The 56,564-nt window shown below is 68.8% G+C and carries 57 protein-coding genes and 4 tRNA genes (2 of these 61 running past the window's edge); 25 read left to right on the plus strand and 36 right to left on the minus strand.

What is annotated here, in order from left to right; translation table 11 throughout:
• The 11 genes from ACZ45E_RS18140 to ACZ45E_RS18190 all read right to left on the minus strand — a co-directional run.
• Window positions 1-3,453, minus strand: the 5' portion of a protein-coding gene (locus tag ACZ45E_RS18140; protein WP_468221854.1) for a DNA-directed RNA polymerase subunit beta'. The gene continues 447 nt to the left of window position 1, outside the view; 3,453 of the gene's 3,900 nt are visible here — the first part of the coding sequence; the start codon lies at window positions 3,451-3,453; the stop codon falls past the left edge of the window.
• A 97-nt stretch (window positions 3,454-3,550) separates the two neighbouring features.
• Complete coding sequence (gene rpoB, locus ACZ45E_RS18145; protein ID WP_468221855.1) at window positions 3,551-7,036, minus strand: DNA-directed RNA polymerase subunit beta; 3,486 nt, start codon at window positions 7,034-7,036, stop codon at window positions 3,551-3,553.
• Between the two features lie 584 nt (window positions 7,037-7,620).
• Entirely contained in the window at window positions 7,621-8,004 is a 384-nt protein-coding gene (rplL, locus tag ACZ45E_RS18150; RefSeq protein WP_398206654.1) for a 50S ribosomal protein L7/L12, read from the minus strand.
• 113 nt (window positions 8,005-8,117) lie between these two features.
• The gene (rplJ, locus tag ACZ45E_RS18155; RefSeq protein WP_468221857.1) at window positions 8,118-8,648 is read right to left on the minus strand and encodes a 50S ribosomal protein L10; all 531 of its coding nucleotides are present in this window, start codon (window positions 8,646-8,648) and stop codon (window positions 8,118-8,120) included.
• A 263-nt stretch (window positions 8,649-8,911) separates the two neighbouring features.
• Window positions 8,912-9,865, minus strand: coding sequence for an SCO4651 family lipoprotein (locus ACZ45E_RS18160; protein WP_468221858.1), 954 nt, complete (start codon window positions 9,863-9,865; stop codon window positions 8,912-8,914).
• A gap of 70 nt (window positions 9,866-9,935) precedes the next feature.
• On the minus strand, window positions 9,936-10,631 hold the full coding sequence (locus ACZ45E_RS18165) for an SCO4651 family lipoprotein (RefSeq protein ID WP_468221859.1): 696 nt from the start codon (window positions 10,629-10,631) through the stop codon (window positions 9,936-9,938).
• Window positions 10,632-10,770: 139 nt separating this feature from the next.
• Window positions 10,771-11,502 (minus strand): 50S ribosomal protein L1, encoded by a 732-nt coding sequence (gene rplA, locus ACZ45E_RS18170; protein WP_468221860.1) that lies wholly within the window; start codon window positions 11,500-11,502, stop codon window positions 10,771-10,773.
• 77 nt (window positions 11,503-11,579) lie between these two features.
• A complete protein-coding gene (rplK, locus tag ACZ45E_RS18175) occupies window positions 11,580-12,014 on the minus strand; it encodes a 50S ribosomal protein L11 (RefSeq protein WP_324772778.1) in 435 nt (144 codons plus the stop codon).
• Between the two features lie 196 nt (window positions 12,015-12,210).
• Complete coding sequence (gene nusG, locus ACZ45E_RS18180) at window positions 12,211-13,155, minus strand: transcription termination/antitermination protein NusG (protein WP_468221861.1); 945 nt, start codon at window positions 13,153-13,155, stop codon at window positions 12,211-12,213.
• Between the two features lie 77 nt (window positions 13,156-13,232).
• Complete coding sequence (gene secE, locus ACZ45E_RS18185) at window positions 13,233-13,520, minus strand: preprotein translocase subunit SecE (RefSeq protein WP_324772782.1); 288 nt, start codon at window positions 13,518-13,520, stop codon at window positions 13,233-13,235.
• Window positions 13,521-13,627: 107 nt separating this feature from the next.
• Window positions 13,628-13,700: transfer RNA gene (locus ACZ45E_RS18190), tRNA-Trp, on the minus strand.
• A 202-nt stretch (window positions 13,701-13,902) separates the two neighbouring features.
• Here ACZ45E_RS18190 and ACZ45E_RS18195 point away from each other — a divergent pair.
• Both ACZ45E_RS18195 and ACZ45E_RS18200 read left to right on the plus strand, forming a co-directional pair.
• Complete coding sequence (locus ACZ45E_RS18195) at window positions 13,903-15,150, plus strand: pyridoxal phosphate-dependent aminotransferase (protein WP_468221863.1); 1,248 nt, start codon at window positions 13,903-13,905, stop codon at window positions 15,148-15,150.
• A gap of 123 nt (window positions 15,151-15,273) precedes the next feature.
• A complete protein-coding gene (locus ACZ45E_RS18200; RefSeq protein WP_468221864.1) occupies window positions 15,274-16,299 on the plus strand; it encodes an adenosine deaminase in 1,026 nt (341 codons plus the stop codon).
• A 111-nt stretch (window positions 16,300-16,410) separates the two neighbouring features.
• On the opposite strand, the gene ACZ45E_RS18205 is transcribed toward ACZ45E_RS18200, so the two are convergent.
• The 8 genes from ACZ45E_RS18205 to ACZ45E_RS18240 form a co-directional block, all read right to left on the minus strand.
• On the minus strand, window positions 16,411-17,466 hold the full coding sequence (locus ACZ45E_RS18205; RefSeq protein WP_468221865.1) for a UDP-N-acetylmuramate dehydrogenase: 1,056 nt from the start codon (window positions 17,464-17,466) through the stop codon (window positions 16,411-16,413).
• A gap of 59 nt (window positions 17,467-17,525) precedes the next feature.
• Window positions 17,526-18,962: an MFS transporter gene (locus ACZ45E_RS18210; RefSeq protein ID WP_468221866.1), complete on the minus strand. Its 1,437-nt coding sequence runs from the start codon at window positions 18,960-18,962 to the stop codon at window positions 17,526-17,528.
• Between the two features lie 192 nt (window positions 18,963-19,154).
• Entirely contained in the window at window positions 19,155-19,727 is a 573-nt protein-coding gene (locus ACZ45E_RS18215; RefSeq protein WP_468221867.1) for a TetR/AcrR family transcriptional regulator, read from the minus strand.
• A gap of 164 nt (window positions 19,728-19,891) precedes the next feature.
• On the minus strand, window positions 19,892-20,320 hold the full coding sequence (locus ACZ45E_RS18220; RefSeq protein ID WP_468221868.1) for a MaoC family dehydratase: 429 nt from the start codon (window positions 20,318-20,320) through the stop codon (window positions 19,892-19,894).
• A gap of 2 nt (window positions 20,321-20,322) precedes the next feature.
• A complete protein-coding gene (locus ACZ45E_RS18225; protein ID WP_468221870.1) occupies window positions 20,323-20,775 on the minus strand; it encodes an FAS1-like dehydratase domain-containing protein in 453 nt (150 codons plus the stop codon).
• Window positions 20,776-20,851: 76 nt separating this feature from the next.
• Complete coding sequence (gene rpmG / locus ACZ45E_RS18230; RefSeq protein ID WP_004571794.1) at window positions 20,852-21,016, minus strand: 50S ribosomal protein L33; 165 nt, start codon at window positions 21,014-21,016, stop codon at window positions 20,852-20,854.
• A 90-nt stretch (window positions 21,017-21,106) separates the two neighbouring features.
• A tRNA-Met gene (locus tag ACZ45E_RS18235) sits at window positions 21,107-21,179 on the minus strand.
• Between the two features lie 46 nt (window positions 21,180-21,225).
• Window positions 21,226-21,298: transfer RNA gene (locus tag ACZ45E_RS18240), tRNA-Thr, on the minus strand.
• A 193-nt stretch (window positions 21,299-21,491) separates the two neighbouring features.
• On the opposite strand from ACZ45E_RS18240, the gene ACZ45E_RS18245 reads away from it, so the two are divergent.
• Window positions 21,492-22,760, plus strand: coding sequence for an amidohydrolase family protein (locus ACZ45E_RS18245; RefSeq protein ID WP_468221871.1), 1,269 nt, complete (start codon window positions 21,492-21,494; stop codon window positions 22,758-22,760).
• Window positions 22,761-22,967: 207 nt separating this feature from the next.
• A complete protein-coding gene (locus tag ACZ45E_RS18250) occupies window positions 22,968-23,624 on the plus strand; it encodes an SDR family oxidoreductase (protein ID WP_468221873.1) in 657 nt (218 codons plus the stop codon).
• Between the two features lie 62 nt (window positions 23,625-23,686).
• Here ACZ45E_RS18250 and ACZ45E_RS18255 read toward each other — a convergent pair whose 3' ends face one another.
• From ACZ45E_RS18255 to ACZ45E_RS18295, 9 genes are all read right to left on the minus strand, one after another.
• Window positions 23,687-23,905, minus strand: a complete 219-nt coding sequence (locus ACZ45E_RS18255) for a hypothetical protein (RefSeq protein WP_468221874.1) — start codon at window positions 23,903-23,905, stop codon at window positions 23,687-23,689.
• A gap of 181 nt (window positions 23,906-24,086) precedes the next feature.
• Window positions 24,087-25,451 carry an MFS transporter gene (locus ACZ45E_RS18260; protein WP_468221875.1) on the minus strand — a complete coding sequence of 455 codons (1,365 nt, stop codon included), beginning with the start codon at window positions 25,449-25,451 and terminating at the stop codon, window positions 24,087-24,089.
• A gap of 2 nt (window positions 25,452-25,453) precedes the next feature.
• Window positions 25,454-26,143, minus strand: a complete 690-nt coding sequence (locus ACZ45E_RS18265) for a DUF5825 family protein (protein WP_468221876.1) — start codon at window positions 26,141-26,143, stop codon at window positions 25,454-25,456.
• Window positions 26,140-28,059: a RiPP maturation radical SAM C-methyltransferase gene (locus ACZ45E_RS18270; protein WP_468221877.1), complete on the minus strand. Its 1,920-nt coding sequence runs from the start codon at window positions 28,057-28,059 to the stop codon at window positions 26,140-26,142. The genes ACZ45E_RS18265 and ACZ45E_RS18270 overlap by 4 nt, the downstream gene beginning before the upstream one ends.
• A 33-nt stretch (window positions 28,060-28,092) precedes the next feature.
• The gene (locus ACZ45E_RS18275) at window positions 28,093-28,224 is read right to left on the minus strand and encodes a hypothetical protein (protein ID WP_468221878.1); all 132 of its coding nucleotides are present in this window, start codon (window positions 28,222-28,224) and stop codon (window positions 28,093-28,095) included.
• Window positions 28,225-28,906: 682 nt separating this feature from the next.
• A complete protein-coding gene (locus ACZ45E_RS18280) occupies window positions 28,907-29,752 on the minus strand; it encodes an HNH endonuclease signature motif containing protein (protein ID WP_468221880.1) in 846 nt (281 codons plus the stop codon).
• A 136-nt stretch (window positions 29,753-29,888) separates the two neighbouring features.
• Entirely contained in the window at window positions 29,889-30,596 is a 708-nt protein-coding gene (locus ACZ45E_RS18285; RefSeq protein WP_468221881.1) for a creatininase family protein, read from the minus strand.
• Between the two features lie 18 nt (window positions 30,597-30,614).
• Window positions 30,615-31,799 carry a helix-turn-helix domain-containing protein gene (locus tag ACZ45E_RS18290; protein ID WP_468221882.1) on the minus strand — a complete coding sequence of 395 codons (1,185 nt, stop codon included), beginning with the start codon at window positions 31,797-31,799 and terminating at the stop codon, window positions 30,615-30,617.
• Window positions 31,800-31,931: 132 nt separating this feature from the next.
• Window positions 31,932-32,312 carry a GntR family transcriptional regulator gene (locus ACZ45E_RS18295; RefSeq protein WP_468221883.1) on the minus strand — a complete coding sequence of 127 codons (381 nt, stop codon included), beginning with the start codon at window positions 32,310-32,312 and terminating at the stop codon, window positions 31,932-31,934.
• Between the two features lie 609 nt (window positions 32,313-32,921).
• Between ACZ45E_RS18295 and ACZ45E_RS18300 the strand changes: the two genes are divergently transcribed.
• The 20 genes from ACZ45E_RS18300 to ACZ45E_RS18395 all read left to right on the plus strand — a co-directional run bounded on the left by ACZ45E_RS18300 (window position 32,922) and on the right by ACZ45E_RS18395 (window position 48,271).
• A complete protein-coding gene (locus ACZ45E_RS18300) occupies window positions 32,922-33,188 on the plus strand; it encodes a DUF6284 family protein (protein WP_468221885.1) in 267 nt (88 codons plus the stop codon).
• Window positions 33,185-33,718 carry a hypothetical protein gene (locus ACZ45E_RS18305; RefSeq protein ID WP_468221886.1) on the plus strand — a complete coding sequence of 178 codons (534 nt, stop codon included), beginning with the start codon at window positions 33,185-33,187 and terminating at the stop codon, window positions 33,716-33,718. Before ACZ45E_RS18300 ends, ACZ45E_RS18305 begins: the two co-directional genes overlap by 4 nt.
• On the plus strand, window positions 33,715-34,722 hold the full coding sequence (locus ACZ45E_RS18310) for a DUF2637 domain-containing protein (RefSeq protein WP_468221887.1): 1,008 nt from the start codon (window positions 33,715-33,717) through the stop codon (window positions 34,720-34,722). The genes ACZ45E_RS18305 and ACZ45E_RS18310 overlap by 4 nt, the downstream gene beginning before the upstream one ends.
• The gene (locus ACZ45E_RS18315) at window positions 34,722-35,060 is read left to right on the plus strand and encodes an RRQRL motif-containing zinc-binding protein (RefSeq protein WP_468221888.1); all 339 of its coding nucleotides are present in this window, start codon (window positions 34,722-34,724) and stop codon (window positions 35,058-35,060) included. Before ACZ45E_RS18310 ends, ACZ45E_RS18315 begins: the two co-directional genes overlap by 1 nt.
• Window positions 35,061-35,088: 28 nt before the next feature.
• Complete coding sequence (locus tag ACZ45E_RS18320; RefSeq protein WP_468221890.1) at window positions 35,089-35,403, plus strand: hypothetical protein; 315 nt, start codon at window positions 35,089-35,091, stop codon at window positions 35,401-35,403.
• 30 nt (window positions 35,404-35,433) lie between these two features.
• Complete coding sequence (locus ACZ45E_RS18325) at window positions 35,434-35,652, plus strand: hypothetical protein (protein ID WP_468221891.1); 219 nt, start codon at window positions 35,434-35,436, stop codon at window positions 35,650-35,652.
• A 95-nt stretch (window positions 35,653-35,747) separates the two neighbouring features.
• Window positions 35,748-37,433, plus strand: a complete 1,686-nt coding sequence (locus ACZ45E_RS18330; RefSeq protein ID WP_468221892.1) for a hypothetical protein — start codon at window positions 35,748-35,750, stop codon at window positions 37,431-37,433.
• A 2-nt stretch (window positions 37,434-37,435) separates the two neighbouring features.
• On the plus strand, window positions 37,436-39,619 hold the full coding sequence (locus ACZ45E_RS18335) for a hypothetical protein (RefSeq protein WP_468221894.1): 2,184 nt from the start codon (window positions 37,436-37,438) through the stop codon (window positions 39,617-39,619).
• Between the two features lie 226 nt (window positions 39,620-39,845).
• Window positions 39,846-40,037, plus strand: a complete 192-nt coding sequence (locus tag ACZ45E_RS18340; RefSeq protein ID WP_468221895.1) for a hypothetical protein — start codon at window positions 39,846-39,848, stop codon at window positions 40,035-40,037.
• A gap of 24 nt (window positions 40,038-40,061) precedes the next feature.
• On the plus strand, window positions 40,062-40,568 hold the full coding sequence (locus tag ACZ45E_RS18345; protein ID WP_468221896.1) for a hypothetical protein: 507 nt from the start codon (window positions 40,062-40,064) through the stop codon (window positions 40,566-40,568).
• Between the two features lie 14 nt (window positions 40,569-40,582).
• On the plus strand, window positions 40,583-40,972 hold the full coding sequence (locus ACZ45E_RS18350; protein ID WP_468221897.1) for a hypothetical protein: 390 nt from the start codon (window positions 40,583-40,585) through the stop codon (window positions 40,970-40,972).
• A gap of 10 nt (window positions 40,973-40,982) precedes the next feature.
• Window positions 40,983-41,438 carry a single-stranded DNA-binding protein gene (gene ssb, locus ACZ45E_RS18355; protein ID WP_468221899.1) on the plus strand — a complete coding sequence of 152 codons (456 nt, stop codon included), beginning with the start codon at window positions 40,983-40,985 and terminating at the stop codon, window positions 41,436-41,438.
• A 90-nt stretch (window positions 41,439-41,528) separates the two neighbouring features.
• The gene (locus tag ACZ45E_RS18360; protein ID WP_468221900.1) at window positions 41,529-42,260 is read left to right on the plus strand and encodes a DNA methylase; all 732 of its coding nucleotides are present in this window, start codon (window positions 41,529-41,531) and stop codon (window positions 42,258-42,260) included.
• A complete protein-coding gene (locus tag ACZ45E_RS18365) occupies window positions 42,257-42,976 on the plus strand; it encodes an SAM-dependent methyltransferase (RefSeq protein WP_468221901.1) in 720 nt (239 codons plus the stop codon). Before ACZ45E_RS18360 ends, ACZ45E_RS18365 begins: the two co-directional genes overlap by 4 nt.
• A complete protein-coding gene (locus ACZ45E_RS18370) occupies window positions 42,973-43,881 on the plus strand; it encodes a bifunctional DNA primase/polymerase (protein WP_468221903.1) in 909 nt (302 codons plus the stop codon). Before ACZ45E_RS18365 ends, ACZ45E_RS18370 begins: the two co-directional genes overlap by 4 nt.
• Window positions 43,882-44,005: 124 nt before the next feature.
• On the plus strand, window positions 44,006-44,677 hold the full coding sequence (locus ACZ45E_RS18375; protein ID WP_468221904.1) for a hypothetical protein: 672 nt from the start codon (window positions 44,006-44,008) through the stop codon (window positions 44,675-44,677).
• Between the two features lie 189 nt (window positions 44,678-44,866).
• On the plus strand, window positions 44,867-45,193 hold the full coding sequence (locus ACZ45E_RS18380) for a hypothetical protein (protein ID WP_468221906.1): 327 nt from the start codon (window positions 44,867-44,869) through the stop codon (window positions 45,191-45,193).
• On the plus strand, window positions 45,190-46,452 hold the full coding sequence (locus ACZ45E_RS18385; protein WP_468221907.1) for a DUF3631 domain-containing protein: 1,263 nt from the start codon (window positions 45,190-45,192) through the stop codon (window positions 46,450-46,452). Before ACZ45E_RS18380 ends, ACZ45E_RS18385 begins: the two co-directional genes overlap by 4 nt.
• 157 nt (window positions 46,453-46,609) lie before the next feature.
• Complete coding sequence (locus ACZ45E_RS18390; RefSeq protein ID WP_468221908.1) at window positions 46,610-46,798, plus strand: helix-turn-helix transcriptional regulator; 189 nt, start codon at window positions 46,610-46,612, stop codon at window positions 46,796-46,798.
• A gap of 60 nt (window positions 46,799-46,858) precedes the next feature.
• Window positions 46,859-48,271: a tyrosine-type recombinase/integrase gene (locus ACZ45E_RS18395; RefSeq protein ID WP_468221910.1), complete on the plus strand. Its 1,413-nt coding sequence runs from the start codon at window positions 46,859-46,861 to the stop codon at window positions 48,269-48,271.
• 134 nt (window positions 48,272-48,405) lie between these two features.
• Here the strand turns inward: ACZ45E_RS18395 and ACZ45E_RS18400 are convergent.
• A tRNA-Tyr gene (locus ACZ45E_RS18400) sits at window positions 48,406-48,487 on the minus strand.
• A gap of 213 nt (window positions 48,488-48,700) precedes the next feature.
• Between ACZ45E_RS18400 and ACZ45E_RS18405 the strand changes: the two genes are divergently transcribed.
• A complete protein-coding gene (locus tag ACZ45E_RS18405) occupies window positions 48,701-49,189 on the plus strand; it encodes a YajQ family cyclic di-GMP-binding protein (RefSeq protein WP_468221911.1) in 489 nt (162 codons plus the stop codon).
• A 155-nt stretch (window positions 49,190-49,344) separates the two neighbouring features.
• Here ACZ45E_RS18405 and ACZ45E_RS18410 read toward each other — a convergent pair whose 3' ends face one another.
• From ACZ45E_RS18410 to ACZ45E_RS18440, 7 genes are all read right to left on the minus strand, one after another.
• On the minus strand, window positions 49,345-49,617 hold the full coding sequence (locus ACZ45E_RS18410) for a GlsB/YeaQ/YmgE family stress response membrane protein (protein WP_468221912.1): 273 nt from the start codon (window positions 49,615-49,617) through the stop codon (window positions 49,345-49,347).
• 128 nt (window positions 49,618-49,745) lie between these two features.
• Entirely contained in the window at window positions 49,746-50,138 is a 393-nt protein-coding gene (locus ACZ45E_RS18415) for a YccF domain-containing protein (protein ID WP_468221913.1), read from the minus strand.
• Complete coding sequence (htpX, locus tag ACZ45E_RS18420) at window positions 50,135-50,998, minus strand: zinc metalloprotease HtpX (RefSeq protein ID WP_468221914.1); 864 nt, start codon at window positions 50,996-50,998, stop codon at window positions 50,135-50,137. The genes ACZ45E_RS18415 and htpX overlap by 4 nt, the downstream gene beginning before the upstream one ends.
• Before the next feature lie 200 nt (window positions 50,999-51,198).
• Entirely contained in the window at window positions 51,199-51,660 is a 462-nt protein-coding gene (locus ACZ45E_RS18425) for an MscL family protein (RefSeq protein WP_468221916.1), read from the minus strand.
• A gap of 92 nt (window positions 51,661-51,752) precedes the next feature.
• Window positions 51,753-53,288 (minus strand): NADH-quinone oxidoreductase subunit N, encoded by a 1,536-nt coding sequence (locus ACZ45E_RS18430; RefSeq protein ID WP_468221917.1) that lies wholly within the window; start codon window positions 53,286-53,288, stop codon window positions 51,753-51,755.
• Entirely contained in the window at window positions 53,285-54,859 is a 1,575-nt protein-coding gene (locus tag ACZ45E_RS18435) for a complex I subunit 4 family protein (RefSeq protein WP_468221918.1), read from the minus strand. Before ACZ45E_RS18435 ends, ACZ45E_RS18430 begins: the two co-directional genes overlap by 4 nt.
• A 6-nt stretch (window positions 54,860-54,865) precedes the next feature.
• Window positions 54,866-56,564, minus strand: partial view of an NADH-quinone oxidoreductase subunit 5 family protein gene (locus ACZ45E_RS18440; RefSeq protein WP_468221920.1) — the 3' portion only. 317 nt of this gene lie beyond the right edge of the window; the window shows 1,699 of its 2,016 coding nt (coding positions 318-2,016); its start codon lies off the right edge, out of view — the gene reads right to left on this strand; its stop codon occupies window positions 54,866-54,868.

The raw sequence follows: 56,564 nt of genomic DNA on the forward strand, positions 1-56,564 counted from the left end.
GATGATCGTCACACGGCGCAGCATCTGCCGGATGATGATCTCGATGTGCTTGTCGTGGATCGACACACCCTGCGAGTTGTAGACCTTCTGGACCTCGCCGACCAGGTGGACCTGGACGGCACGCTGGCCCAGAATGCGCAGCACGTCGTGCGGGTTGGTGGCACCCACGGTGAGCTTCTGGCCCACCTCGACGCGGTCGCCCTCGCCCACCAGCAGACGAGCACGCTTCGAGATCGGGAACGGGATCTCGTCGCTGCCGTCGTCGGGGGTGACGACGAGCTTCTTGGTCTTCTCGGTCTCCTCGATGCGGACACGGCCCGCGGACTCGGAGATCGGGGCGACACCCTTCGGCGTACGAGCCTCGAAGAGCTCGACGACACGGGGCAGACCCTGGGTGATGTCGTCACCGGCCACACCACCGGTGTGGAAGGTACGCATCGTCAGCTGGGTACCGGGCTCACCGATGGACTGGGCGGCGATGATGCCGACCGCCTCACCGATGTCGACCAGCTTGCCGGTGGCCAGCGAACGGCCGTAGCAGAAGGCACAGGTACCGACGGCCGACTCACAGGTCAGGACCGAACGGGTCTTGACCTCCTCGACGCCGTGCAGGACCAGCTGGTCGATGAGCACGTCACCGAGGTCGACGTTGGCCGGCGCGATGACCTTGCCGTCCACGACGATGTCCTCGGCCAGCATGCGGGCGTAGACGCTCGTCTCGACGTCGTCCGTCTTGCGCAGGACGCCGTCGGCGCCACGCTCGGCGATCTTGAGGCGCAGACCGCGGTCGGTGCCGCAGTCCTCCTCGCGAATGATGACGTCCTGCGAGACGTCGACCAGACGACGGGTGAGGTAACCCGAGTCGGCGGTACGCAGAGCGGTGTCCGCCAGACCCTTACGAGCACCGTGGGTCGAGATGAAGTACTCGAGCACCGACAGGCCTTCACGGAAGGAGGCCTTGATGGGGCGCGGGATCGTCTCGTTCTTGGCGTTCGACACCAGACCACGCATACCGGCGATCTGACGCATCTGCATCATGTTTCCTCGGGCACCCGAGTCAACCATCATGAAGATGGGGTTGGTCTTCGGGAAGTTCGCGTTCATCGCCTCGGCAACCTCGTTGGTCGCCTTGGTCCAGATCGCGATGAGCTCCTGAGTGCGCTCTTCCTTCGTGATGAGACCGCGCTCGTACTGCTTCTGGACCTTCTCGTCCTGGGCCTCGTAACCCTTGACGATCTCGACCTTCGCGTCAGGGACGACGATGTCGGAGATGGCCACGGTGACGCCGGAACGGGTCGCCCAGTGGAAGCCGGCCGCCTTCAGGTTGTCGAGCGTCGCCGCCACGATGACCTTGGGGTAGCGCTCGGCCAGGTCGTTGACGATCTCGGAGAGCTGCTTCTTGCCCACCGAGTAGTCGACGAACGGGTAGTCCTCGGGCAGCAGCTCGTTGAAGAGCGCGCGGCCCAGGGACGTACGCAGCCGGAAGCTGTCGCCCGCCTGGTACTCGGGCTCGCCTTCCTCGGCGACCGGCGGGGTCCAGCCACGCGGCGGGATGGTGCCCACCGGGAAGCGGATGTCGACCTGCGACTGCAGCGCGAGATCACCGGCGTCGAACGCCATGATCGCCTCGGCCGTGGAACCGAACGAACGGCCCTCGCCCTTGGTGTCGCGCAGCTCGCCGTCGGTGGTGAGGAAGAACAGACCGAGGACCATGTCCTGGGTCGGCATCGTCACCGGACGGCCGTCGGCGGGCTTCAGGATGTTGTTGGAGGACAGCATCAGGATGCGGGCCTCGGCCTGCGCCTCCGCGGAGAGCGGCAGGTGCACGGCCATCTGGTCACCGTCGAAGTCCGCGTTGAACGCGGTGCAGACGAGCGGGTGGATCTGGATGGCCTTGCCCTCGACCAGCTGCGGCTCGAAGGCCTGGATGCCGAGGCGGTGCAGCGTCGGCGCACGGTTCAGCAGAACCGGGTGCTCGGCGATGACCTCTTCCAGGACGTCGTACACGACCGTGCGGCCGCGCTCGACCATGCGCTTCGCCGACTTGATGTTCTGCGCGTGGTTCAGGTCGACCAGGCGCTTCATCACGAACGGCTTGAAGAGCTCCAGCGCCATGGCCTTGGGCAGACCACACTGGTGCAGCTTCAGCTGCGGACCGACGACGATCACGGAACGCGCGGAGTAGTCCACGCGCTTACCGAGAAGGTTCTGACGGAAACGACCCTGCTTGCCCTTGAGCATGTCGCTCAGGGACTTCAGCGGGCGGTTACCGGGACCGGTCACCGGGCGACCACGACGACCGTTGTCGAAGAGGGCGTCCACGGCCTCCTGGAGCATGCGCTTCTCGTTGTTCACGATGATCTCGGGCGCGCCGAGGTCGAGAAGCCGCTTCAGGCGGTTGTTGCGGTTGATCACGCGGCGGTACAGGTCGTTCAGGTCGGAGGTCGCGAAGCGGCCACCGTCCAGCTGCACCATCGGACGCAGGTCCGGCGGGATGACCGGCACGCAGTCGAGCACCATGCCCTTGGGGCTGTTGCTGGTCTGCAGGAACGCGGAGACGACCTTGAGGCGCTTGAGCGCACGGGTCTTCTTCTGGCCCTTGCCGGTACGGATGATCTCGCGGAGGCGCTCGGCCTCCTCGTCGAGGTCGAAGGACTCCAGGCGCTTCTGCAGCGCCGCGGCACCCATCGAACCGTCGAAGTACGTGCCGAAGCGGTCACGCAGCTCGCGGTAGAGCAGCTCGTCGCCCTCGAGGTCCTGGACCTTGAGGTTCTTGAAGCGCGACCAGACCTCGTCCAGACGGTCGATCTCGCGCTGCGCACGGTCGCGCAGCTGCTTCATCTCGCGCTCGGCACCTTCGCGCACCTTGCGGCGCACATCGGCCTTGGCACCCTCGGCCTCGAGCTCGGCCAGGTCGGTCTCGAGCTTCTTGGCGCGGGCCTCCAGGTCGGAGTCGCGACGGTTCTCGACCTGCTGACGCTCGACCTGGACGTGCGCCTCGAGGGAGGGCAGGTCGCGGGTACGGCGCTCCTCGTCCACGTACGTGATCATGTACGCGGCGAAGTAGATGACCTTCTCGAGGTCCTTCGGGGCGAGGTCGAGCAGGTAGCCCAGACGCGACGGGACGCCCTTGAAGTACCAGATGTGCGTGACGGGAGCGGCGAGCTCGATGTGGCCCATCCGCTCACGGCGCACCTTGGCGCGGGTGACCTCGACGCCACAGCGCTCGCAGATGATGCCCTTGAAGCGGACACGCTTGTACTTGCCGCAGTAGCACTCCCAGTCCCGGGTGGGGCCGAAGATCTTCTCGCAGAAGAGCCCGTCCTTTTCCGGCTTGAGCGTGCGGTAGTTGATGGTCTCGGGCTTCTTGACCTCGCCGTGGCTCCACTGACGGATGTCGTCAGCGGTGGCCAGACCGATCCGGAGCTCATCGAAGAAGTTGACGTCGAGCACTATGCGTCAATCCCTCTCAGGGTTGTAAGTCTGTGGTCTGAAACGGGGGTCCCGGGGTCGGCCGGGGGCTCGTGAAAAGCCCCCGGCCGGACTCCCGTCAGACCTCTTCGACGCTGCTCGGCTCGCGCCGGGACAGGTCGATGCCGAGCTCCTCCGCTGCGCGGAAGACGTCCTCGTCGGTGTCGCGCATCTCGATGGACATGCCGTCCGAGGACAGCACCTCCACGTTGAGGCACAGAGACTGCATTTCCTTGATGAGCACCTTGAAGGACTCAGGAATGCCGGGCTCGGGGATGTTCTCGCCCTTGACGATGGCCTCGTAGACCTTCACGCGGCCGGTCACGTCGTCGGACTTGATCGTCAGCAGCTCCTGGAGGGCGTAAGCGGCGCCGTACGCCTCCAGCGCCCACACCTCCATCTCACCGAAGCGCTGGCCACCGAACTGGGCCTTACCACCCAGCGGCTGCTGGGTGATCATCGAGTACGGACCGGTCGACCGGGCGTGGAGCTTGTCGTCGACCAGGTGGTGGAGCTTGAGGATGTACATGTAGCCGACCGAGATCGGCTCCGGGAACGGCTCGCCGGAGCGGCCGTCGAACAGCGGCGCCTTACCGGTCGGGAGCACCATGCGCTCGCCGTCGCGGTTCGGGATCGTGTGGTTCAGCAGGCCGGCCAGCTCGTCCTCACGCGCACCGTCGAAGACGGGGGTGGCGACGTTCGTGCCGGGCTCGACCTTGTCGGCCTCGATGGCCTGGAGGCGCTGCGCCCAGTCGTCCGCGAGCCCTGAGACGTCCCAGCCGCGGCTGGCGAGCCAGCCGAGGTGGATCTCCAGGACCTGTCCCGGGTTCATTCGGGACGGGACACCCAGCGGGTTCAGGATGATGTCGACCGGCGTGCCGTCCTCAAGGAAGGGCATGTCCTCGATCGGAAGGATCTTGGAGATGACACCCTTGTTGCCGTGACGACCGGCGAGCTTGTCACCGTCCGTGATCTTGCGCTTCTGCGCCACGTAGACACGAACCAGCTGGTTCACGCCCGGCGGCAGCTCGTCGCCCTCTTCACGGTCGAAGACGCGGACGCCGATGACCTTGCCGATCTCACCGTGCGGCACCTTCAGCGAGGTGTCGCGCACCTCGCGCGCCTTCTCACCGAAGATCGCGCGGAGCAGGCGCTCCTCCGGCGTCAGCTCGGTCTCGCCCTTGGGCGTGACCTTGCCGACGAGGATGTCGCCGGCGACGACCTCGGCACCGATACGGATGATGCCGCGCTCGTCGAGGTCGGCGAGGACCTCCTCGGAGACGTTCGGGATGTCCCGGGTGATCTCCTCCGGGCCGAGCTTGGTGTCACGGGCGTCGACCTCGTGCTCCTCGATGTGGATCGAGGAGAGGACGTCGTCCTGCACGAGGCGCTGCGACAGGATGATCGCGTCCTCGTAGTTGTGACCCTCCCACGGCATGAACGCGACGAGCAGGTTCTTGCCGAGCGCCATCTCGCCGTTCTCGGTGGCGGGACCGTCGGCCAGGACCTGGCCCTCGATCACGCGGGCGCCCTCGTCCACGACAACCTTCTGGTTGACCGAGGTGCCCTGGTTCGAGCGGGAGAACTTGTGCAGGCGGTACGTGGTGTACGTGCCGTCGTCGTTGGCGGTGGTGATGTAGTCCGCGGAGACCTCCTGGACCACACCGTCCTTCTCCGCCTTGAGCACGTCACCGGCGTCGGTGGCGCAGCGGTACTCCATGCCGGTGCCGACGAGCGGCGCCTCGCTCTTGATGAGCGGGACGGCCTGACGCATCATGTTCGCGCCCATGAGGGCACGGTTGGCGTCGTCGTGCTCGAGGAACGGGATCATGGCGGTCGCGACCGACACCATCTGGCGCGGCGAGACGTCCATGTAGTCGACGTCGTCCCCGGGGACGTAGTCGACCTCTCCGCCACGACGGCGGACCAGGACGCGGGCCTCCTCGAAGCGGAACTCGTCGCTCAGCGGCGCGTTGGCCTGGGCGATGACGAACCGGTCCTCTTCGTCGGCGGTGAGGTAGTCCACCTCGTCGCCGACGACACCCGCGGTGACCTTGCGGTACGGCGTCTCGATGAAGCCGAACGCGTTGATCCGGCCGTACGAGGCGAGCGAACCGATCAGACCGATGTTCGGGCCTTCGGGCGTCTCGATCGGGCACATGCGGCCGTAGTGCGACGGGTGAACGTCACGGACCTCGAAGCCGGCCCGCTCACGGGAGAGACCACCCGGGCCCAGGGCGTTGAGACGACGCTTGTGCGTCAGGCCCGAGAGCGGGTTGTTCTGGTCCATGAACTGGGACAGCTGCGACGTACCGAAGAACTCCTTGATCGACGCCACGACCGGGCGAATGTTGATCAGGGTCTGCGGCGTGATCGCCTCGACGTCCTGGGTCGTCATGCGCTCACGCACGACGCGCTCCATACGGGCGAGACCCGTACGGACCTGGTTCTGGATGAGCTCGCCGACGTTACGGATACGGCGGTTGCCGAAGTGGTCGATGTCGTCGGTCTCGACGATGATCGAACGACCGGACTCGCCGACCGTCTCCACCTCACCGGCGTGCAGCTTCACCAGGTACTTGATCGTGGCGATGATGTCGTCGGTGGTGAGCACACCGGCGTCCAGCGGCTCGTCCGCGCCGAGCTTCTTGTTCACCTTGTAGCGGCCGACCTTCGCGAGGTCGTAGCGCTTCGGGTTGAAGTAGAGGTTCTCGAGCAGCGTCTGAGCGGCCTCGCGCGTGGGCGGCTCGCCCGGGCGGAGCTTGCGGTAGATGTCGAGCAGCGCGTCGTCCTGGCCCTGGGTGTGGTCCTTCTCCAGGGTGGCGCGCATGGACTCGTACTCGCCGAACTCCTCCAGGATCTGCTCGGTCGTCCAACCGAGAGCCTTGAGCAGGACGGTGACGGACTGCTTGCGCTTGCGGTCGATGCGCACACCGACCATGTCGCGCTTGTCGATCTCCATCTCCAGCCAGGCACCACGCGAGGGGATGACCTTGGCCGAGAAGATGTCCTTGTCGGACGTCTTGTCGATGGAGGAGTCGAAGTAGACACCCGGCGAACGGACCAGCTGCGACACCACGACACGCTCGGTGCCGTTGATGACGAAGGTGCCCTTGTTGGTCATGAGCGGGAAGTCGCCCATGAAGACCGTCTGGGACTTGATCTCGCCGGTCTCGTTGTTGGTGAACTCGGCGGTGACGAAGAGCGGGGCGGCGAACGTGAAGTCGCGCTCCTTGCACTCGTCGATCGAGTTCTTGGGAGGCTCGAAGCGGTGGTCGCGGAAGGTCAGAGACATCGACCCGGAGAAGTCCTCGATCGGGGAGATCTCCTCGAAGATCTCCTCCAGACCTGACTTGGTGGGGACGTTCTGTCCGCTTTCGAGAGCCGCCTCGACACGAGCCTTCCACGCGTCATTGCCGAGCAGCCAGTCGAAGCTTTCGGTCTGCAGCGCAAGAAGGTTCGGAACCTCGAGGGGCTCCTTGATCTTTGCAAAGGAGATGCGCAGCGGGGCGGTGCTGGCGCCGTTGTTCGTATTCGCGGTCGAGGCGTTGCGCGAGGCGGCCAAGAGGGGGTCCTTCCGAGGGCTCGGACTCACTACGCGCGTACCGGTCCCCGGCGAGGCAGAGGGACAGAGCCTCCCCCGGCTTGGCCGTAGGGCCAGGTCAGGGCTGATTCAGTCCACTGTGCTCAAGCGAGGGCATGCCCCTGGTGACGGGCAGGGAGCAGCTAACAGGCAGCGCAAAGGGACAGTGTAGCCAGAAGGCTCACTGATGTCCAGTGCGGGTTTCTTGACACCCTCGTTGTTCTCAACCGTTCACCGTTTGCGGCATGCCTTGTGCGCTGAGCGCACCTCTTTACTGCCCTCTTCGTCGCCGATCCATGCCTCGGATCCGGATCGATGTGACGACGCGTCCTGAGAATTGCGCGCTACGTGCGGTTCGTCAAGGCCCTCTCCTGGCCGAACAGGAGGGCCTGGGCACAACGAAGATCACCATACTCCGCGCGACCGACAGTGCAAGGCACCCTCGGGGCGCGAGCCAGTGAACGCCGAAGGGCGACCACCCAGTTGGGTGATCGCCCTTCGGCGCGTCGGCGTTACAGCCCCCGGAGAGGCTGTTTCACCGAGCGGGAGTCAGCAGACTCGCGAAGTCACTTGACCTCGACGGAGGCGCCGGCGGCCTTGAGGGACTCGGCAGCCTTCTCGGCGGCCTCCTTGGCGACCTTCTCGAGGACGGGCTTCGGGGTGCCGTCGACGAGGTCCTTGGCCTCCTTCAGGCCCAGCGAGGTCAGCTCACGCACGACCTTGATGACCTGGATCTTCTTCTCGCCGGCACCCGTGAGGATGACGTCGAACTCGTCCTGCTCCTCGGCGGCCTCGGCCGGGGCGCCCGGGCCCGCGGGGCCGGCGACGGCGACGGCCGCGGCGGCGGTGACGTCGAACTTCTCCTCGAAGGCCTTCACGAACTCGGAGAGCTCGATGAGGGTCATCTCCTCGAACTGGGCGAGCAGGTCTTCCTGGCTGAGCTTCGCCATGATGGGCGATCCTTCCACTAATTCGGCTGGTGCCGATGTACATGTGAGGCGGGCGTACGGACGGCCCGCTACGACCTTTCGCCTATGCGGCGAGGGTCATGACGCGAGCCGAGTTACTCGGCACCGCCCTGCTCGGCCTGCTTGGCACGAAGCGCCTCCGCGGTGCGGACGAACTTCGAGGGCAGCGCCTGGAAGAGCTGAGCAGTCTGCGTCTGCTTACCCTTGAAGGCACCGGCCAGCTTGCTGAGCAGAACCTCGCGGGACTCGAGGTCCGCGAGCTTCTTGATCTCGTCGGCGGACAGCGCCTTGCCGTCAAGGACACCGCCCTTGATGACGAGGTTGGGGTTGTCCTTGGCGAAGTCACGAAGACCCTTCGCCGACACCACCGGGTCACCGGTGACGAAGGCAACCGCCGTCGGACCCGTGAAAAGGTCGTCCAGCGTGTCGATCCCGGCCTCGTTGGCCGCGATCTTGGTCAGCGTGTTCTTCACCACGGCGTACTCGGAGTTCTCACCGAGGGAACGGCGCAGCTGCTTGAGCTGGGCCACGGTGAGACCCCGGTACTCGGTCAGCACGGCGGCGTTCGAGCTGCGGAACTTGTCCGTGAGCTCGGCTACCGCGGCAGCCTTGTCGGGCGTCGGCATAGAGCGTCGGCCTCCTTCCGGGTGATGAGGACCGCTCAAAAGGAGGCTGGGAAAACGAAACGCCCCGGCGCAGGCGCACGGGGCGTGAGCTCGACCGGATTCCATACGGAACCGGGAGCACTTCCACGGACACCTGCGCGGGTCGTCCGCAAATTCAGCGGATCCTTCGGCCACCGCACTCCCTGACGAGGGCACGGCAACGACCAGCGGTCTTTGGCTTCTGTGGAAGGTTACGTGAAGGGAGCGACGTCAGGCAAATCCGCTCAGACGCCGCTGTCCAGACCGGAATCGGTCGCGTCCGAGCCGGTGCCGGACCCGGCCGCCGCACCGATCTCCTTCAGCATCTCCATGAAGTCGAAGGTCTGGCCTGCGGGCGGCGTCTCGACCTTCACCGCGGACCCGTACTCCGAGTACTTCATCGACATGTCGACGGCGCCCTGGGAGCTGTCCATGGTGACGTCCATCCGGACCGGCAGGTCGTCCTCGTTGACCCACAGCTCGGTGTCGTAGTCCTTGATGCCGGCCTTCTTGACGTTCTTCAGCAGCTGGCTGCGCTCGGACGCGCTGAGGAGCCGCAGCGAGTCGTTCTTCGCCATCATCTCGTCGACCGTCAGCTTGCCCTTGTAGTGCTGGGTCCGCGCGCCGTCGACCTCGGCGGAGCCGACGTGCTTGAGGTTCGGCGAGTCGAGGAGCAGCGCGATCTGCTGCGCCGGGTCCTGGTTCATGCTGTCCAGGCTGCCGGTCATCTGGCGCGTGAGCTTCTCGTCGCCGGACTGCTTCGCCATGGCGCCCAGGTCCATCTTCATCCAGCGCTTGCCGTCCATCTCCTTGGCGGCGGCCGCGCCCATGTCCATGTACATCGCATTGTCCTGCCAGACCATGCGGACGTTCTTCGGGGCGTCCGGATCGGCGGCGGTGAGCGCGGAGCCGGTCATCGTCATATCCATGACGGTCGGGTCCCAGCCCATCGTGCCGGACATCTTCATGGTGCCGCCGCCACCGAGCGCGGCGGGCGTCTTCATGACCATCTCGACCTTGGCGGACTTGGCCTCGGCGGTCTTCTTGTACGCGGCCGTCAGCGCCTTCGTCATCTGCGAACGGGACTGGGGCGCCGGCTCCCCGGCCTTGTCCGATTCGCCTCCGCAGGCCACGGCCCCGGTACACAGCAGTGCGGTCGCGGCAGCAGCGCCGAGCACACGTCGTACGACAACAGTCATCTCAATCCCACCCCTAGGAACACCTGTACTGATCGCACGATAACCGACGGCCCCGACAACGGCCCGGGCATTACCCCTCGCTCGTCACGTCCTCGAAGTCGATGATGTCGTGCGCGGGCGGGCGCTCGGCGGTGGCGGACGCCCCGTAGTCGCGGTAGTGCACGGTGCTCGTGAAGTCGCCCGCGCGCTGGGTGCGTCGCACCAGAAGGTGGCGGGCGTCGATCCAGACGTCGATGCGCTGCCCGCCGGACGTGCCCCGGTAGTGGCCGGCGCGGGCGCCCCGCACGGTCTCCTCGCCCACCCTGCGCACGTCCTTCGCGGCGGCGAGCGCCTTCAGGCAGTCGCCCGGGGTGAGGTCGCTGCCGGGGTCGTACGGGTGGCGGATCCAGTGCCGGCCGCCCTGGCCCGCGGCGAAGACGTCGGACATCCGGGTGTAGTAGGCGTCCGGCAGAAAGCGCGTCTGGGACGGGTCGCCGCCCAGTCTGCGGGTGGACGCCGCCAGTTCACCGCCGGTGATCCGGACGGCGAGCGTGCCCTCGACGCCGTCGGACCAGCTGAGCGTGCCCGCGCTGGTCGAGGCGAGCCGGTCGCCGGTGTCCATCGTCGCCTCGACGCGCGCCGACCCCGCCGCGTCGACCCTCCGCTGGGCGGTGCGCAGCGCGTCGACGGCGCCCTGGTCCCTGGTCGGCTGTCCGCCACAGGCCGCGAGCAGCGCGCACGCCGCCGTCACGCCCAGGATCTGTCGTACGTACGCCACTGTCGCCATCCGCTCCCCCGGTCGGTCACGGCGACGCTAGCGCAGGGCCGAGCCCGTACGGAGCGGAAATGAGGAACGGGCCCCGCACCTGGGAAGGTGCGGGGCCCGTCGCCGACTTCAGGTGAGCTTGTGCAGCTCAACCGCCCGGTCAGACAGCTGCCGGGTCCTCCTCGGTGAGGAGGTTGCGGGTGCGGTTGGGGTCAACCGGAACGCCGGGGCCGATCGTGGTGCTGATCGCGGCCTTCTTGATGTAGCGACCCTTGGCGGCGGACGGCTTCAGACGGAGGATCTCCTCCAGGGCCGCGCCGTAGTTCTCCACCAGCTGGGTGTCGTCGAAGGACGCCTTGCCGATGATGAAGTGCAGGTTCGAGTGCTTGTCGACGCGGAACTCGATCTTGCCGCCCTTGATCTCGTTCACGGCCTTGACCACGTCCGGCGTCACGGTGCCGGTCTTCGGGTTCGGCATGAGACCACGGGGGCCGAGCACGCGGCCGAGGCGGCCGACCTTGCCCATGAGGTCCGGGGTGGCGACGACGGCGTCGAACTCGTTCAGGCGGTTGCCCTTGGCGATCTCCGCGATCAGTTCGTCGGAGCCGACGATGTCGGCGCCCGCGGCTTCCGCGGCCGCAGCACGGTCACCGGTCGCGAAGACCAGGACCCGGGCGGTCTTGCCGGTGCCGTGCGGGAGGTTCACGGTGCCACGGACCATCTGGTCGGCCTTGCGCGGGTCAACGCCCAGGCGGAAGGCGACCTCGACGGTGCCGTCGAACTTCGACGTGGAGGTCTCCTTGGCGAGACGAACGGCCTCGAGCGGGGCGTAGAGCTTGTCCGCGTCGATCTTGGCGTCCGCAGCGCGGAGAGTCTTGCTGCGCTTGCTCACTTACTGCTCCTGAGTTCTAGAGGAGTCGTGGTGCGGGCCGAGCAGGCCCTTCCACGGTGTTGCCTACGGGGGTGAGGTCAGCCCTCGACCGTGATGCCCATGGAGCGGGCGGTGCCAGCGATGATCTTGGACGCGGCGTCCAGGTCGTTGGCGTTGAGGTCGGGCATCTTCGTCGTGGCGATCTCACGGACCTGCGCGTCGGTGATCTTCGCGACCTTGGTCTTGTGGGGCTCGCCGGAGCCCTTCTCGACACCAGCGGCCTTGAGGATCATCTTCGCGGCCGGCGGGGTCTTGGTGATGAAGGTGAAGGAGCGGTCCTCGTAGACCGTGATCTCCACCGGGATGACCCAGCCGCGCTGCGACTCGGTCGCGGCGTTGTAGGCCTTGCAGAACTCCATGATGTTGACGCCGTGCTGGCCCAGCGCGGGGCCGACCGGCGGGGCCGGGTTGGCAGCGCCGGCCTGGATCTGGAGCTTGATGAGCCCCGTGACCTTCTTCTTCTTGGGAGGCATGTGCTCTCTCTCCGGGTCTTAGTGAGAGTGTTCAGCCACCATCCTGGTGAATGATCGTCCGGATCATCCGGATGGAGGCATACCGCACAAAGATAACGGGTATCCATGCGCAGCTAAAAACCGAGCAGGTCAGACAGGCTTTTGGGAGCCCATCTGACCTGTTCGGAAGCGTGTGTCCAGAAGGTGCTGGTCGGTACTAGTTCTTCTGGATCTGGTCGAAGCTGAGCTCGACCGGAGTCTCGCGGCCGAAGATCTCGACGAGGCCCTTGACCTTCTTCGAGTCGGCGTTGATCTCGTTGATCGTGGCCTGCAGCGTCGCGAACGGGCCGTCGGTGACGGTGACCGAGTCGCCGACCTCGAAGTCCAGGACCTGGACCTCGACCTTGCGGGACGGAGCGGGCTTGCCCTCGGCCTCGGCGGCCTCACGGGCGGCCTTCTCCTCGGCCTCCGGGGCGAGCATCTTGACGATCTCGTCCAGGGTCAGCGGGTACGGGTCGTAGGCGTTGCCCACGAAGCCGGTGACGCCGGGGGTGTTGCGGACGACGCCCCAGGACTCGTTCGTCAGATCCATGCGGACGAGAACGTAACCGGGCAGCTTGTTCTGCCGGACGTTCTTGCGCTCGCCGTTCTTGATCTGGACGATTTCCTCTTCGGGAACCTCGGCCTGGTAGATGAACTCCTCGACGTTCAGCGAGACGGCACGCTGTTCGAGGTTGGCCTTCACGCGCTTCTCGTAACCCGCGTAGGTGTGGATCACGTACCACTCGCCGGGCAGGCCGCGCAGCTCGTCACGGAGGGCGGTGACCGGGTCGACCGGCTCCTCGACGACGTCCTCGGCCTCGGCCTCGTCAGCGTCGTCGGTGGCCTGGTCGGCGTCGTCGGTGACCTCGGCGTCGTCCGCGGTGGCCTCGGTGTCAGCCTCGACGGCGTCGGCCTCTTCGGCGTCGGTCTCGTCGGCGATCTCGGCGTTCTCGTCGCCGGTCTCGACCTCGACGGCCGCTTCCTCGGCGGGCTCGCCCGCGGCGATGTCGGCAGCCTCGGCCTGGTCCGGCTCCTCGGCGTCCGCCGCCTCGACGATGTCGAGCTCGTCCTCAACGGACTCGACGGGCTCGATCGCCTCGTTCAGGTTCGGGTCAGACACTGTGGCTGCTTCTTCCTGGATACATAGGGGTGGAACATGCGAAAGGGGCGCCGCTCCCGGCGCCCTCCGCTGTCGGCTCAGCCGAAGACGTACTTGACGAGATGGTTGAAGCCATAGTCAATCACGGTCACCAGGCCGATCATGATGACGACGAACACAATCACCACTGTGGTGTACGTGGTGAGCTGGTTACGAGTCGGCCAGACGACCTTGCGGAGCTCCGCGACGATCTGGCGGTAGAAGAGAGCGAGGCGGCCGAAGGGGCCCTTCTTGCCGCGCTTGCCGCCCTTACGGGCCTTCTTCTTGGACTCCGGCGCCTCATCCTGGGCATCAGGCATGTCGATGGAGCCCACGGCGTCCGTCACGCGTCCTCACCTGATTCCGGGTCGTGGCCGTGCCGCGCCCGGTTGAGCCGCACGGCGGTGCAATGCAGTACGTACAATCCGCACACATCCTGGCGAAGGAGTGTGAGCAGGGCCGGAGGGACTTGAACCCCCAACCGCTGGTTTTGGAGACCAGTGCTCTACCAATTGAGCTACGACCCTTTGTTTTCCCCAACGTACCGCATCCGCCCGGTGGCACGGAGTGCGCTGGGAAGGTGCGGCCGGTGAAGGCCAACGAGCAGTGAGTGTACGTGCTCCTGAGCCCTCCGTCGAACAGATACGGAACGTCAGTGGATCAAGAGGAGATCCCATGGTCTTCGAAACCCGTGTGCCGGGCGGGTTTCCGGTCTGGAACGATGGGGTTATGAGCGCTGCAACTCCTTCTCCGTCCGCTGGTTCCTCCCCTACCGAGCGCCGGGTGTCGGCTCGCGTCGGTTCCATCTCCGAATCCGCGACCCTCGCCGTCGACGCCAAGGCCAAGGCCCTCAAGGCCGCCGGGCGTCCGGTGATCGGCTTCGGCGCCGGTGAACCCGACTTCCCGACGCCCGACTATGTCGTCGAGGCGGCCATCGAGGCGTGCAAGAACCCGAAGTTCCACCGCTACACGCCGGCCGGCGGCCTGCCCGAGCTGAAGGCCGCGATCGCCGCGAAGACGCTGCGCGACTCCGGCTACGAGGTCGACGCCTCGCAGATCCTGGTGACGAACGGCGGCAAGCAGGCCATCTACGAGGCGTTCGCCGCGATCCTCGACCCGGGCGACGAGGTCATCGTTCCGGCGCCGTACTGGACCACGTACCCGGAGTCGATCCGTCTCGCGGGCGGTGTGCCGGTGGAGGTCGTGGCCGACGAGACGACCGGGTACCGCGTCTCCGTCGAGCAGCTGGAGGCCGCGCGCACCGAGCGCACGAAGGTCGTGCTCTTCGTCTCGCCGTCGAACCCGACGGGCGCCGTGTACAGCGAGGCCGACGCGGAGGCCATCGGCCGGTGGGCCGTGGAGCACGGCCTGTGGGTCATGACGGACGAGATCTACGAGCACCTCGTCTACGGGGACGCGAAGTTCACGTCGCTGCCCGCGATCCTTCCCGAGCTGCGCGACAAGTGCATCGTGGTCAACGGCGTCGCCAAGACGTACGCGATGACCGGCTGGCGCGTGGGCTGGATCGTCGGCCCGAAGGACGTCGTGAAGGCGGCGACGAACCTCCAGTCGCACGCCACTTCGAACGTCTCCAACGTGGCGCAGGCAGCCGCGCTCGCCGCCGTGTCCGGTGATCTGACCGCCGTGGAGAAGATGCGCGAGGCCTTCGACCGGCGTCGCCAGACGATCGTGCGGATGCTCAACGAGATCGACGGCGTCCTCTGCCCGGAGCCCGAGGGCGCCTTCTACGCGTACCCGTCCGTGAAGGGGCTGCTCGGCAAGGAGATCCGCGGCAAGCGCCCGCAGGACTCCGTCGAGCTGGCGGCGCTCATCCTGGAGGAGGCCGAGGTCGCGGTGGTTCCGGGCGAGGCCTTCGGCACGCCGGGCTATCTGCGGCTCTCCTACGCGCTGGGCGACGAGGACCTCGTCGAGGGTGTCTCCCGTATCCAGAAGCTGCTGGCCGAGGCGCAGGACTGACCCGTACGCCGTTGCTGAACGGGCCGCTTCTTTCAAAGAAGCGGCCCGTTTCTTCGTTCGGAGGGGACCCCGAAGGGGGAAAGGCGCTACCGGTACTACAGGTGTGTACGGCAGGATCTTGGGATGGAGCGTGTACCTCGTGATGTACGGCAGTTGCCGAAGGCCCATCTGCATCTGCATTTCACCGGCTCGATGCGGCCGACGACCTTGCTGGAGCTGGCCGACAAGTACGGCGTACGGCTGCCCGAGGCGCTGACCGGCGCGGAACCCCCGAAGCTCCGGGCGACGGACGAGCGCGGCTGGTTCCGGTTCCAGCGGCTCTACGATGCGGCGCGTTCCTGCCTGCGGGCCCCCGAGGACATCCAGCGACTCGTCCGGGAAGCCGCGGAGGAGGACATCGCGGACGGCTCCGGCTGGCTGGAGATCCAGGTCGATCCGACGTCATACGCGCCCCGGCTCGGCGGTCTGATCGCGGCCATGGAGGTCATCCTCGACGCCGTCGACAGGGCCTCGCGGGAGACCGGGCTCGGGATGCGCGTGCTCGTCGCCGCCAACCGCATGAAGCACCCGCTGGACGCCCGCACGCTGGCGCGGCTCGCGGTGCGGTACGCGGACCGGGGCATCGTCGGCTTCGGGCTCTCCAACGACGAGCGGCGCGGGATGGCGCGCGACTTCGACCGGGCCTTCCACATCGCGCGCGAGGGTGGGCTGTTGTCCGCGCCGCACGGCGGTGAGCTGACCGGTCCGGCGTCCGTGCGGGACTGCCTCGACGACCTGGACGCCACCCGGATCGGGCACGGCGTGCGGGCCGCCGAGGACCCGCGGCTGCTGAAGCGGCTCGCGGACCGCGGCGTGACGTGCGAGGTGTGCCCGGCGTCGAACGTGGCGCTCGGCGTCTACGAGAAGCCCGAGGACGTGCCGCTGCGCACGCTCTTCGAGGCCGGGGTGCCGATGGCGCTGGGCGCCGACGACCCGCTGTTGTTCGGCTCGCGCCTGGCCGCCCAGTACGACATCGCCCGCCGCCACCACGACTTCTCCGACGCCGAACTGGCCGAGCTGGCCCGGCAGTCGGTACGCGGTTCGGCCGCCCCGGTGGACATCAAGGAGAAGCTGCTGAGCGGCATCGGGGAGTGGCTGGCCCGAGCCTGATGTGTGGCCCCCACCCCTAGGGCGTGTCGCCCCACCCCTAGGGCGTGTCGATCGTCTCGACGCCGCCACCATCAGGGGTGAAGACCCCTCGGGTCAACGAAGAATTGCAGCTCAGAGGCGTACGCCGACGGTCACCGGCTCATTGACCAGCGTCACCCCGAACGCCTCGCGGACCCCTGCCACGACCTCCCGGGCCAGGGTGAGGAGGTCCTCGGTGGTGGCGTCACCGCGGTTGGTGAGGGCGAGGGTGTGCTTCGTGGAGATGCGGGCCGGGCCGGAGCCGTACCCCTTGGTGAAGCCCGCCTTGTCGATGAGCCAGGCCGCCGAGGTCTTGGTCAGCCCCTCGCCCGCCGGGAACGCGGGTGCCTTCACGTCAGCGCCCAGACGCTCGGCCACGCGCGCGTGGAAGGCGGCGAACTGCGCATCGGTGAGGATCGGGTTGGTGAAGAACGAACCGGCCGACCAGGTGTCGTGGTCCTCCGGGTCGAGCACCATGCCCTTGCCCGCGCGCAGCTTCAGTACGGTCTCGCGCGCGGTCGCGGCGGCCACCCGGTCGCCGGCCTCCACGCCGAGGGTGCGGGCGGTCTCGGGGTACTTGATCGGGGCGCTCAGTCCGCCCGCGTCCTCCAGTTCGAAGCGCACCCGCAGCACTACGTAGCGATCGGGTTCGGCCTTGAAACGGCTGTGGCGGTACGAGAAGGCGCACTCGGCGTTCGGGAGCGTGACCGTCTCGCCCGCCGTGCGGTCGTAGGCGACCACCTCGGTGATCGTGGCGGAGACCTCCTGGCCGTACGCCCCCACGTTCTGGATCGGCGTCGCGCCCGCGGAGCCGGGGATCCCGGCGAGGCACTCGACGCCGGCGAGGCCCGCGTCGACGGTGCGCTCCACGGCGTCGGTCCACACCTCACCGGCCGCCAGTTCCAGCTTCGTGCCGTCGAGTTCGAAGCCCTTGGTGGCGATGCGCAGGGCGGTGCCTTCGAAGCCCTGGTCGCCGATGACGAGGTTGCTGCCGCCGCCGATGATCAGCAGCGGGGTTCCGGCGGCGTCGGCCTCGCGTACGGCTTCGATCCCCTCGGCGTCGCTCGTCGCGGTGAGCAGCCGGGTGGCGGGGCCGCCGAGCCGGAAGGTGGTCAGGGGGGCGAGGGGGGCGTCGTGGAGTTCCTGCACGCGCACCAGGGTACGAGAACGGCCCCGCCGCTCGGGCGGGGCCGTTCTCGGGGCGGGCGTCAGGCGTTTTCCAGGGCGGGGGCGAGGCGGGTGTCCGCCACCGGGTCCGTCGTGGGCCGCCGCCGCGGGATGAACAGGGTGGCGACGCCGGCCAGGGCCACTGCCGCGGAACCCACCCACAGGGCCGGCTCGATGCCGCTCACGAAGTGCTGCCCGGTGTCGTAGCCGCCGTTGGCCGAGAAGATCGACGACATGACCGCGATGCCGAGCGCGCCCCCGACCTCCCGCAGGGCGTTGTTGGAGCCGGAGGCGATGCCCTGCTCGTGCGGCAGGACGCTGGACATGACCAGGTTGGAGGCCGGGGCGAAGTACAGGGACATCCCTATGCCGCTGATGATCAGGGCGGGCAGCTGGGCAGTGTACGAGACGTCGACCGCGATCGTCATGGCGTAGTAGGCGAGCCCGACGGCCTGCAGGAAGAGGCCGGTGGCGACGACCGGGCGGCCGCCGATCCGGTCGGAGAGGTATCCGGCGATCGGCGCGACCAGCATCGGCATGCCGGTCCACGGCAGCATCCTGAGGCCCGCCTCGGTCGGCGAGTAGCCGAGGACGCCCTGCATGAACTGGCTGAGCAGGAAGATCGAGCCGAACATACCGAGGAACATCAGCAGGCTCGCGGCGTTGATCCCGGAGAAGGCGGGGGAACGGAAGAGCCGCATGGGAAGCATGGGGTTCTTGTTGTGGATGCCGTGGTGGACGAACCCGGCGAGCAGCGCGAAGCCCGCGAAGAGGCCGAGCAGGACGACCGGGCTGGACCACCCGTCCATGGGCGCCCGCACCAGGGCGTACACGATGCCGAAGAGGCCGCCGCTGGCGAGCAGGGTGCCCACGATGTCGAGGCGGGCGCCGGAGCCGTAGGACTCCTTCAGGCGCAGCCGGGCGAGCGGCAGCAGGGCCAGGCCCAGCGGGACGTTCAGCCAGAAGATCCAGTGCCAGGAGATGTGCTCGGTGAGGCTGCCGCCGATGAGCGGCCCGGAGGCGACGGCGAGCCCGTTGACCGCGCCCCAGATGCCGTACGCCATGCCCCGCTTGGCCGCCGGGACGGCCGCGGTCAGCAGGGTCAGCGTCAGCGGCATCATGATCGCCGCGCCGACGCCCTGGACCGCGCGGGCCGCGATCAGCGATTCGATGCCGGGTGCCAGGGCCGCGGCGGCGGAGGCGCCGGTGAACACGGTCAGCCCGACCAGGAAGAGCCGCCTGCGCCCGAACCGGTCCCCCAGCGCGGCGCCGAACATCAGCAGTACGGCGAAGGTGAGCGTGTAGGCGCTGACGGTCCATTCCAGGTCGTCGAGGGCGCCGCCGAGATCCTTGCGGATGGACGGCAGGGCCGTGGTGACGACGAGGTTGTCGAGGGCCGCCATGAACCCGGCGACGCTGGTGATGACGAGGGCCCAGACGGCTTCCCCGCGCTGTGGTGTCGCTGTCGGCTGTGACATCGCTTCTCCCGAGATCCCTTGGTTAGTTATTGATGACTAACTTTCGCGGGGACAGAAATGCGCACCCCCGTGACACACCTACGCCGTACTGCCGTTCTCACTGCCGGAACTGCTGGAACTGCTGGAACTGCTGGAACTGCCGATGGTCACCGCGGCCGTTCACGACCGCCGCGGTCACCTCTTGGATTGGGGCTACTCGGACTGCTCGGGCCGCTGAGGCTGTGCCGACTCGTAGAAGCCGGTCCAGACCCGGTGATCGGGCTGGAAACCCAGGGACAGCAGGACATTGACCAGCATCCCGTAGGCGAGGAACTGCGTGGTGTCCCCACGGTCCGGGCCCAGCGCCAGCTGGACCGTGTCGTACATCTCCATCCAGCCGGCCCGGAGCGTGGTGCCGAACTCCCGGTCCCCGCCTGCCTCGGCGGAGGCCACGGCGACGTACATCTGCATCTGCATGAGCAGTACGTCCGGGTCGTCGGCGATGAGCGCCTGGTACGCCGCCCCCATCGCATGCAGGGCTTCCTCGCCCTTGAGCCCCTCCGACGCGTTCTGAAACACCTCGTTGGTCCGCTCGCAGCAACGGCGGGCCGCGGCGAGGAAGATGGCCTCCTTGCCCGGGAAGAGCCGGAAGAGATACGGCTGCGAGACACCGACGCGCTTGGCGATCGCCTCGGTGGACGTCCCCTTGTAGCCACCGCGGGCGAATTCGATCATCGCCGCGCGAATGACGCTCTCGCGCCGCTCCTCCGCACTCATCCTGACCATGCGAGTAAGTTAGTGGCCTATCACTAACCAAGTCAACCCCTTGCCGCGCGGGCCTCACTGTGTCCAAGGGCACAAGTAAGGGACGCCCTCCAGGAGGACGTCCCTTACTCTCAGCTACATACAAGCGGTCGAACTCGCTCAGCCGACCGGCCCAGGTGCCTTTTTCAGGCGAGCTGCACGACCGCCCGCGACATCCCGAGCACCTTCTGCCCCGCGCTCATGGCGATCAGATCGACCCGTACGCGGTGGTCGTCGAGCTTGGCCGCGACCTTGGCGCTGACCACGATCTCGGCGCCCTTGTCGTCGTTCGGGACGATGACCGGCTTGGTGAAGCGCACGCCGTACTCGACGACGGCGGCCGGGTCGCCGGTCCAGTCGGTGACGACGCGGATCGCTTCGGCCATGGTGAACATGCCGTGCGCGATCACGTCCGGGAGGCCGACCTCGACCGCGAACTTCTCGTTCCAGTGGATCGGGTTGAAGTCACCGGAGGCGCCCGCGTACTGCACGAGGGTGGCGCGGGTCACGGGGAACGTCTGCGCCGGCAGCTCGGTGCCGACCTCGACCTCCGCGTACTTGATGGTCGTCGCCATGGTCAGGCCTCCTCTGCGGCGCGCGAGACGAGCTTGGTCCAGGCGGTGACGACGTGCTCGCCCGCCTCGTCGTGGACCTCACCGCGGACGTCGATGATGTCGTTGCCCGCGAGGGATTTGATGCCCTCGATCGTCGACGTGACGGTCAACCTGTCGCCCGCGCACACGGGACGCGTGTAGGCGAACTTCTGGTCGCCGTGCACGACCCGGCTGTAGTCGAGCCCCAGCTCAGGGTCGTGGATGACGTCACCGGCGGCCTTGAAGGTGATCGCGAACACGAAGGTGGGCGGCGCGATCACATCGGGGTGGCCGAGCTGTCGGGCGGCCTCCGGGTCGGCGTAGGCGGGGTTGGGGTCCCCCACCGCCTCGGCGAACTCGCGGAGCTTCTCCCGGCCGACCTCGTACGGGGCAGTGGGCGGGTAGGTCCGCCCCACGAAGGACTGGTCGAGCGCCATGGACTCGGCACCTCCTGGGTGTGTCAACGACTCGAGGCCGCCCCCTAACGGGGACGGCCTCGAGTACAAGCCTGATTTATCGCGTTTCGCGGTGCGCGGTGTGCGCGTTGCAACGCGGGCAGTGCTTCTTCATCTCCAGTCGGTCCGGGTCGTTACGCCGGTTCTTCTTGGTGATGTAGTTCCGCTCCTTGCACTCCACGCAGGCCAGCGTGATCTTCGGGCGGACGTCTGTGGCAGCCACGTGAGTGCTCCTTGACGAACGGATGGGACGAGTTCAACACATAAAAGAGTAGCCGATCCGAGGACAGACCCCGCAATCGGCTACTGTCAGTAGCGGTGACCGGACTTGAACCGGTGACACAGCGATTATGAGCCGCTTGCTCTACCGACTGAGCTACACCGCTGTGATGCAATGACCCCTCACCCGAAGGTGAGGGAACTTCACACCAGAGCCCCAATGCGGAATCGAACCGCAGACCTTCTCCTTACCATGGAGACGCTCTACCGACTGAGCTATTGGGGCGAGCGATGAAGACATTACACGGTCGCCCGCCGATCGCCCAAATCCGTTTCGGGCACCCGGCACACACGCCCCACGGACCTCATCTGTACGACTAATTCGGCTTCCTCGAAGGTCACTCGCCGTCGCCCTAGGCTCGTCCCATCCTGCGTGATCTTGTCCGCAGCACGAGCCCCGACGAGCCCTCTGGAGCGCGATGCCCGACAGCCCGCCTCAGCAGCCCCCCTCCCCCGGCTCCCCCGGTTCACCGGAGGACGCGCCCGACGCCTCCGGCCTGCTGCTGTGCGGTGCCAGGCTCACCGACGGCAGGACCGTGGACGTGCGGCTGGGCGGCGGACGGATCGAGGCGGTGGGCACGGCAGGCAGCCTCACCGCCCACACCGCGCGCGTGGACCTCTCCGGGTACCTCCTGCTGCCCGCCCCCGCCGAACCGCACGCACACGGCGACACCGCCCTCTCCGCGGACTGCGACGGGCCCGTCTCCTACGACGCCGGGGACGTCCAGCGTCGTGCCACGGAGTCGGCCCTGCTGCAACTCGGGCACGGGGCCACCGCGTTGCGCTCCCATGTGCGGATCGGCGACATGGAGGGCCTCGGTTCCATGGAAGCCGCCTTGAAGGCGCGGCGTTCACTGGTGGGGCTCGCGGATCTGCGGACGGTGGCGATGCCCCGGCTCCTGACCGGGGTCGCCGGTTCGAACGGGCTCGCGATGTTGCGGGACGCGGTGAAGATGGGCGCTTCCGTGGTGGGCGGCTGCCCCGATCTGGACCCCGATCCGACGGGCTATGTGGAGGCGGTGCTCGAGATCGCCGCCGAACACGGTTGCCCGGTGGATCTGCATACGGACGGGGCCGATCCGGCGCGGCTCGGCCGGCTCGCGGCGGCCGCGGGCGGGTTGCGTTCCGGGGTCACCGTGGGGCCGCTGGGCGGGCTGGCACGGGTGCAGGGCGAGGTGGCCAGGCGTGCCGTGGACCGGCTCGCGTCGGCCGGGGTGACAGCGGTGTGCCTGCCGCAGAGTGGCTGCTCGGGGGTGGACGGCCGCGGTGTCGCACCGGTCAGGTTGCTGCGGGCGGCCGGGGTGCGGGTGGCCGCGGGCAGCGGGGCGCTGCGGGACATGTCGAACCCCGTGGGCCGGGGCGACCCGCTGGAGGCGGCGTACTTGCTGGCCTCGCGGTACGGGATGCGGGCCGAGGACGCGTACGACGCGGTCAGTTCGGCGGCCAGGGCCGCGCTGGGGCTGCCGGAGGTGCGCCTGGAGGCGGGTTTCCCCGCGGAGTTGCTCGCGGTGCGGGGCGATCGGCTGGCGGGGGCGCTGTCGCTCGCGTACAGCCGGATCGTGGTGCATCGGGGGCGGGTGGTGGCGCGGACCAGCGCGGTGCGTGAGTACTGCGACTCGGCGGCGGCGGTCGCGCTCGATCTGCCGCGTCAGGGGCGGGCCGCCAAGTACGGCGGCGGCCAGGGTTGAGGCCGCGTCCGTGAAGGCAGGGCGGGGTGGCGTAGCAGCTCGCTGGGCGCGGCGAGTGGGTGGCCTTCCCGCTGAGTCGGCGAGGGCTTCTGAGGCCCGACGGAGCCGCTCGTGCGGTGCGGGAGTTCGGCTCATGGGTATGCGCCGCGCACCGCCGCCGACATGGTTGCGCGGCGAACCTTCCGTACCCGGCGTACGGTCGAAGGCATGCGCATTGTCATTGCTGGGGGTCATGGTCAGATCGCGCTGCGGCTTGAGCGGGTGCTCTCCGCGCGCGGGGACGAGGTAGCGGGGATCATCCGCAAGGCCGAGCAGGGCGACGACCTGCGCGCGGCCGGTGCGGAGCCGGTCCTGTGCGATCTGGAGTCGGCGTCCGTGGAGGAGGTCGCCGCGCATCTGCGAGGCGCGGGCGCGGCCGTCTTCGCGGCGGGTGCGGGTCCGGGCAGCGGCACCGCCCGTAAGGACACCGTGGACCGGGACGCCGCCGTGCTGTTCGCGGACGCGGCGGAGCGGGCCGGGGTGCGCCGGTACATCGTGGTGTCGTCGATGGGCGCGAACTCCGCGCACAAGGGCGACGACGTCTTCGACGTGTATCTGCGGGCCAAGGGCGCGGCCGACGACGACGTACGCCGACGCACCGGCCTGGACTGGACGATCCTGCGGCCCGGGTCCCTGACGAACGACGCGGGTACCGGCCTCGTCCGCCTGGAGGCGTCGACCGGGCGCGGAGCGGTGCCGCGCGACGACGTGGCGGCGGTCATCGCCGAGCTGGTGGACACGCCCGCCACCGCCGGACTGACGCTCGAACTCGTCTCTGGTTCGGCGCCGGTGGCGGTGGCCGTGAAGTCGGTCGCCGGGAACTGATCCGCGTTCCGCGAGGAGGGCGGGCGGCGAGGCACGTACCGGGTGAGGCCGCCGAACGTCCTTCAGAACAGCGGCAGTTGCCCGGGCACGTACGGCACGGCGTACCCGTCGAGCGCGTCCTGCACCGCGCCGAGCTGGGCCCTGCTGCGAGAGCCGGGGCAGGAGACCAGCTCGCCCGCCGCTCGGGCCCCCGGTGGGTCGTGGCGGGCGAAGCGGCCGCCGACGACGGCGATGTCGCGCCGGCACTCGGGGCAGGTGCGGCGGCGGGACGCCGAGGGCACGGTCGATGTGGATGACGATGTCCTGGACGACATGGATGACGCGGATGACGTGGCTGACGTGGATGACGTGGACGACGTGGACGACATGGGTCAAGTCTGCGTCGTGATCGTCGGAGGCACACGGCGAAACCCCCTCAGGCCTTCCTGAGGGGGTTGTCAGGTTCCGCTGCCCCCTGGCCGGTCAGGCGGTGGGCGGTGGTGGTCCCTGGCCGGGCAGTGGTGGTTGGTTCCTGGCCGGTCGGGCGGCGGGCGTCGGGGCGCGCTCGTCGGTGTGCTCGGCGGTGAGCTCCGCTGCGGGGGTCTTCGGGTCGACCAGGTCCGTCGTCGCGGCCTGTACCGGCGCCCAGAGCGTCGCCGAGGAGGCGAGGGCGACCGTCGCCGAGCCCAGCAGGACGGGCACGTTGCCGAGCCAGGCGGCCAGTGCGCCGCCCGCGAACGCGCCGACCGGCACAGTCGCCAGGAGCACCGCCTGCACGAGCCCGGCGACCCGGCCCTGCATGTCGCCCGGGGAGACCTGTTGCTGCGTCGTCGTCATGGAGATCATCCAGACGGTGCCGGAGAGCCCGTACGCCACTTGGTACGCGAGCAGCAGCGCGAACGCCGGGCCGAGCGAGGCGGCCGGGATCAGGAACACCGCGGCGCCCGCCACGAGGCCGCACACCTGGGTGGCCCGCCACAGTCCCGCGGTGCGGGCGAACCGGCCGGCGAGGAGCGCGCCCACGACCGTGGCCGCGCTGTGTAGGGCGTATGTCGCGCCCAACTGCCACGCTGCCAGACCTAGTTCGCGGGCGGCATAGAAGACGTAGAGGGCGCCGGCGGCGCCGCTGCCGAGGTTGAGTCCCGCGCCGGACAGGACCATGCGGCGTAGCCGCGGCTGGGCGCGGACGACGGCGAGGCCCGAGCGCAGCGCGTCCAGCGGGGAGCCGGCGACCTGCTTCCCGCGGGCGTTCAGTGCGGTCGGCAGGGCGAGGACCAGCAGCGCCTCCACGGCGTAGGCCGCGCCCCCGGCGAGCAGGGCCGGGGCGGGACCGACGAGCCCGACCAGGATGCCGCCGAGTGCGGGGCCGCCGATCTGTCCGCTCGTACGGGCCGTGGTCAGCGCGGAGTTGGCGCCGAGCAGCCGTCCGGGCGGGACGACGCGGGGCAGTGCGGCCTGGAGCGCCACCGAGAGCGTGAAGGTCAGGGCGCCGGAGACGGTGGCGACGACGTACAGGTGCCCGCTGGTCAGCCGCCCGGCGGCGTCCGCGAGCGGGACGGAGCCGACGACGACGGCCTGCGCTGCGGTGACCGTGACCAGCAGGTTTCGCAGTCGTACGCGGTCGACGAGGACGCCGGCGAGTGGGCTGAGCACAGCGCCGGGCAGATAGGTCAGCGCGAGCACCGCTGCCGCCCCGAACGGGCCCGCGCCCAGGCCCGTCACCGCCAGCAGCGCCAGGGCGAGCGCCGTGATCTGGCGCCCCAGCGAACTGGCGATCTGCTCCGCGCACAGCAGGGCGAACGGCCGGTGCCGCCACAATGCGGTGCCGTCGGTCGCGGTTGTCGGCACCGTCAGATTCCCGTGCAGGGCACGGGCCAGCGGCGCAGGCGCGGCGGCAGCGCCACCGCCCAGCCGCCGACGATCAGCACGAGCCGCTCGGCCGCCAGCAGTTCGGCTGCCTCCCGGTGCACCGGGGTGAGGGCGTCGAGGGGTGTGGGCTCGTGCAACGCGTCGAAGGCGGCCAGCAGGTCGGGGTGGTCGAGGGTGAACCGGGCGGAGGCGGGGCGCTCCCTGCGGTCCATGACGGTCACGAAGCCGGGGCCTCTGCGGTGGTAGAGCATCCCGTAGGCGTGTCCGGTCCGCCATGCCGTCAACTCGGCCGGCTCACCGGGGAGTTCGGCGGGCGGGGGCAGGTGGCGCAGGACACGGAGTTCGTACGCGTCCGGGCCGGCGTTATACGTATTAGGTCCGGGGCCGTCGGCGGAGCGTGCGACGTCATACGTAACACGCAACCCGTGGCTCAGGCACTCGCGCAGGAACTGGACCGCCTGAGTGGTGGCGCGGCCCTCCCCCCGCAGGGTCAGCGGTTCGGTCACGTGGACGTCGGTGCCGGTGCCAATGCCGGTGCGGCGGTGGGCGAAGGTGGCGGGCAGGGAGGCCGGCGGGGCATCGGGTGCGGCGTCGGACCTGGCGCCGACGGGCGGGGCGGTCGTCCGGTCACTGCTCGGGACGGTCATCCGGCCATCGCTCGGGGAGGTCATCCGGCCACCGCCTCGGATGCGGGCTCCCGCGCGGGTACGGCGCCGGTCTCGCGGTCGACGCGGATCGGCACGGTCCGGGTCGGCAGGGACACGTACGTACGGTCGTCGCGGAAGAGCAGACCCTGGGCGAGGGCCTCGGCGATCCACTCCCCCAGCTCCTCGGCGGCCACCTCGTGCCGGTCGGCGGTCAGCTTCCGGTGGAGGGCCTTCTCGGTGCGGCCGTCCTCCAGGTGGCGCAGGGCGGCCGCCTGCCAGCCGTTGAACCAGTAGGTGCGCGGGGGCCAGCCGTGGCGCCGGTCGCGCACCAGAAGGGCGCTGTCGTCCTCGCCTGCCGCCTCCATAACGAGGGTCGAGGTGGCGTGCCCGGCCCGCCACTGCGCCACGGCCCGCAGGAGCCGGTCCTCGGCGTCCCCGCCGATGCCCGCGTCCTCGGTGTCGAACAGGTAGACGAGGTCGGCCAGTTCGTCCTCGGGGAGTTCGTACACGTGGTGGTACATCTCGGCGGGGCGGCGCTCGCCGAAGCCGAGGGCCGGGTTCGTGAAGTGCGGGCTGAACCGTTCCAGCTGGATGCGGTGGGCGCCGCCGGGCGGCTGGAGGTGGACGAGCGCCGGCATCTGGTCGAGTACGGCGGTGTAGTCCTGGGGGCTCTCGCCCGGGAAGCCGTACAGGTAGTTCCACGTGCAGGTGATCGCGTGGTTGTCGAACTCGCGCAGCGTACGGATGTTGCGGGCGCCGGTGACGCCCTTGTCCATGAGGTCGAGAACGCGGTCGCTGAGGCTCTCGATGCCGGGCTGGAGCAGGACCGCCCCGGCCGCGCTCAGCAAGGCGATCTGTTCCCGGCTGAGGTTGGACTTCACTTCGTAGTGCATCCGCAGGTCCCAGCCGCTCTCGGCGGCGCGCGGCAGGAAGTCCTTGAAGTAGGCCATGTCGATGATGTTGTCGACGGTGACGATGTCGAGGATGCGGTGGCGGCGCACCAGCCGGTCGATCTCGCTCCACAGCCGCTCGCCGGGTTTGGCCCGGAAAGCCATGGCGGTGCCGTTGAGGCCGCAGAAGGTGCAGTGGTGTTTCTCGCCCCACCAGCAGCCGCGGGCTCCTTCCACGACGAGTTTCGGATAGACGTACTCGATGACCGGGGACGCCTCGATCTCCGCCTGCCACTGGTCGTAGTCGGGCGAGGGTATGTCGGCGGGCGCCACCGTACGGCGGGCCTCGGCGTTGGCGCGCGACACTCGCAGCGCCGGGGAACCGTCCCACCAGCACAGGCCCGGTACGTCGTCGGGTGGCGTGCCCGCGTCCAGATGGGCCAGCAGGGCCGGGAAGGCGTACTCCCCTTCGCCGCGTACCACGTGGTCGACGTAGGGGTGGTTGCGGTGCAGGGCGTGCCCCATGGGGCCGTCGCAGTTGCTGCCGCCGAAGACGACGGTCAGCCGCGGGTGGCGGCGCTTGAGCGCACGGGCGAGGGCGAGCGAGGGCACGTTCTGCATGAAGGTGCTGGTGAACCCGACGACGTCGGGGTCGTGGGCGAGGACCTCGTCGGCGCACCGGTCGATGTAGTCAGCGGCGTGCACGCGCATCTCAAAGACGGTGTCGAGGGTGTCGGTGCACAACGCGCGCTCGCGCGCGTACGCGTGGAGCTTCGCGACGCCCCAGTTCTCGTCCTCGTACAGCACACCGGAGAAGACCCAGTCGCCCAGCCCGTGGAAGATCGAGTCGCTGCCGATCGCCTCGTAGTCACCGGGGCGCAGCCGCCCCTCGGAGCGTGCGAGCAGGAACTCCGCCCAGCGCAGCGAGCCATGGAACTCGCGGACCTCGTCGCCGGGGCGGGCCTGCCGCAACAGCTGGTGCAGCAGGCCCACCTGGAGGGAGGGCAGATCGATCGGGTGCCAGGGCATGGTCACCAGCTGAACGCGCATGCCGCCCTCTTCTTGGTAGTTCAGCGAGTGGGTTCAGCGGGTCGGCCGCTTCTCCATCACGGCGGGCCTGCGGTTGGTGCGCTCTTCCTCACGGATCACGGTCTTCTTGATCTCCATGCCTGCCTCCCCCTCGGCCTCTCGACCCTGCGGCCCGTCGGCCTTCATGTCCCCATGGGTTCGAACACCCGTATGCAATAAGGCGGTTCACCCTAAAGCTGCACCCTGCGTCACACAAGAGCGGTGCTGACGCAGGACGCGTCGAGGGCGCGACCGGAGCCGGGGCGCAAGGAGGCGGCGTCACTGAGGGCGGGACGGGGGCGTCGGCCCGCTGGTGGACGCGTCCCGCATGGATGATCACGCCTCACACCCGGACCGCTCCAGCCGTCCGTACACGGCCGACGACGACACGCCGCCCGCTCGGGCCCTGCGTCTGCTCGGGGAGCGCTTCCCGCACGCCCTGGGCGCCGTACTGGGCGGCTCGGCAGCCCGTGTGGCCCCCGAACTCGGCGCGGCGCTCCTCGCGGGGGCCACCGCACGGTCGCGGAACACGCCGATCCGGCCCCGCCGGCGGCCGCGGCGCAGAAGGTGCTGGAGCTCGTCGGAGGCCCGCTGCGCAAGGGATACGCACAGCGGCGCTGAACGGGCCCGCATACGACGAAGCCCCCTCCGGAATCCGGAGGGGGCTTCTCCCAAGTGTGGCGGCGCCAGGATTCGAACCTGGGAAGGCTGAGCCGGCAGATTTACAGCGGGCCAATGCAGCCTCGACTGACCTGGTGCTATAGCCGATCGTTCCCTTCTTGGGGGACGTCTGGGGGAATCGAGCCGGATGCCGCGAGCCTTCTGGCGACTAATAGCCGCCTTCCAGTCTGTTCGCCGCCTGCTCCGCTCGGCGAGCCGCCGCGTCAATCAGTCGGGCGTAATCCGGAAGGTTTACGAGGCTGTCCGTCACTCCACTCGCAGCTTGATCTAGTCGCGCAGCAGTTTGGCGAACGGCGGCGGCTACGTCAGGGAGCCGCGACAGGCCATCGACGGCATCGTTGAGCATCTGGGTACTGTCCTGCAAGTGCGACAGGCTCCGGGCCGCACCGGCCAAGATGAACGCAGTGTCCTGTAGGTGGGCCAGACCGTCGGCGGACCGACTCAGAGCGCTGAGCTCGTCTTCGGAGAGGCCGAATCCGTGCACGCGTGGATCTGCAAGCTCTTTGAGCGTGACACTGAGCAACGATGCCAGTTCCGGCGCGGACTTCGCGAACTCGTCAAGCGCAGGCTCAATGCGATCCACGAGGGAGGTTTGAGCCTCGCTGATCATTTCGCCCAGTCGCTGTTCTGTCAGGTCGCCCAGGCCCGCCAGCGCGCTTACGCCGTCACTTTCGCGCTCATGCTTCCAGCGCTCCAAGATCTTCACGGAGTATTGATCGCTACTCGTGCCATCGATCTCAGTGTGATGCGGATGGCACAGGAGAATCAGGTTTGCGAAGCTGTTCCGCGCCTCAATGCTCAACGCTGCGTCGGCACGCTTCCCGCCATCCTCGAATGCCCGAATATGGGCGATCTCCAAGTTCAGTCGGGGAGCGTCATTCACCATACGTACAGTTGGCACCCCGCAGCTTGGCCAGTAGCAGCCGCCCCTGGCCAAGGTCATGAGTCCTGCGATCGTCGCGTTGCTGTAGCTGCGTCGCGGTGTCTTCGCCACAGAGCCCCCCTCGTGGTTGATGACGGAACCGACCGTGCCACGCATGGGCCCACAGCGCAGCGCGAGTTCCGGTCAGTACGAAGGGGGTCTCCGTCGTGGGACACGAGAGGGCCCTAACCGCGATCTGTCTGCGCCCCTACTCTCCGAGCGCCCCGACGTGCTCAGCGAAGTCCTCTACGAGGCTGGCGAGCACGGCCTTGCCTTTCTCGGCCGTCGCGTAGGAGGGAAAGCCGATCACACCGCTCTCGGTGTACGCCTTCATTCCATGAGTCAGAAGGAACGGACGCTCCCCACCATCGTGGTCAGCGGTCTCGTATCCGACGCGTACGAGGCTCGGCTCCGAGTGAAGCAGGATAGAGGTCTCGATCTCCCCCGCGTGCATGTCACCGTGGGCGTCGGACACGAGGCCGGCGCGATCGCGAGACCGGTTCCACTCACGACCCTGCGGGAAGAGCGTCATCCGCGGCTCGATGAGGTTCGCTTCCTGCACGATGTTCGACAGCACGTAATTGCCGCCATGAGCGTTGATGAGTACAAGCTTGCGAACGCCGGAGGCTTCGAGCGACGCGGCGATGTCGTTGACCACAGCATGAAGGGTCCGCGCGCTGATGCTCACTGTGCCCGGCCAAGTGCCGTGTTCGTGGCTGCACGCGATCGTCACGGGCGGGAGCTGAAGGACCGGATAGGCGGCGGCAATCTCACGGGCGATGATGCACGCGATGGCCGTGTCCGTGACAAGCGGCAGGTACGCGCCATGCTGCTCGTACGAACCGATCGGGAGAACGGCTACTCGCGGCTCCTGTTCCTGGACGTCAGTGGTTGTGATCGCGGGAAGCAGATTCACAGCTCTCCTCTGGTTTGATCAAGTCCCCTTCATACTGCCCACGACCCGGTTGAGTTCCGCAATCTCCACGAGTTTCCGGAACGGTGTCAGGTGCGTTTGCAGTCGAGTTAACTCTGCCAAGATCCGTGCCGAACCGGTCGCCTGAGCGATGGCCACGGCTTGCGTGGCAGCGTTGACGGCGCCCTCCAGGTCCTCACTCTGCGCGTAGGCCGTCGCGAGACGAGCGAGACACAGCCCCCTGTCTCGCTGCTGTTCCGCGGGCCATCGCGTGAGGCTCTCCTCCAATGTCCTCACCGCGTCCTCCGGGCGGTTCAGCGCGATGGCACAGTTGGCCGCCTCCATGTCGATGTAGGCGACGGAGACGTACGGGGCGAGGCCGTCGTCATCCCCGGGGGTCCTGGCCGCGAAGGTGCGGGCCTCATCGAGCGCTCGCGCCGTCTCGTTGGCGTTGCCTAGCGCGGCATGAGCATTCGCCCGTGCCCGCAGGGTGACGGCTTCGATCTGGCTCGGGATCTTTCCCGAGTAGTTCAGTGCGGCATTGACGAGACCTTGGGCGTAACCCGCGTGTCCGGCCTCCGTCGCGATGTTGGCGCGCCGATGAAGGACATAGGCACTCAGGGTCGGATCATCGAGTTCGTACGCGTAGTCGAGGGCCCGATTCGTCCACAGCATCGCCTCTTGTGAGTCCCCAGAGTCCTGGTAGAGCCATCCGAGGAACTCCGCGTACCGCAGGCCGACGCGTAAGATTTCCCCCCTCGCCGAGCCCCCAGCGTCCGCGCACAGTTGCTCGATGAGCGGCACCTGACTCTGCACCGCAGGCACGAGGAATCGCGGCCCTACAAGCGGCTCAGCCTGCGCATGCCGCACAAAAACGGACTTGAGGTACCCGAGAACTTCCGGGGACGCTACGGGCGCCGGACCTCGCGGACGGGGCAACTTCGGCAGGGCGTCAAGTTGCGATGGTGCGGTCTCCAACTCGAAGCCGAGTTGCTGACGCGTCGCTTCATAGACCTCGCAGAAGAGGGACTGGTACTCCGGTCCGGGCGGCCGGCGCCCGTTCTCGAACATGGAGACCTGCGTCTTGAGACTGGAGCGCGAGGGAAGTTCGATGCCGAGTCGCTCGGCAGCGTCCTCCAATGCGTCCATCAATTCAGCCTGAGTCCACCCACGAGCAAGACGCGCGGCTTGCAGCTCGGTCTTCATCGCGTTCCCAACGTCAGCAGTGCAGCAGACTCCCATGATTGCCCAATAACGCCACTGACGTGCGGAGTTAACAGGTAACACAGAGAGCCTGTTAACCCCTGTCCACTGTCAAGCGGCGCAGAATCGGGCCTACTAGTTCTCGTAAGCGCGACCGGGGCGATCCGCTTCCAGACTCTCGACCCGGCCGCGAAGTTCCGAGAGCTGGGAGGTGACATGTTCGAGTCGCTGGAGGACTTCGGAGAGATCCGGACCGATGCCGGGCTTACCGGCTTCAGCGACCCGCTTTGGGTCCCGGGCGTAGTTGCCTCGCCCGGTGGTCGTCAGAAGTCCTTCATCGCGAAGGACACCGAGCGCCTTTTGCACGGTGGTCGGCGAGATGTTGAAGCGGCTCGCCAAGTCCCTTACAGAGCCCACCTTGTGGCCGGGCTTGATGACTCCATCCCTGATCTCACGTCGCAGGGTCTCGGCTGCCTGTACGTACGGCTGTCTGGGGTCGTCCTCAGCGATCGTCACGCATTCGAGCGTACCCACTAGCACGACCTAGCACGTTCCTGGCGCAACCTCTTGCGCGATGTCACGTACTAGTACATGCTGTGACGTACCAGCAAGACGCCCCGGAAGGGCTTCCAACTGGCACGCACATCTTCTTGACCTGCACGAACGCATAGGGCGGGGACGCTGCAATCCCGCTAAAGGCCAGGGGAACGGGGCTTCGGCCCTACTGGCGAGGTGGCCCGGTGACCGCGAGCAACGGCCGGAGTGTGGGGACGAGGTCCCCCTTGCAGTGCGTATCCCCTGTCCAGCCATCTGAAGGAGCAGGTGCAGTGAGACGACGAACGCGATAGGCGCGGCCGTGATCGACCGGCACGGCGGCGCCGCTACATCCCTTGGTCCGTGAGCGTGTACGAGTGCTGCGGACGACCGGTCACCATCTTCGACCGCTTCGCGGCGGCTAGCGCCGCGCCGGTTGCCTCCTCCGTCCGTCCGGACGCCCTGCGGGGCGGGCCCGTACGGGCGGGGTTGAGGGGAGCCGGATGTACCGACTTCAACGGCGTGCGGCCCCGGTGCTCGAACACCGGGGCCGCTGTACGGGCCGTACCTACTGCTAGGGAGACACGACCCATGAACCACATCGTCACTGTTCAGGACGCCGTTACGGCGTTCGAGCCGTGGATGGAGCCCACGGATGCGGAGCTGGACGCCATCGAGTACGAGGCGCCGCTGATCGCTGCCGAGCTGGAGTTGCTGGACGTGCAGATCGCGCTGCTGGACCGGACGGCTTCACCGCTTGATGAGCGCCGGTTGCGGCGGGCCGCGAACCAGGTTCTGGCCGTCCGTGCCGAGGTCGCCAACCGCAGTGCTGCGGTTCGAGAGGGTGACGCCGCATGATCCGCATCGTCACCGCGAAGCGGCTCGCGTTGCTGGAGGCCGACCGGCACGCCGCGTTCCAGCGCGCACGGCAGGACAAGGAGTCTGCTGCCGCGGCAGCCGAGTGGCACGAGCAGGAACTGACCACCGCCACCGACCGCGCCGAGCGGGCAGAGGCAACCACCGCCGAGATGGGCGCGCTGCTGTCTCACGCGGTGAAGGAGGCGAGTGCAGCCGAGCAGCAGATGCTGCTCGATCAGATCGAGCTGCGCCGGCTGCGCACGGAGCTGGCGGCCGGGCCGGTGGAGGGACAGACGCTCACCGTCCTGTTCCACTACGGCGAGCCGCACACGATTTACGCCTCCCGCGAGGACGCGCATGCCGACACCGCGGTGCACGGATATCCGGCCGATCACGTTTGGGGGCCGCGCGGTGAACGCTCGCCGTACGGCTGCCGGTGGTCGTGTGAGGCGTTCATCTACAGCCGTGCCTCGAACGGGTTCCGTCGCATCTACCGGGCGGTCGCGGAGCCGCTGGGGGGTGCGGCGTGAACAGTGTTCAGACGCGTTCAGCAGAGCGTGCCCTGTCCGGCGGGACGTGGTTGATCGTGTGCGGAGCGATGCTCTATTCGATCCTCACCGTCACCCCGCTGATGGCCGACCACACGGCCCCGGAATGGGCGTGGACGGCGCCGATCCTCCCGCTGGTGGTGGATGCGGCGGTGGTCATCGTGGTCAAGCTCGATGACGTGCTGGCCCGCCTGGGCGGGCACGGCGGACGCTGGCCCATCACCCTGCGGTGGATGACCGGTCTGATGACGTGGGCTCTGAACGTCGGGGACTCCGCACTGCGGAAAGACCTGGTCGGCGTGGCCGTGCACTCGGTGGCGCCGCTGCTTTTGATCGTCACCGCGGAGACCAGCCTGGCCTACCGGCGTGCTCTGGCCGCGGCACAGGCTGCGCTGAAAGCCGATGCGCAGGCCGAGCGTGAGCATGCCGAGCAGGTGGCACGGGAGCGTGCCGAGCAGGCCCGTGCGGAGGCCCGTGAGGAGCGCGAGCACGCCGCGCAAGTGGAGCGTGAACGGCGCGAGCACGAGGCTGCGTTGGCCCGTGAGCAGGCCGAGCGGGAGGACCGGCGGGCCCGTGAGGAGCGCGCCTCCCGTGAGCGGGCGGAGGCGGCCGAGCGGGAGGCTGGTGAACGCCGTGAACGAGAGCGTGAACACCGTGAACACGAGGCCGCCAGGCTTGAACGCGAGGCGCGTGAGCAGGCCATGACCGAGCAGCGCGAGCGGCGTGAGAAGGCCGAGCGTGAACAGCGTGAACACGCGGAGCGGTTGGCCCGTGAACGCGACGCGCTGCTTCTCCGCGGGCCCGCCGAGGGCAAGCTGCCCGAGGATGAGGCGCGCCGGATCGTGGCCGCCGCCTATGCGGCGGCGCTGTCGGTGCGGCAGGCCGCGGAGCTGTGCGGCTGGTCGGTCGGCTGGGTGTCCACCCGCTACGCCGACCATCGCGACCCCGGTGACGGCGGAGCGCAACTGGCCATAGCGAGCCGGTGATGGCCAGTCTCCCTGTCTACCGGTGGCATCTGGCCCCGGACGGTTACGCCACCTACCGACAGCTCCGCGCTCTGGGCCTGCGTCCGGGTGGTCAGGACGTGGCCGCGCAGCTGGAGCGCCCGCGCCGGCGGCGGGGCCCGCTGGTCGCCTACCTCTACCGCATCGACGCTGCGAAGCCGGTCCGGCCAATGACGCCGGCCCGCTGGCGGGCGCTGGCCAAGGCCAACGCCGCCCGCCGCCTCTGCCCCGAGTGCCGGCGCGATGCCGGTTACGTCATCCCGCCCTCGCTGGGCATGTGCGGCCGATGCGCCGCCCGCGAAGAACAGTGCGCCGCCTGAAAACCCCTTGTCTGAACTGGGAGTTCCTATGGCACACAACTCTGCTCGGCGTCTGGTCATCGACGCCGTGAACATCGTGGTCGCGCTCACGGTCGCCGTATCGATCGGCGTGCGACTCCACTCCTACCGCGTGCCGTACGGCCTGCTCATCCCCTGCGTTCTGGGGATGCTGTCCTCCGCGCTATGGCTGCTGTCCCGGGTCGCTGAGGCCACGCAGAGCACGCTGCACCGCTGCACGGTCAACGGCTGCACCTTCCAGGTCCGCGTGCAGCACGTGGACGCCGCGGAGAACCGCCGCTGGCAGGAGATTGCCGCCGCCCACCCCGCTCATCACGTCGTTTGACCACCCCGGAACTCAGTGAGGAGTGAAACCGTGTCCAGGCTTCCTGAACAGCGGCGCTATCACTACGTGATGACCATGCAGACGCCCGAGCACCAGATGGGCACCGTGGACGGCACCCTCGTCATCGACCTGGGCACGCCCGCCGCCACCCGCTACAGCGCCTTTCAGCACGTACGGGCGCTGCTAGTGCGCCAGTTGGGCCGCGCCGGTGCTGTCATCGCCTGGTCGTTCGAGCCCGACGAGCTGTGACCTGCACGTCCCCGATCACAGGCGCAGGGCCCACCCGACAACCCTTCCACAAGCGCGGGTGGGCCCTGCTCTCCTCCCGAAGGAGTGCGCTCAGCATGACCGACATCAGCACCGAACCGGTAGTGGCCCCCCTGGGCACACCGGAGGCACCCCCCGACCTCACACCCACCCCCACGCCCGACTCGGAGCCGGACACCGCCCCGGACCTGAACCACACCCCGGGCGGCTACCCGGTCCTTCCGCTGGCCTTGACCAGCGCGAACACCACGGCGAGCGTGATCGGAGCGGGCGGCCTGGCCGCCGGTCCGGCCGGCGTCGCGGCCGCGGCCGGCGGGGTGGCCCTACTCGGCACCATCGCCGCGCTGGCCCGTGCCCGGCGCCTCGCGGCCGAGGACCGCGCCACCGACCAGCGCAAGAACAGCCCCGGCCGCGACACCAGGAAGCAGACCGGGGCCGACAACCGGCGCGGTGGCGGCCGGCGGACGCTTTCACCGCAGGGCCGCGGCACCAAGAGCACCGGCACCGGTCGTGGGAACCGCACGGGGGGCGGCACCGGGCGCGGCCGGACCACCTCGCCCTCGCCTGCCGGCTCGCGCACGTCCGGGCGCGGAACCGGGACACGGTCTGGCACCCGGTCCAGCATCGGGTCCGGCTCCGGTTCCGGGCGGGGCCTGGGCAAGCACCGCTCCCCGCAGAACCGCACCAGCGCCCCCAAGAGCGCGGGCAACCGCCCCAAGGCGGGCGGCGCCGGCGGGAGCGGTGGCGGGAAGTTGTCGCAGGCTCGCGCACTGCGCGGTGCCAACCGGCAACAGACGCCGACTCGTTCCTCGGCCCGGACGCAGGGCACGCAGGACCGGCGGGCAGTCGCCGACGCCCGCCGCGACGCCAAGGCCGCCGCCAAGCAGGCCAAACGCGACGCCCGCGGCGGACGCGGAGCACTGCGCCAGGCCGCGGCGTGGGGTGGCGGCAAGGCCGCGTCCGGGGCCCGCGCCCTGCTCGACCGGGCTCGCGCCCGCCAGGACCGGGCCACCGACAAAGCGCTCTCCACGAAGCGGAACACCACACGGAAGGCGCCGGCCCGCCGCAAGGCGCGGTGGGCGCTGTGGCGCAGCGCGGCCCGCCATTTCGGCAAGCGGCTGCTCGCCGGTGCCCTTGGCGGTGCCCTCGGTCTGGTCGGCATGGTGACCAGCCCGATCGGCCGCCGCCTCGGCATCCCCGCCCTGATGCATCCCGGACGGCGCCTGTACCGGCGGCTGATGGCCAAGGCCCGCGCCGCCCGCGCCGACCGCAACGCCCGGATCAAGGCCACCCGCACCGCCGAGGAAGCACGAGCCGACGCCGACGCGTCCGGCACCGACGAGATCGGGAACCGCGTCGAGCGGCCCACCCACCTGGTTCCGAACCACTACCCGACCGCACTGGAGGTCGAGAACGTGTCTGGATTCAAGTTCGAAGAGGCCGCATCCGAGATGCAGAACGCCGCGGCCACCTACGACCCCGACGACAACATGGAGGTCGTCGACATGATCGACAACCTTCCCGCGGCCCTGGAGTGCGTCGCCAAGACCTTCCTGATCCTGGCCGAGCGCTCGGACGCGGAGTTCGCCTTCGAGAAGGCGGTCGCGGACGGCTTCGACGACATCTACAAGACGCTGCTGAGCGCGGTCGACGCCGCGGTCGACCTGGGCCCGCGCTTCCGTGAACTGCACGAGCACGACATCGCCCGCCACGAGGAGCCCCGCAACGGGCCCGAGGCCGAGAAGAAGTGGAACGTCAACTGATCATGTCGACACACACCGAGGCCAACGTGAGCACCAAGAAGAGCAGCAAGAAGGCCGATTCTGCGGTGGAACTGAGCACGGGCCCGGTGTGGGACTGGGCGGCCGGTCACGGACCCGTGACCGGCGCCCTGTCCGCCACCACCGGCGCCTTCGCCGTCGCCACCTGTGGCGCCGCCGGCGGCATGCCGCCCGGCTGGGCCCTGGCGGTGGGCAGTGCCGGCGCGCTCGGGCACGCCGCGGCCGGTCTGCGGCTGCGCAACGCCGGGCGCACCATCGCCGCCCGCGCCTCCTCCTGGCTCATCGGCGGCGGCTGGACCGCCTGGGCCATGACCCACGGCCCGCTGACCTGGGAAGCGCTCGGCTCGCTCGCCGCGATCGGCGTCGGGATGGGCACCGTGACCCGGTCCACCAACCTGTACGAGGAGGCCCGCGAGGAGGAAGCCCTCGCCGCCGAACACCGGCAGATCACTGCGGAACTGTCCGCCGAGCGCCGGGCGATCGCCGAGGAGTGGGCCGCCCGCATCGAGCGCGTCTGCGGCCTGCGACTGCGGATCCTCGCAGTCGAGAAGTGGGAGGCCGGGACCGGGTTCACCATCGACGCCGAACTCCCGGGCGGCGCCACCTACGACGCCATCGCCAAGAAGTCGGCCGGCCTGTCCGCCGACGCGCGCCTGCCGCACGGCTGCACCGTCACCGCGGGCCCGGGCGTCCACCAGGGCCGCACCCTCATCGATGTCGGCACCACCAACGTCCTGGAGGGCGAGACCCCCTACCCCACCGGATACGGGCCACTGTCCATCCAAACCGGCATCCCGTGGGGCTACCGCTCCAACGCCGACGAGATCCTCACCTACCTGCGCGAGCAGTGCGCCTTGGTCGTCGGCCCGACCGGGTCCGGCAAGACCAACATGGTCCACGTCATCCTCGCCGGGTTCGCCCGCGCCACCGATGTCCTCACCTGGGTCATCGACCTCAACGCCGGATCCGCCGGCCTGCCCTGGGTGCTGCCCGCGCTGGAGTCCCACGGTGCGGGGCGCCCGGTGCGGCCCGGGGTGGACTGGCTCGCCTCCACCTATCAGGAGGCGATGCTGATGCTCGACACCGCGCTCGCGGTCGCCCGCTACCGCAAGGTCGCCTACCAGGACCTGCTCGCGCGGGAGAACACCGACCTGCTCCCCATCGGCCCCTCGATCCCGCAGATCGAGCTGGTCATCGACGAGGGCGCGGAGATCCTCACCAGCACCGACCGGGCGGTGCGCAAGCTCGGGGAGAAAATCCTCGAAGTCATCCGCATCGCCCGCGCGATGGGCGTACGCACCGTGCTCACCGCACTCGGCGCCACCGGCTCCGTGCTGGGCAACCTGATGATCCGGCGGGAGGCCAAGGTACGGGCCGCGCTCACCGGCGGCGAGACCGAGGGCATGGACCTGTCCAAGATGTTCCCCGGTTCCCGCGGCCTGCGCCCCGAGCAGGCCCCCTACAAGGGCTCGGGGTTCATGGGCACCCCCGAGTCACCGGTCGGTCTGTTCAAGGTCTGGCGGATCAAGCCCCACCAGATCCGCGAGATCGTCCACGCCACCAGCGAGCGGCACCCGCGCCTGGACGACATCAGCGCGAAAGCCGCGGGGGAGGCGTACGCGCGGCGGTGGGACGCCGACCGTATCGCCTGGATGCACGATGGCACCCCGAACACCACACCGGCCGCCGGTCCGGCCGCGTCCGGTGCCGAGCAGTCGGGCGGCCGGCGTGGGCTGAACCTGGCTGCGCTGCGCGAGCAGGACGACGCCCCTTCGGGCGGCTCGCACGGCGCGGACGCACTCGCGGCCGAGTTCCGCAAGCAGATCGACGCCACGTTCGGCACCGCGCCCGAACCGCGCAGCGAACGCCCGCGCCCGGACCGGCCGGAACGTCCGGGACTGAACCTGTCCGCCTTCCGCAAGACCGACGGCGAACCGCCCGCCCCGAGCGAGACGGAGCCGGTCGAGGGTCCGGAGTGGCTGGCGCAGGTGATCGACGCGATCGAGTCCACCGGGGCCATGGGCATGAAGCCGTCCGCGGTCGCGGACCTGGTCGGCAAGGACCGCAAAACTGTCCGCGCCGCCCTCCGCGATGCGGTCGCACGGGGGCAGTTGGCCTACCGCGACAATGGCCCGCACTCGGTCTACGTCCACCCCGACCACACCTAACCGCCGCTTACGTTCCGCTACTGGGTAGTGGGTAGTGGGGCACGCCCCACTACCCACTAGATCACCCCAGTAGCGTCACAAGGCCCGTGAACAGGCGCCTTTCTAGTGGGGCCCCACTACCCACTACCCAGTAGCCACACCCCACTACAACCACACACCGTCACCGTCGAGCGGGCGGCACCATCCACGTGGTGCCGCCCGCCGGCCGTTCCTTGGGAGGCCGCTCGTGATCGTGACCCTGTCCGCCGTCGCCCTCTTCGGGCTCCTCACCCTCATCCTGCTGCGAGGCCGCTACGTCGGCCCGCTCGCCGCGATCGCGGTGTTCCTGTTCGGGTTCTTCACCGCCGACACCGGAGCCTCCACCGCCATCCGCGCCGTGCTGCGCGCGCTGCTCGACGCCGCCCACAACGTCTCCTGACCACCTCGCCCGGAGGGCCCCGCCATGACCGAGTACGAGCAGCCGACCTCCGTCACGTGGTCGCCGCGGATGAGTGACGCCGCCGCCAACGCCGAGGCCCGCCGGATCATCGACGAGGTCTACCGTCCCGCCCCGCCGCGGCGGCCAGTTCCTACCTCGTTCCGCGACGAGAGTCCCACCCCGCTGTTCGGGGACGCCGAGCCCGTCCAGCAGGACGACCACCGGGTCGTGCCCGCGTGGGCCGCCGGCATCGCGGTCGCCTCCATCGGCATCGGCGCCGGCACCACCGGAATCGGATGCGGGATTTGGCTCGTGCTGAAGGGATTCGCCTCCATGAGCGTCACCGGCGTCGTCTGCATGGGCGTGCTGTTCTCCGGGGCCGCGTTCGCCGCGCTGTCCATCGGCGCCGCCTTCTCCCGCGCCCGGCGCTCCGTCTCCAAGCACGTCTACACCGGTCCGGTCACCAAGAACACGCACGTCACCACCCACACACGCGGACTCTCCCGCACGAACAACACCTTCCACGGCTGAGCAGAGGAGCACCCATGGCCAGTAAGCCCGTGGACCCGGTCCAGCATCCGCAGGATGCGGCCGAGGCACTGCGTAAGTTCAACCACGCCACCTACGCCACCACCCACAACCCCCGCCCCCTCCCGGACCCCGGTGAGGCATACCGGGCGATCGCCGCGTACACCGCGCTCGCCCACCGCCTGCCGCAGGGCTTCGAGCACATCGGCAACGCCCTGGACGACCTTGCGGAGGCCGGCCACCTCACCGCCAACCACGGCGACGTGGACCACCACGTGACCGCCGCCATCGACGCGCTGAACGAGGCCGACGGCCTGGCCCGCTCCCTCGCCGCCGTCCTGGAACGCGCCCACAGCGCCACCGGCGTACTCGGCTACAACGACCCGACTTCCATCCCTGACGCCTGAGGAGGCACCCATGTCGTTCGGAGAGACCCCGATCACCGTGATCGGCAACCTGACCGCCGACCCCGAGCTGAAGTTCACCGACGGCGGGGCCGCGCTCGCGAAGTTCACTATCGCCGCCACCCCGCGCGTCTTCGACCGCGAGAGCAACCAGTGGAAGGACGGTCAGGCCACCTTCTTCCGCTGCGCGGCCTGGCGCCAGCTTGCCGAGCATGCCGCGGACTCGCTGACCAAGGGCGCCCGCATTGTCGCCCATGGACGCATCCGCCAGCACGACTGGAAGACCGACCAGGGCGAGAACCGCTCGATGCTCGTCATGGAGGTCGACGAGATCGGCGCGAGCATCCGCTTCACCACCGTCACCGTCAACGCCAAACGGCCCGCGCAGTCCGCGCCCGCCGCGGGTGACGACGCATGGACCACCACCGCGTCGGCCGGCAAGCAGGAGAGCGACGAACCCCCCTTCTAGCTGCGCCAAGGGCGGCCCCCACTCTCGCCAAAGAATCCGGGGCCGCCCTTGTCCACCCGTCCTCAACAAACCTGACGGAGGTCTCCCAGCATGACGCAACCCACCGACTTCCGGCGAGACGGCCACCGGCCGTTACTGCTGGACCTGTACTCCTGCGCCGGCGGCGCCGCCACCGGCTACGCCCGTGCCGGGTTCGCCGTGGAAGGCTGCGACATCGCCGACCGGCCCAACTACCCCTTCCCCTACCACCGGGGAGACGCCCCCACCCGGCTCGCCGCGCTCATCGACTCCGGGGAGATCGAGCGGTACGCGTTCGTGCACGCCTCCCCGCCCTGCCAGGCCAAGTGCGCGCTCACCGTGGGCACCAACCGCTCGCGCGGTTGGGGCGGCACCCACTCCGACCTGGTGGCGCCCACCCGCGCTCTGCTGGAAAGGGCCGGCCTGCCCTACGTGCTGGAGCAGCCCAACGGACAGGCCGAGATCCGCAAGGACCTGACCCTGTGTGGGGAGATGTTCGGCCTCGGGGTGATCCGGCACCGCAACTTCGAGGTGAGCGGCTGGAGCGTCGGGCAGCTGGCCCACGTCCCGCACCGGGGCCGGGTGCGCGGCTATCGGCACGGCCGGTTCTATGACGGCCCATACGTCGCCGCGTACGGCAACGGTGGCGGTAAGCCGTCCATCCCGGAGCTTCAGGCCGCGCTCGGCATGGACTGGACTGACGTGCGCGAGGAGCTGACCGAGGCCATCCCGCCCGCCTACACCGAATTCATCGGCCGCGCCGCCCTCGCACAGCTCAACGCCGTCCTGGGGGTGGCCGCGTGAACGCCCGCGTGCTGCCGCTGCGACGACCCAACGGGCTGCGGGTGCTGGACGCCTTCTGCTGCTCCGGTGGCATGGCGATGGGCTTCTACCTCGCCGGGTTCGAGGTGGTCGGTGTGGACATCGAGCCCCAGCCCAACTACCCCTTCACCTTCCACCAGGGCGACGCGGTCGACTTCATCGAGCGCCACGGCGCGGACTTCGACCTGATCCACGGCTCCCCGCCCTGCCAGGCGTGGACGCCGCTGAACGCCTACAACCACAAGAGCTATCCCGAGCTGATCGCCCCCACCCGGGCCGCGATGCGCGCCACCGGTCGGCCGCATGTGATCGAGAACGTGGAGGCCGCACGTGCCGAGCTGATCGACCCGGTGCGACTGTGCGGGCCCACCTTCGGTCTGTGCATGTACCGCCACCGACTGTTCGAGACCAGTTTCCCGCTCGCCGAGCCGGCCCACCCGGCGCATACGGCGCTCTGCGTGCGCAATGGCTACCTGCCCACACCGGAGAAACCGTTCATGACCATCACCGGCGGCGCCCACTCCCGGGCCTGGCAGAACGCCGCGTGCGACGCCATGGGCATGCCCTGGATCAAAGTCCCGGCCGGCGGTGACATCAAGTCCGGCATCCGCAAGGTCTGTGAGGCCATCCCACCCGCCTACAGCGAGTACATCGGCCACGCCTACCTCACCGCCCACGCCCTGGAGGTGGCTGCATGAATCCCACGACCACCCTCACCCTCCTCGCCTGGGCCCTGGAACCGGCCAGCCGCGGCTGGCCCGTCTTCCCGCTCCGACCCGGCGACAAGCGGCCCGCAGGCCACGCCGAACGCCTCTGCCCCGCAACCGGACGCTGCGCGAACGGACACCTCAAGCCTGAGCAGCGCGCCACCCTCGACCGCGATTTGATCGTGGCGGCGTGGACCGGCCAGCCGTACAACATCGGCATCGCCACCGGCCCCTCAGGGCTGCTGGTCGTCGACTTGGACGTGAGGAAGGCGGATGAGCCAGAAGGAGCGCCTGACGGCGCCACTTCGTTGCAAGCGCTCTGCGAGCGCGCCGGCCAGACCCTCCCGTCCACCTATCAGGTGCGGACTCCCAGTGGAGGTCGCCACCTGTATTTCCGCGCTCCGCGGGGGGACAAGCTCCGCAACACTGCGGGTCTGCTCGGGCCGATGGTCGACACTCGTGCCTGGGGCGGTTACGTGGTAGCACCCGGCAGCACCACATCCGCAGGAGCCTACGAGGTCATCGATCCGGCACCGGTCGTAGATCTACCGATCTGGCTACTGGAGCGGCTTCGGCCACGCAACCTACCCATACAACGTCCCACCTGCGTCCAATTGGATCGGCAAGTCCCATCGAACCGATATCTGCGCTCCGCGATCGATGGAGAACTGGAACGCGTGACCCGCTCTGGGCCAGGCCAGCACAACACAGCTCTATACCGAGCTTCGGTAGCGCTGGGGCAATTGGTCGCAGGTGGTGAGCTGGCGACTCACGAGGTCACAGAGTGGCTCGCCGCCGCAGGCATCAGCGTCGGTCAGGGCGAGCGTGAGGCACGAGCCACGATCGCGTCTGGCCTGCGTGCAGGAGCCAGCAGGCCGCGCAAAGTGGGTAGTTGACTCGGTTGGCTACGCCAATCGGCTGCAACATGCGGGGGAGGGCCCGCTCCTTCCCCATGTTGCAGCCGTCTTTCACGCCGGTCCGCCTTGACGGACCCGACCGCATCAGGGAGAAGCCGCCTTCATGACCACCGACGCGCCCGTTGAAACCGACGAACTCATACAGAGAGCCGCCGCGGCGTTTCAACCGATCGCCGGAGAGCCTTCGCCTTTCGGAGATCCGGTGGGCTACCCCTTGTACGGCCAGCAGGTCACTCTCTCCGGCTTCGCTGATGAGGCGGCGCTGGCAAAGGCCGTTCTAGGCCGCCTGGAGCCCTGGTTCGAAGTCCAGCGTGAGGTTCCCGGTGTCCACCCGACCGGCGAGCGATGCCGCATAGATGCGGTACTCAGGCCACGTGACGCCCACCGCTGGAAGAACCCGCACGTTGCACTAGGGGTCGAGTTCAAGGCGTGGAACTCGCACGTGGCCGAGGCCAGCAGAAAGGACCAGATCGGCTGGGTCGCACAGGCGATCGACTACTCGATGACGAACTGGGGAGATTACGGCCGCCTTCCCATCCTCATGTGCCCCGACCCGTTCTTCCGCGACCGCAACCGGCCGGGCAACGGACTCAGCGCCATCGGCGGCTTCGTGGACGGCCTGCTGGGCCAGTACAACATCGGCTTCCTGACGCTCTTCAACGGTGCTGGCCTGGCGATGCTCATGTACGGCAACAACAACATTTGGTACGAGCGCCGAGGCGTCGCCAACGGCAAAAACTGGGCCCTGAACCCCCGCACCGGACACCGTCGGTAGCCCGCTCTTTCACCACACGGATCCGGGGCGGTCGCCTCATCTCGCCAAAGACACGCGACCGCCCCGGCCTGCCCCTGCCCTCTCACGAGACCAGGAGATATCAAGCATGACTGACTACGCCGTCCCACCGCGACTCTCCGACGAAGGCCACACGCACAGGGCACGCCCGCAAACGAAGGTGAGGACCGTATGAACGGTCCGCGCTTCGCCGACCACACGGCAGCCAGCCCTCCGGCTATGCGGCCGAAGGACGACGCCGAAGGCGTCCTTTCAGCCCTCCCCTGCACCCTCCTCACGGAACAGGAAGCCAGCGCGCCGCCCACGCCGTGGGTGGTCGGATCCCTGAACATCAAGATGCCCCACCGGCGCACCCCCACCGCCCGCTCCACCTGCGCATGCGGACGCGATGTCACCGCACGCGGAGCCGACCAGATCCGGGCGCTCACCGAATCTCACGCCTACCACCGCACCGTGTGCGACCTGCACAACGCCCAGGAAAGGCGGCACGCCGCATGAACCAGACCACGCCGGCTACGCCGATCGACGGCGCCGCCCTGCTCGACGAGGTGGAAGCCTTCCACCGCCGCTTCAACGTCTTCCCCACCGAACACGCCTATGTCGCCGTCGCGTTGTGGGACGCCCACGCGCACCTCATGGACGCGCTCGACGGCACCGCCCGCATCGCCTTCCTCAGCCCCGAACCCGGATCGGGCAAGTCCCGCGCCCTGGAGATCATCGAAACGCTCACCCCGCGCGCGGCGACCACCGTCAACGCCTCCGCGAACGCCCTGTTCCGGCTGGTCTCCGCCGACGAGGGCACCCCCACGCTCCTCTTCGACGAGATCGACACCGTTTTCGGCCCCAAGGCCGGCGGGAACGAGGAGGTTCGCGGGTTCCTCAACTCCGGCTACCGGCGCGGCGCCAAGTCCCTGCGCTGCGTGGGCGACGGGTCCGACCAGAAGGCCGGGTTCTTCCCCTCGTTCTGCGCGGTCGCCATGGCCGGACTCGGCTCGCTGCCGGACACCATCCTGACCCGCTCCGTCATCATCCGGATGCGCAAGAAAGCCCGGAATGAGAAGTGCGAGCCCTACCGGCGCCGGGTCCACGAGAAGCAGGGCCACGCCCTGCGCGACCGGCTCGCGGAGTGGACAGCCACTGTGCACGACCAGATCGCGGAAGCCTGGCCCGAGATGCCCGAGGGCGTCACCGACCGGCCCGCCGACGTGTGGGAGCCCCTGCTCGCGGTCGCCGACGCGGCCGGCGGGCACTGGCCCGAGCGAGGGCGCGCCGCCTGCCTCGCGCTCATCAAGGCCGCCACCGACGGAGACGAAGCCTCCCTCGGGGTGCGGCTGCTGACCGACCTGCGTGACCACGTGTTCTGCGGAGTCGACAAGATGCCCACCGCCGCCATCCTCGAAGTCCTCCTCTCCCTGGATGACGCGCCGTGGGATGACATGAGCGAGGACGGACAGGCCGTGAAGCCGCTCACCGCCCGCCGGATGTCCAAGCTCCTGAGCCAGTACGTGCGCCCGGACAACACCCCGATCAAGCCCAAGGGCATTCGGGTGGGCAGCACCACCCCCAAGGGCTACTACGCGGAGGATCTGAGCGACGCCTGGGCGCGCTACTGCCCCCCTCCCCCCGGAGAGTCCGCAACATCCGCAACAGCCGCAACACCGCAGGTCAACGGCGGTGACTTTGTGGCGGAAGACCCTTCCGAGACCCGCCACATGTTCGCGGAAACCGACACACCCACCCTCCGCAGCGTCGGCTGACACTGCCCACTCCGCAGGGGCCGCCAGACCACGCGTCCGGCGGCCCAATCCGCAACAGAAACACATCCGCCACAGATTTCAGGCGTCTGACCTGCAATGTTGCGGCGTGGCGGATGTTGCGGATTCCCCAGAAGGCAAGAGACGAGGAGACGCAACGATGGCACGCCCCCAGATGCTCAAGCTCCCCGAAGTCCTCGACGAAATCGGCATGAGCCGCCCCGCCTTCTACCGGATGCGCGCCCGCGGCCAAGCACCCCGAATCCGCAAGCTCCCCAACGGCCAGCTCCGCGTCAGCCGCACCGATCTGGACGCCTGGTGGGAGAGCTGCGAAGAACGCGCCGCCTGACGCAACCATCCCAAAGGCCCGCCTCTACTGGAGGCGGGCCTTCTCATTGCCCGGAGAGCCATGCCCCTCACGTACGACGTCCGCGTCTACAGCATCGAGACACGCCGCGACCGCCCGAAGCCCTACCGCGTCCGCTGGCTGGTCGGATCTCAAAAGCACTCCAAGAGCTACACCGTGAAAGCCCAGGCAGATGGCCGCCGTTCTGAGTTGATGACAGCTCTCCGCAAGGGGGACCAGTTCGACGTGGACTCGGGCCTCCCCGCCTCCGAACTCCGCGCGCTGAACGGCTCCGTGACTTGGTACGAGCACACCCGTGCGTACATCGACCGCAGGTGGGACCGGCTCCCTGCGAAGTCCCGCCGCAACGACGCGGACGCCCTGGCCACCATCACGCCCGCACTCGTGAAGACGACCGCCGGTCGCCCGTCGGCCCGTTCGCTCCGCACCGCCCTCTACGGATGGGCGTACAACAAGAGCCGTTGGGATCAGGAGCACCCCGCCGAAGTCGCGGACGCTCTGCGCTGGCTGGAGAAGAACTCTCTGCCCGTCTCAGCCCTCGAAGACCCCGAAACCCTCCGCGCGGCGCTCGATGCTCTGTCGACGCTGCTCGATGGCTCTCGCGCGGCCGGACGTACGGCCAATCGCAAGCGTGCCTGTCTCAGTGACGTTCTCGGACTCGCGCTGGAACGGCGGTACTTCACCATCCCTGTGAACCCACTGAGCACGGTGAAGTGGTCCCCTCCAAAGTCTACGGAGGAAGTTGACCCTGCGAGCGTCGCGAACCCTCGGCAGGTTCGGGAGCTCCTGGCCGGCGTACGCGCACAGGGCGACCGCGGCGCCCACCTCGAAGCCTTCTTCGGTTGCCTCTATTACGCCGCCATGCGCCCCGCTGAGGCAGTGGGCCTGACCGCGTCGCAGTGCTACCTCCCCAAGCGTGGTTGGGGCCGCCTCACGCTCCGCGGCGGCATTGTCCACGCCGGCCACGGCTGGACGGACGACAACCGGGCCCACCAGGACCGCCACTTGAAGGCGCGAGCCGCACGAGATTCGCGAGTGGTGCCGATCCCACCGCACTTCGTGTCCATGCTCCGATGGCACCTCATTCGCTACGGCGCGGCCCCCGATGGGCGCCTCTTCCGTACGAGCCGCGGCGGTGTGATTCAAGACACAGGTTATGGCGAAGTCTGGGCCGCGGCGCGGAGCGAAGCGCTCTCCCCCACCGAGGCGGCATCGCCGCTCGCCCGCCGCCCGTACGACCTCCGGTGCGCCGGCGTGTCCTTTTGGCTCTTTTCCGGAGTCGACCCGATGGAGGTGGCCCGTCGCGCCGGACACTCCGTGGCCGTGCTGCTCCGGGTCTACGCGAAGGTTCTGGCGCAGGCTCAGGATCGAGCGAACCGCCAGATCGAGGCTGGCCTGCGGGAATGGGACGGAAACGGCGCGTCCCCCGGGGGACGCCTGGGGGACACACGCTGATCAGGGCCGGGTCACCCCCGAGACCTAGTGAGACAAGCTTCGCTTTTCGGGCGGCTCTCGAACCCCGGTGTTCGAGCAAAAAAGACCCCCCTCCGAACTGCGTTTCCGCAGTTCGGAGGGGGTCTCCCCAAGTGTGGCGGCGCCAGGATTCGAACCTGGGAAGGCTGAGCCGGCAGATTTACAGTCTGCTCCCTTTGGCCGCTCGGGCACACCGCCTTGGGTTTGCTGCCTCAGGCCCCGCTCGGTGGCGGTGCTCGCTGGCAACGACGTAAACAATACCTGATGCACGGGGGTGCTTCGCCACCTGATTGATCGCCGGTGGGGTGCGAGGCGGTGGCTAGGCTTTGCATGCGGCGCAACGCCTCGGTGCGCGCCCGACCAGAACCCGATCGGACCCCGATCAGTCCCCGATACAAGGAGCCACAGGACATGGCCGACTCCAGTTTCGACATCGTCTCGAAGGTCGAGCGGCAGGAGGTCGACAACGCCCTCAACCAGACCGCCAAGGAAATCTCGCAGCGCTACGACTTCAAGAACGTCGGCGCGTCCATCTCCTGGTCCGGCGAGAAGATCCTGATGGAGGCCAACTCCGAGGAGCGGGTCAAGGCCATCCTCGACGTCTTCCAGTCCAAGTTGATCAAGCGCGGTATCTCGCTGAAGTCGCTGGACGCCGGTGAGCCGCAGCTGTCCGGCAAGGAGTACAAGATCTTCTCCTCCATCGAGGAGGGCATCTCCCAGGAGAACGCCAAGAAGGTGGCGAAGACCATCCGCGACGAGGGCCCCAAGGGCGTCAAGGCGCAGGTGCAGGGCGAGGAGCTGCGGGTCAGCTCCAAGAGCCGCGACGACCTCCAGGCCGTGCAGGCGCTGCTCAAGGGCAAGGACTTCGACTTCGCGCTGCAGTTCGTGAACTACCGGTAGGCCTCCTGGCAGGTGTACACCTGGATGCCTGCATAGTTGCGTGCCGTAAGCGCCTGCCGCAGGTACCCGCGCGGAAGGCCGCGTAGAGGGTTACGTGGATGAAGGGGCGGTGCCCGGTCGGGCACCGCCCCTTCATTGCTGCCGCCCGCCCGTGCTCAGCGGCGACTGCGCGAGTCGCCGAAGAAGATGCGGTAGGCGATCAGGAGGACGAGCGCGCCGCCGATCGCGGAGACCCAGGTGGCCGTGTCGTAGAAGTCCTTGGTGATGGGGCGGTCCAACCAGCGGGACGATATCCAGCCACCGATGAAGGCTCCCGCGACGCCTATGAGCGTGGTGCCGATCAGGCCGCCCGGGTCGCGGCCCGGGAGCAAGAGCTTGGCTACGGCACCGGCGAGCAGTCCGAGAATGATCCAGCTGATGATGCCCATGCCGTGTTCTGCCCCTCTGTTGTGCCGACTCGCGCGCGATGCAGCTCGCCGCGATGTTGCCCAGAAGGACGAGAATCAGGCGGGGGACGGTTGCGGCGACCTGGGGACGAGTGCGGGGACGGTGCCGCTCAGCGGGCCGCGAACGGCTGGTCCGTGGAGACGATGTCGCGGCCCAGCGGCATCAGCGACACGGGGATCAACTTGAAGTTGGCGATACCGAACGGGATGCCGATGATCGTGACGCACAGGGCGATGCCGGTGAAGATGTGGGCCAGCGCCAGCCACCAGCCGGCGAGAACCAGCCACAGCACGTTGCCCACGCAGGACGGCGCGCCCGCGTCCCTGCGCTCGACTGTCGTGTACCCGAAGGGCCACAGGGCGTACACGCCGATCCTGAATGCCGCCACGCCGAACGGAATGCCGATGATCGTGACGCAGAGCAGCAGGCCCGCAAGCACATAGCCGAGGAACAGCCAGAAGCCGCTCAGGACCAGCCAGATGATGTTCAGGATTGTCTTCACTGTTGGCGACCTGCCATCTGCTCGAGCCGGGCGATCCGCTCCGCCATGGGCGGGTGCGTGGAGAACATCTTCGACATTCCCTGACCGGGGCGGAAGGGGTTGGCGATCATCATGTGGCTCGCCGTCTCGATGCGGGGCTCGGGCGGCAGCGGGAGCTGCTTCGTCCCCGCGTCGAGCTTGCGCAGGGCGCCGGCCAGGGCCAGCGGGTCCCCGGTCAGCTGGGCGCCGGAGGCGTCGGCCTCGTACTCCCGGGAGCGGCTGATGGCGAGCTGGATGAGGGAGGCGGCGAGCGGGCCCAGAATCATGATCAGGAGCATCCCGAAGATGCCGGGGCCCTCGTCGTCGTTCGAGCGGCCGACCGGGATGAGCCACGCGAAGTTGACCAGGAACATGATCACGGAGGCGAGGGCGCCGGCGACCGACGAGATCAGGATGTCGCGGTTGTAGACATGGCTGAGCTCGTGCCCGATGACGCCGCGCAGCTCACGCTCGTCCAGGAGGCGCAGGATGCCCTCGGTGCAGCACACCGCCGCATTGCGCGGGTTGCGGCCCGTCGCGAACGCGTTCGGCGCCTCTGTCGGGGAGATGTACAGACGCGGCATGGGCTGGCGGGCCTGGGTGGAGAGCTCGCGGACCATGCGGTAGAGCGCGGGCGCCTCGAACTCGCTGACCGGGCGGGCCCGCATCGCGCGCAGGGCCAGCTTGTCGCTGTTCCAGTACGCGTACGCGTTCGTCCCGATCGCGATGACGAGTCCGATGACAAGCCCCGTACGGCCGAAAAAGCTGCCGATGACGAGGATGAGGGCGGACAGTCCCCCGAGGAGTACTGCTGTCTTCAACCCGTTGTGCCGGCGGTGCACGGTACGCCCTCCTGATGGTGCGGCAGGGGAACCCACTGCTTGCTTGCTCGCTGCTTCCACTGGGCCTGGGCCCGCGATGGGCGCGCGTGGCGCTGGTGCCTACGTCCAGTGGACCCTCCCGTACTGGTCAACGCCAGACGAGGAGGTCTAGTTCCCTTGTGCACGCTCAGGGAGCGGGGGGTGTTTCTGGGCCGTACGGGTCAGTACTGCTGCTGGGGCAGCAGGCCCGCGACCTCCAGGGCCTTCGGGTCGGCCTCGATCTCGCTGGTGCAGTTCGGGCAGCGGGTGGCGACGCCGGGGATCTGGCTGAAACAGCGGGGGCAGTCGCGCAGGGCGGCCTTGATGTCGATCGGCTTGTTGCGGTCGGCCCGGGCCGTGATCTTCATCATCGGCACGACGATCAGGAAGTAGAGGATCGCGGCGGTGATCAGGAAGGCGATGCCCGCGTTGATGAGCTTTCCGTAGGGGAACCGGACGCCTTCGAGCGTGAAGTACGCGTCCGAGTAGTTGCCGATGGATCCGGTGGCCCAGCCGAGCAGCGGGGTGATGAAGGCAGCGGTGAAGGCGGTCACAAGGGCCGTGAACGCCGACCCCACGGCGAGGCCCACCGCCATGGACACGATGTTGCCGCGAAGGATGAAGTCCTTGAAACCGCTCAGCACGCTGCTGCTCCTGGGAAGGGTGATGATGGGGAGACTGCTTGTTTGTTGCGACCCAGAAACGTACCAAATTGGGGCTTTAGGAGTCTGACGCGTCACGAGAACAGTCCACTGTCCACAAAGTGAAGGATCAATTGTGGAGCTCCGGAGAGGACCACTCCGATGACGGCCGTGACCGCGATGGCGGCGGTGAGCGGCAAGGAGGCGCGGTAGGTGGCCGGCTTGCCTTCGGGGGCGCGGAAGAGCGCCGCGGTCCACTGGAGGTAGTAGAAGAGCGCGATGACGACGTTCACGGCCATGACGACGGCGAGCCAGCCCAGGCCGGCCTCGACGGCCGCGGAGAAGACCGTCACCTTGGCGAAGAGACCGATGATGCCCGGCGGTAGACCCGCCAGGCACAGCAGGAAGAAGCCCAGGACGAGCGCGGCGAGCGGACGGGACGCGTACAGGCCGCGGTAGTCGCTGACGCGGTTCAGCGGCTTCGTACGGGCCACCAGGGCGGCCACGGCGAACGCGCCGAGGTTCACCGCGGCGTACATGAGGGCGTACGCGAGGGTGGAGCCGATCGACTTCTGGGGGTCGTCGGAGTACGCGGCGGCGGCGACCGGCACCAGGAGGTATCCGGCCTGGCCGACGGAGGACCAGGCGAGGAGGCGGACGGCGCTGTACGCGCGCGTGGCCTGCTGGCGCAGGGCCGCGACATTGCCGATGGTCATGGTCAGCGCGGCGAGGGCGGCGAGCGCCGGGCCCCACACGTCGGCGTACGAGGGGAACGCGACGACCGTGACGAGGATGAGGCCGGAGAAACCGACCGCCTTGCCGATGACCGACAAGTAGGCGGCGATCGGCAGCGGCGCGCCTACATAGGTGTCGGGTACCCAGAAGTGGAACGGTACGGCGGCCGTCTTGAAGGCGAAGCCCACGAGGGTGAGGGCCACGCCCGCTTGCGCGAGGGTGTGGAACTGCCCGTCCACGTGGGTGAGCTCGGAGGCGACCTTGGTGAGGTGCAGGGTGCCCGTGGTCGCGTAGACGAAGCTCACGCCGAGGAGGGTGACGGCGGTCGCGGTGACCGACGACAGGAAGAACTTCAGGGCCGCGTCGGAGGACCGCTTGTCGTCGCGCTTGAGGCCCACCAGGGCGAAGGCGGGCAGTGAGGCGACCTCCAGGGCGACGACGAGCGTGGCGAGGTCCCGGGAGGCAGGCAGCAGGGCGGCGCCGGCGGCGGAGGACAGGAGGAGGAACCAGAACTCCCCTTCGGGGAGCGGCTTGTGCGCGTTCCTGGCGTCCTTCAGGGTGCTGATCGAGAGCAGGGCTGTGAGCAGAGCCCCCGCAAGGACCAGGAACTGGATGACGAGCGTGAAGCGGTCCGCCGTGTAACTGCACGCTTCCTGGGAGGACGCGAGGCAGAACGTGGAGCGTTCGTCGCCGATCAGCGGGATCAGGGCGAGTCCGGCGGCGGCCAGGCCCGCGACGGAGAGCCAGCCGAGGACCGGTTTGCGCCGCTCGTCCACGAACAGGTCGGCGACCAGGACGACGAGGGCGACGACCGCCGCGATCGTCGGCGGGGCGATCGCGGCCCAGTCCACGGACTGGACGAGGGACGCCACGGAGGGCGCGGCGACGGCGGTCACTGGAGGCCTCCTGCGAGGAGCTTCTGCACGGCCGGGTCGGTCAGGCCGAGCAGCGCGGCGGGCCACAGACCCGCGAGGACGGTGAGGGCGACGAGCGGGGTCCAGGCGGCGAACTCGTATCCCCGCACGTCGACGAGGTGCGGGGCCTCGCGGTCACGCGGGCCCATGCAGACGCGGCGGACCACGATGAGCATGTACGCGGCGGTGAGCAGGGTGCCGAACGCGGCGATCGCCATGAACACGAGGAAGGCCGGGCGGCTGAGTCCTTCGGCGGGCCTGAACGCGCCGAACAGCGCGAGCATCTCGCCCCAGAACCCGGCGAGGCCGGGCAGCCCGAGCGAGGCGACGGCGGCGAACGCGAGCAGGCCGCCCAGGTGCGGCGCCTTGCCGTACAGGGCCATTCCGCCCTGCTCGGCCAGGGTGTCGAGGTCGCTGGTGCCGGCCCGGTCCTTGAGCGCGCCGACGAGGAAGAAGAGGAGGCCGGTGATGAGGCCGTGGGCGATGTTGGCGAACAGCGCGCCGTTGACCCCGGTCGGACTCATCGTCGCGATGCCGAGCAGGACGAAGCCCATGTGTCCGACGGAGGAGTACGCGATGAGGCGCTTGAGGTCGCCCTTGGCGCCCTGCTTGGCGAGGTTGAGGCAGGCCAGGGAGCCGTAGACGATCCCGACGACGGCGAACGCGGCGAGGTACGGCGCGAAGGTCCGCATCCCGTCGGGGGCGATGGGGAGCAGGATCCGGACGAACCCGTACGTACCCATCTTCAGTAGGACCCCGGCCAGGAGGACGGAGCCGACGGTCGGGGCGGCGGTGTGCGCGTCCGGCAGCCAGCTGTGGAACGGCCACATCGGGGTCTTCACGGCGAGCCCGATCCCGACCGCCAGAACGGCGATGACCTGCACGGATGTGGTCAGGCCCCGGCCGTTGTCAGTGGCGAGTGCCATCATGTCGAACGTGCCCGACTTAACACCGATAAGGAGAAGCCCGAGCAGCATCACGACCGAGCCGAGCAGGGTGAAGAGGATGAACTTCCAGGCAGCCGCCTGCCGTTGCGCCCCGCCCCAGCGGGCGATGAGGAAGTACATCGGGATGAGGACCATCTCGAACGCGAGAAAGAAGAGGAGGAGGTCAAGGACGGCGAAGGTGGCGAGCGTGCCCGATTCCAGGACGAGGATCAGGGCGACGAAGGCTTTGGGGGACGGCCCGCTCGGCAGCTTGAAGTAGGAGTACAGCGCACAGAGGAACGTCAGCAGCGCCGTGAGCACCAGGAGGGGGAGAGAGATGCCGTCGATGCCCAGGTGGATACGTACGTCCAGGGCCGGGATCCAGCTGATGTCCGTCGTGGCCTGCATCTTCGACGGGTGGTCGTGGTCGAAGCCGAGCGCGAGGACGATCGCGGCGATGAGGAGCACGCCGGTCACGGTCACGCCGTGGCGGAGCACGGCCTGGTCCGGGGAGTTCCCCTTCAGTCCCGGCGGGGCGGGGAGAAGAGCCAGGACCGCGCCGATGAGCGGCCCGACGACGATCAATGCGAGAAGGAACTGCATCACGGATTCGCTGATATCGATCACGGCTGCTCACGCTCCGGCGGTGGCGACGAGGACGACGGCGACCACCAGCACGACGGTGCCTGCGAGGAGTGCGCTGAGGTAGGTCTGGACGTTGCCGGTCTGGGCGCGGCGCACGGCCAGGCCCAGCGCCCTGGGGGCTACGGCGGCCGCGCGCACGTACGTGTCGACGACCGTGCGGTCGAGGAAGCGGACCAGCGCGGCCGCGGCCTGGACCGGGCGGACGAAGAGTGACGCGTAGACGGCGTCGAGGTGGAACCCGGCGGCGGCATGCCGGTGCAGCGGGCCGAGCAGGAGGCGGCCCGGGTCAGCCGGGTCGGGGGCGCCCGCGATGTTCCCGTACGCGGCCGTGTGTGTGGCGATGGCCTCGGCCTCGACCAGACCGCCGTCTCCGGTCGCGGTGTCGACGGCGACCGCGCCGAGCGGCCGGCGTGCGGCCATCGCGGTGGTGTGGCGCCACGCCCCGTAGGTGACCAGACCGCCGACGAGCGCGAAGCCGGTACCGACGACGGAGGTGGTCAGGGTCGGGGTGAGGGAGCGGCCGTCGAACCAGTCGGGCAGGACGCCCGTGGCCAGACCGAGAGCGAGGGAGGGGATCGCCAGGACCCACAGGACGACGTTCATCACGGCCGGCTGCCGGCCGTGGTCCGGGGCCTGCGTGCCCCGGCCGTTGAAGGCGAGGAGCCACAGCCGGGTCGCGTAGGCGGCGGTGAGCAGGGCCGTGACCAGGCCCGCGACGAGGACGATCCAGCCGGACGCGGCCGGGATGCCGTGCTCGTGGCCGGTGGCGGTGTGCTCGGCGGCGCCGAGGACGGCTTCCTTGGAGAAGAAGCCGCTGAAGGGCGGGATCGCGGCGAGCGCGAGCAGCGCCACGGTCATCGTCCAGAAGGCGTCGGGGACACGGTCGCGCAGCTTGCCCATGCGGGCCATCGCGGCCAGGGAGTTGGTGCCGGCGGCGTGGATGACCACGCCCGCCGCGAGGAATAGCAGCGCCTTGAAGGCGCCGTGCGTGAGGAGGTGGAAGACGGCGGCGTCCCGGTCGCCGACGGCGAGGGCGCCGGTCATGTAGCCGAGTTGGCCGACCGTCGAGTACGCGAGGACGCGCTTGATGTCGTCCTGGGCGAGGGCGGCCAGGGCCGAGCCGGCCATGGTCACGGCGGCCATGGCGGCCAGCACGATCAGGGCCGCCCGGGAGGCGGCGAAGACCGGGAGGAGGCGGGCCACGAAGTAGACACCGGCGGCGACCATCGTCGCGGCGTGGATCAACGCGGAGACGGGTGTGGGGCCCGCCATCGCGTCGGGCAGCCAGGTGTGCAGGGGGAACTGCGCGGACTTGCCCGCCACGCCGGCGAGGAGCAGCAGGGCGATCAGGGTCGGGTGGTCGAGGCCGCCCTCGCTCGCGACCTTGCCCAGGATCGTCGTGATGCGGAAGGAGCCGGCGTCCGTGGCGAGGGCGAACAGGCCGATCAGGAAGGGGACGTCGCCGAGTTTCGTGACGAGGAAGGCTTTGAGGGAGGCGGCCCGCGCCTCGGGGGTCTCCCAGTAGTGGCCGACGAGGAAGTAGGAGCAGATGCCCATGACTTCCCAGCCGACCAGCAGCACCATCAGGTCGCCGGAGTAGACGACGAGGAGCATCGCGGAGGTGAAGAGCGAGACGAGAGCGGCGTACGAGGAGTAGCGCGGGTCGTCGCGGAGATAGCCCGTCGAG

This window comes from Streptomyces sp. NPDC030991 (genome assembly GCF_055571235.1).

Coding starts and splice junctions, on each gene's coding strand:
- ACZ45E_RS18410 (WP_468221912.1), bottom strand. CDS start 49,617: ATGGGCATCATCAGCTGGATCATTCTCGGACTGCTCGCCGGTGCCGTA.
- ACZ45E_RS18330 (WP_468221892.1), top strand. CDS start 35,748: ATGACCGACATCAGCACCGAACCGGTAGTGGCCCCCCTGGGCACACCG.
- ACZ45E_RS18290 (WP_468221882.1), bottom strand. CDS start 31,799: ATGAAGACCGAGCTGCAAGCCGCGCGTCTTGCTCGTGGGTGGACTCAG.
- ACZ45E_RS18270 (WP_468221877.1), bottom strand. CDS start 28,059: ATGCGCGTTCAGCTGGTGACCATGCCCTGGCACCCGATCGATCTGCCC.
- ACZ45E_RS18160 (WP_468221858.1), bottom strand. CDS start 9,865: ATGACTGTTGTCGTACGACGTGTGCTCGGCGCTGCTGCCGCGACCGCA.
- ACZ45E_RS18215 (WP_468221867.1), bottom strand. CDS start 19,727: ATGGTCAGGATGAGTGCGGAGGAGCGGCGCGAGAGCGTCATTCGCGCG.
- ACZ45E_RS18195 (WP_468221863.1), top strand. CDS start 13,903: ATGAGCGCTGCAACTCCTTCTCCGTCCGCTGGTTCCTCCCCTACCGAG.
- ACZ45E_RS18405 (WP_468221911.1), top strand. CDS start 48,701: ATGGCCGACTCCAGTTTCGACATCGTCTCGAAGGTCGAGCGGCAGGAG.
- ACZ45E_RS18380 (WP_468221906.1), top strand. CDS start 44,867: ATGAACGGTCCGCGCTTCGCCGACCACACGGCAGCCAGCCCTCCGGCT.
- ACZ45E_RS18220 (WP_468221868.1), bottom strand. CDS start 20,320: ATGGCGACGACCATCAAGTACGCGGAGGTCGAGGTCGGCACCGAGCTG.
- ACZ45E_RS18370 (WP_468221903.1), top strand. CDS start 42,973: ATGAATCCCACGACCACCCTCACCCTCCTCGCCTGGGCCCTGGAACCG.
- ACZ45E_RS18320 (WP_468221890.1), top strand. CDS start 35,089: ATGGCACACAACTCTGCTCGGCGTCTGGTCATCGACGCCGTGAACATC.
- ACZ45E_RS18265 (WP_468221876.1), bottom strand. CDS start 26,143: ATGACCTCCCCGAGCGATGGCCGGATGACCGTCCCGAGCAGTGACCGG.
- ACZ45E_RS18275 (WP_468221878.1), bottom strand. CDS start 28,224: ATGAAGGCCGACGGGCCGCAGGGTCGAGAGGCCGAGGGGGAGGCAGGC.
- rplL (WP_398206654.1), bottom strand. CDS start 8,004: ATGGCGAAGCTCAGCCAGGAAGACCTGCTCGCCCAGTTCGAGGAGATG.
- rplK (WP_324772778.1), bottom strand. CDS start 12,014: ATGCCTCCCAAGAAGAAGAAGGTCACGGGGCTCATCAAGCTCCAGATC.
- ACZ45E_RS18250 (WP_468221873.1), top strand. CDS start 22,968: ATGCGCATTGTCATTGCTGGGGGTCATGGTCAGATCGCGCTGCGGCTT.
- ACZ45E_RS18395 (WP_468221910.1), top strand. CDS start 46,859: ATGCCCCTCACGTACGACGTCCGCGTCTACAGCATCGAGACACGCCGC.
- ACZ45E_RS18390 (WP_468221908.1), top strand. CDS start 46,610: ATGGCACGCCCCCAGATGCTCAAGCTCCCCGAAGTCCTCGACGAAATC.
- ACZ45E_RS18200 (WP_468221864.1), top strand. CDS start 15,274: ATGGAGCGTGTACCTCGTGATGTACGGCAGTTGCCGAAGGCCCATCTG.
- ACZ45E_RS18345 (WP_468221896.1), top strand. CDS start 40,062: ATGACCGAGTACGAGCAGCCGACCTCCGTCACGTGGTCGCCGCGGATG.
- ACZ45E_RS18305 (WP_468221886.1), top strand. CDS start 33,185: ATGATCCGCATCGTCACCGCGAAGCGGCTCGCGTTGCTGGAGGCCGAC.
- ACZ45E_RS18360 (WP_468221900.1), top strand. CDS start 41,529: ATGACGCAACCCACCGACTTCCGGCGAGACGGCCACCGGCCGTTACTG.
- ACZ45E_RS18225 (WP_468221870.1), bottom strand. CDS start 20,775: ATGGCGCTCGACCAGTCCTTCGTGGGGCGGACCTACCCGCCCACTGCC.
- ACZ45E_RS18350 (WP_468221897.1), top strand. CDS start 40,583: ATGGCCAGTAAGCCCGTGGACCCGGTCCAGCATCCGCAGGATGCGGCC.
- ACZ45E_RS18165 (WP_468221859.1), bottom strand. CDS start 10,631: ATGGCGACAGTGGCGTACGTACGACAGATCCTGGGCGTGACGGCGGCG.
- ACZ45E_RS18375 (WP_468221904.1), top strand. CDS start 44,006: ATGACCACCGACGCGCCCGTTGAAACCGACGAACTCATACAGAGAGCC.
- ssb (WP_468221899.1), top strand. CDS start 40,983: ATGTCGTTCGGAGAGACCCCGATCACCGTGATCGGCAACCTGACCGCC.
- rplJ (WP_468221857.1), bottom strand. CDS start 8,648: ATGCCGACGCCCGACAAGGCTGCCGCGGTAGCCGAGCTCACGGACAAG.
- ACZ45E_RS18315 (WP_468221888.1), top strand. CDS start 34,722: ATGGCCAGTCTCCCTGTCTACCGGTGGCATCTGGCCCCGGACGGTTAC.
- ACZ45E_RS18245 (WP_468221871.1), top strand. CDS start 21,492: ATGCCCGACAGCCCGCCTCAGCAGCCCCCCTCCCCCGGCTCCCCCGGT.
- ACZ45E_RS18335 (WP_468221894.1), top strand. CDS start 37,436: ATGTCGACACACACCGAGGCCAACGTGAGCACCAAGAAGAGCAGCAAG.
- ACZ45E_RS18300 (WP_468221885.1), top strand. CDS start 32,922: ATGAACCACATCGTCACTGTTCAGGACGCCGTTACGGCGTTCGAGCCG.
- ACZ45E_RS18210 (WP_468221866.1), bottom strand. CDS start 18,962: ATGTCACAGCCGACAGCGACACCACAGCGCGGGGAAGCCGTCTGGGCC.
- ACZ45E_RS18385 (WP_468221907.1), top strand. CDS start 45,190: ATGAACCAGACCACGCCGGCTACGCCGATCGACGGCGCCGCCCTGCTC.